The organism is Clostridium thermobutyricum DSM 4928, from assembly GCF_002050515.1.
Lineage (GTDB): Bacteria > Bacillota > Clostridia > Clostridiales > Clostridiaceae > Clostridium > Clostridium thermobutyricum.
The window spans coordinates 115,343-173,013 of the sequence record NZ_LTAY01000026.1 but is presented as its reverse complement, the minus strand read 5'-3'; the positions used below and the strand labels follow the sequence as shown (position 1 = coordinate 173,013).

The following is a 57,671-nucleotide window of genomic DNA, read 5'->3' as shown; positions in this document are numbered from 1 at the left end:
TATTTTCTTTAAGCTCTATTATCCAATTATAAAAGCTATCACTTTCATATCTAGAAACCCAATACTCTAAAATTCTTTTTGTTTCTTCTATATTTTTATGATTTTCCCAAGACAAAAATCTTGTTACTTTCTTATCTGTTCCCCAGTTTTTATACATATCCTTTGAATCTTCAATACTGTATTTTCTTAAAATAAGTCTATCAGTTATTAATGTTACTGTCCCTTTATTATTCATTTTCCCTCACCTACCTTATATATAACATATCATTATTGTTAAAAAATGTAAATTATTATATTGCTTAATATTTCGTTTTATTACATCAATTATTTACCATCTATTAACAAATTTTCTTTTATGTAATTAATAATAAATATCATTAATAGGCTTTATCCACTCTATATTTAATTAATTTACTTTTTCTCTTTAAAAAATTTACTATTATTAACTTAATCCCCCATAAAAAGTTCATAAGTCAACTTTAAAATTACTTTTGTGGGATTTAAATTGGGAAGAAGGTGAAAAAATGAATATTTATTTGAATAAGTCTAAAATTATTATTTTATGTTTATTTCCTATTATTGCTATATTTTTCAATTTTTACGCTCTGTATAATGAAATTTGTGCTTGTATTAATGGAACTAGTCCTTTTTATTTAGTAAACCCATATCAAGTTATTGAGTACTTTTTTCTTATAGTGATTTGTATTTTATTTTCTTTTTATTATGTTTATGTTGGATTTTTATTTGAGAGAATTTCTAAAAATAAGTTTTATAGAACATTTATGTTTTTAAATATAATCTGGGGATTCTTACAAATCCTTTTAGAAGTTATTGGAATTATTATTTCAAGTAGTATAAATATAAATTTAATTTCACCAATTATAGGCATTATAATTTCTATTTGTATTATTACACTTCAAACAATAAATATTTATTTAGTCCTTAATTACAATAACGTATTAAAAAAAGAATCTAAAAATAATTAATTTGTACTTTCTATTATACTAAATTTCTAAAATTAAATTATCAATTTAATTTTAGAAATTATACATTCTGTTAGGGAAGTGTTTCTAAAATGAATAAATTTTTTGATAAAAAAAATCTTAGGTGGATTTCCTTAATTCTATGGACAATTTTAATCATAGCTTTAGCTATTTTCTCTCCTTCTCTTACTAAACTAGTCAGTGAAAAGGGAGCTATAGTATTACCAAATGATTATCCACCACAAGTTATAAAACAACTATCTATTGAAAATGGAGGTGAAAACAACAATCAATATATTGCAGTATTTAATGTTCCAACTGGATTAACAAATGCAGATGAAAATAATATAAAGGCTACACTAAATAAAATATCTAAAGAAAAAGATAAACTTCATATCTCATCTATAACAGATTGCTTTAGTAATACAGCATTAAAACCTCAAATGATTTCTAAAAATAACACTACTATATTAGCTATTTTTAACATTCACAGTAAAAAACTCAATAATCCTATAATAAGAAAAAATATAACTAATAGCATAAAAACAGAAGGAGTTAAAACATATCTAACAGGAAATAGTTTAATTGAGGCAGATATTAATATAGCATCTCAAAAAGGACTTGGTATAACTACAACTATAACTGTTATATTTATATTCCTTGTCTTATTTATTGTGTTTAGGTCATTTATAATTCCATTTGTACCTTTAGTATTAATAATTTTAAGTTATATAGCATCTCAATTTGTAGTTGCTATACTGAGTAAATATTTTAATTTTCCAGTATCAAATTACACCCAAGTCTTTATGATTTGTATTCTTTTTGGTATGGGAACAGATTATTGTATATTGCTAATTAGTAGATTTAAAGAAGAATTAGATAATGGATTAAACAAATATGAAGCTATAAAACAAACTTATAAAACAGCTGGTAAAACTGTATTATTTAGTGCAACTCCTATTTTTATAGTTTTCACTATATTATACTTTGTACAATTTTCACTATATAAAAGTGCAAGCTCTGTTTCTATAAGTGTAATATTCTTAATTTTAGCTTTATTTACTTTATTGCCTTCAATTATGGCTATATTAGGGCATAAATTATTTTTTCCATTTAGTAAAAAACATAATAATAAAGAAAATAAAGTTTGGAGCTTCTTAGGTAAATTTGCATTAACTAAACCTATACTTGCTTTATTATTAGTTATTGTAGTGTGTGTAATTCCAATTTGTTTAGATAATGGTGTTGAATCTTTTAACTTAGTAAATGAAATAAGTAGTAAATATCCATCTATACAAGGATTTAATATAATTGCAAATAATTTTGGTATTGGAAAAATATCTCCTATAACAATTTATATAGCTAATGATAAGAGCATGAAATCTCCAGAATATGTTGAAACTATTGCTAAAATATCTGATAACTTAGAAAAAGATCCTGAAGTTAAACAAGTTATGAGTTTATCTCAACCATTAGGTACAAGACTTGATGATATTTATGTGGATACACAAGCAGGAATAGTTAATAAAGGAATGAAAACTGGAACAAAAGATTTATCTAAGATTGGTGAAGGATTAAGCACTACAAGTGATAAATTAAAGAATTCTGAACCTCAACTTCAATCTGCTATAGCTGATATTAATAAATTAGATTCAGGAACTCTTAAAACTAAAGATGGTGTTATAGAGCTTCAATCTGCTTTAAATACTTTAACAAACAGTATTACTCTTGAAGCAAATGCTAGTGGAAAATTAAAATCTGGTGTACAAGAAGCAGAAAATAAATTAAATGAACTTAAAAATGGTGAAGAAGAAATTCAACAAGGTTATAATGAAGTTGGTCAAAATTTAAATTTAGTTTCAAATAAAATAAATACTGTTACTAACAAGGTAAATAGTATGGTTAACTATGCTAATAACCTAAAAAATAGTATAGATTTAAATAAATTAAATAATATTTCTAACAACATAAATAGCAACTTACAAAATTATATTAAAGCTAATCCAAGTGCTTTAAAAAATAAAGACTTTAGACAAGCTGTTGATGATTTAAGTAACTTATCAAAAACTGCTAATAGTTATGAAGAACAATTATCTAATGCTATGGAATCAGATACCACAGAATTTGTTAATCAATTAAATTCACTTAATAGTGGTATGCAAAAATTATCTAGTGCCATGAATGAATTAAACTCTAAATCAACTTTAATTACTAACGGAATTTCTGAATTCCAAAATGGTATTAATGAAGTTTACAATGGATTAAATGAGCTTAATACTGGTTTAAATGAAACAAATAAAGGTGGAAATGAAATTTTATCTAAAGTCCCAGAAATATCAAATGCTTTAGGTGAAATATCAGATGGACAATCAAAAATAAATTCTGGTTTCCAAGAGTTCTCTGGAAAAATAAATGAATTATCTAATGGACTTGGAACTGGTGCATCTGACATAAATAAAATTAACAGTGGAATAAAGGAAGCAAATGGATATATAAATAAATGGTCTAAATTGCCTTATGGAAATACTGGTGTATATGTGCCTAAGTCTATATTTAATAATAGTCAATTTAAAGAAGCTATTAATAATTATTTAAGTCCAAATGGACAATTAGCTACAATAACAGTTACATTAAAAGAAAATCCATATTCTAATCAAGCTATGAATGAAATACCTAAACTAAAAAATATAGTTAAAACTAGTATTATAGGTACTAATTTAAGCAATGCTCAAATTGGTGAAGATGGATTAATTAGCTTAAACTACAATATTAGAAGTATGGCAAACCATGATTATTATGAAGTAATGGTATTAGTAACTATTTCAGTTTTAATTGCATTAATGATTTTATTAAGAAGCTTAGTAATGCCTATTTATATATTAATTTCAATTATTTTAACTTACTTTACTTCACTTGGAATTGTTCAATTACTATTCCAAAAAGTGTTTGGATATGTAGGACTTAATTGGATTACTCTATTCTTTGGATTTGTTATATTAGTTTCCCTTGGAATTGATTATTCAATTTTCATAATAACGAGATTTAAACAAACAGAAGGTTTATCTGTAAAAGAAGGTATGCTAGATACTATTAAGGTTATGGGAAAAGTAATAATGTCTGCTGCAATTATATTAGGTGGAACATTTGCTGCATTAATTCCTTCTGGCGTTCTTATCCTTGCAGAAATATCTTTAGTAGTTATAGTAGGTTTATTTATATATGTAGTTTTAATATTACCTATATTTATTCCTATAATGGCTCAAATGTTTAATAAAGCAAACTTCTGGCCTTATGATAAAGAAGGTAACTTCTTATTATCTAAGAAAAATAAAAAATCTGAAGATGTATAAAAACTATATTTGCTATAATAAAACCTGTAGACAAAGTTCTTGGAGGTGTCATATGAAAAAACAAATTGCTGATTATATAAATACATTAGGAAAATTTTGTGGAAAAAGAGATATTCCTCTTCTAACAAAAGAAGAATTAAATAAAAAATATGGTATAAATCAAGCTGACGTAATGGTTTTATTTGGTGGAAGTATCATATGTGGTGGTGATGTCTTAGCTGAAGCAATTAAAAATAATATTTCAAAAAAATATATAATTGTTGGTGGAGCTGGTCATACTACAGAAACATTAAGAAAAAAAATCCATAATGAACTTCCTAATATAAAATCAACAGGAATGACAGAGGCTGAAATTTTCTCTGAATATTTAAAATATAAATATGGTTTAGAGCCTGATTTATTAGAATGTAATTCTACAAATTGTGGTAATAACATTACTTATTTATTAGAGCTATTAAAAGAAAATAATATTGATTTTAATAGTATAATTCTTGTACAAGACTCAACTATGCAATATCGTATGGAAGCAGTACTTCGCAAATATGTATCTAATGACATCACAATTATAAATTATGCAGCATACAAAGCAAAAGTAGTTGTTAAAAAAGATGAATTAACTTATGAAGATAATATTTTAGGAATGTGGGATATTGAAAGATATATTTCATTGTTAATGGGAGAAATACCAAGACTTTCTGATAATTCAGATGGTTATGGTCCTAATGGAAAAGATTTTATAGTTCATATTGATATTCCTAATGAAGTTAATTTAGCTTTTTCAGAATTAAAAAAAGAATATGCTGAAATGATTCGTGTAGCAAATCCAAAATATGCTTCTAAATCTTTATAAATATTAAATTTATAAATTAAAAATTATTTTTCGTAAATAAAATTTATTTAAAATATTAAATTGGGCAATTAATAGTTGCCCAATTTTATTATGCTCATTTATTCTAATTAATTTTTATTTATAATACTCATATTTAATATAAAATTTCATTATTAATAAATATTATTAATTAACAAAAATTTTTCTTTACTATAAAATTTAAATTTACTATAATGAAATCAAGAAATAAATTCAAATCTAATTATAATAGATAAAACTTTTTTTATATAAAGTTTAAGGAGCTATAAAATGAAATATTTTATTATAGAAGGAATACTAACAAATCCTAATTTAATTAATGATGATATTATGAAAGAACATATGGCTTATACTCAAAAGGCAATGGATAAAGGATTAATATTAATGTCTGGGTTAAAGTCAAACATGAGTGGTGGTATATTCATTATGAAAGCTAACACTATTGAAGAAATAAAAAATTACTTATCTAATGAACCATTCAAGGCTCGTGATATACAAGATTATAATATCACGGAGTTCTCTCCTCATTACTTCAATCAATCACCTAGTGAATGGTTCAACAAGTAAGTAATACAAGAATGTAGTTCTTTTAGATTTACTTATATAAATATTTACTTTAATAGCTAATTTATAACCATAAGATGAAAGTGGGCAGTTAATAATTGCCCACTTTTATTTAATTATTCTTTTATAAATAACTCTTAAATTTTAATTATAAATATTTAAATAATTAGTTTATTTAATATTAAAATTTGATATAATATAATTATAAGAAAAGCATAGTGCTGCGAACACTATGCTTAACTAAGAACGTTTATTTGTTTTTAGGGCTATTGAATATTTGAATTAAAAAGCGCTAATCATTGCGGGATGGGCGCTTTTTTTTCTTTGCTCTCAATATCAATTGATATTCCTTTTAGACTTATCCTTACTGATAATTTAGATACAAAAATATCTCTATGTTTAAATATCATTATTAATACAATTGTAATTCCAAGTGTAATTATATATTTCAGCATATTCAATACCACCCCCTTTAAGCTATTAGGATAAAAAATTATCTTCAATAGCCCTCAGGAGGAAAAAACGTACAAAACCTCCGTAGCCATCCTTCTACGGATATTTTTCTTTTAACTTCTAGATTATATCATCTTATAATAGTTATATCTATAAAAATATAGCTATAAATTTATTTATAGTTTTCTTTTGTTTAGGTATAATTAAATTAACTATGAGAATTTATATAAAAGAGAATTGAGGATTATTTATTTTTATAAATAATCTTATTTGAGGGGGGAAAATATGTTTGATAATTTGGGAATTATTCTTATAATTTTACCTGTTTTATACATTGTAATAAGCTTTGCTGTTGAAAATGGAATTAAAGAAGCTTATAAAGATATAACAGGGAAAAAACCTAAAGATGAACATGATTTAGAAAATCGTATAAAAATGTATACATCTTCTAAAAAGCATATGAATAATAATGATAAAGAAGAATTATAATTTTTTATTAAAGAGGAGCTTATGTTTTTATTTATATGCAATATAATTGTCCCACTATTATTTGTTATTTATAATATAGTTTATTATTTTAAAAAGAAAGTTATTTATACACTAAAGAATGATGATTTTATTATAATTAATGATGATTTTTATAAAATACAATTGATAGTAAGCTGTGTAAATGCTATTTCTGTCTCTATTCTTTTATTTGCATGGCAGAAATATAGTTTTTCTTTTGGCCTATTTTTGTTTATAGCAGTTTTTTGGAGCTTTAATTATTTAATAAAAGTGATTGCTGCTTGGAAAGATACTATTAGATAGGTTTTTTATTGTTAATAAAATTAAAGGATACCTTTTTAGGTATCCTTTTTTTTAGGTTATATTAATTAGGTGGAAAATGGATAGTTTTATGATTGTCCACTTTCCTCTATTTAATTTATATAAGATTAAATCCTATACCATTTATTTAATCTCATTATTCCCTTCTAAAATCATAAATTTCATTTTCTACTTGTAACTGTGTTCCATTTATTTTTATAGTATCATCACTTATCCATTCCATATCTGCCTTCTCACAACGATATTGCCAATAAATATTTTTGGTTTTGTTGTTACTATTATTTTTTAAAGTTCCTAAAACTGCATAACTTGTTGTTGCTCCTCCATTATTCAAATAAGCAGTCACAGTATACTTTCCATCTGGAGAAGTTGATTCAGTAATATATTGTTGTCCATTAATCTTTTGTATATCGTAAGACGCCCTATAAATACCATATTTTATTCCAGTAAATACAATCGCAATAATTATAGAAATTATTATGATTTTTTTTCTTTTTGTCACATATATCCACCCCGACTATTTTGTAAAGAATCTGTTTCCTATCTAAAATTAAGACTAATTAGCAACATTATATTAATGTGCCTGATCTAAATTTCCTGACTTAAAACTTGAATATATTCTATCTACTATTTCCTCATATTTTAGACTTTCATTTAAGTCATAACTTAATATAAAAGTATTTGTTGACCCTTTACCAACTTTGCAATACTTATATTTAACAAATCCATTTTCTTCCCAAGATAAAACATAAAAATTATTTCCTTTATGTTTATATAAAAGTATATCTATGCCATTAACATCTTCATTGTAATAATCATTGATATTATAATTTAGAATATTATTAGAACCATAAGCTAAAAGAGTTGCTGTACCATCAGGGTCAGAAAACTCAAGACCATCTCCATTTGCAGATTCACTTCCTCTTATTAAAAAGTCAGGATATTCTATTTCAAAACCATATCTTCCATTTTTATATTTATTATAATTTATTTTTTCATTATCTGACTTTATATTCTGTTTAGTTGAATAGTCTTCCTCTTTTTTTTCATAATCTACTTTTGATGTTTCATCTTTTTTGGTGTCTTCTTTTTTTGCCTCTTCTTTTTTTATCTCCTCCTTTTTCTTTTCTTCGTTTTCTTTTTCATTAAGCTCTTTTTCTATTTTATCTTTTTCTGTTTCTAAATCTTCTATTTTAGAAGTTAATTTAGAAACTTCATTCTCTAAATTATTTATCTTACTTAGACTTTCAGAATTATCACTAGCTGAACAACCAACTAAAACAGAGCTACTCAATATAATACTTAAAATAATCTTTTTCCTCATAATGACCTTATTCCTTTACTTATAAAATATTTTGAATTCTATACTAAACTTAGTTTTCTCTCTCTTATCTTTTCGTTATTTTTATATTTATAATTAATACTTACAAGTTTATTTTTTTATTTCAAATAAAAAATTTCTATTATTATATATTTTTTTATAAAAAAATAAGTGCTATTTCTAGCACTTATTTTCTCTTATCTATTAGAATTTCATATTGTATTCTCACCAGAACTTTTTGTACTTTTTATTTGTAGTACTATATTCCATTTATATCTATCTCCAATTGCTTATTGTCTTTTCATTTTATCTAACATATCAGCAATTTCTCTATTAGTTATATTCCAATAACAATCTTTATATACCTTAAATGCTTTATATCATTTCAGACTTATTGCTCTAATCATATTACTATCTAGCTTATTCGTCATTTTTCAATTAATCTAGAAATTCTTCAATTAATCTAATTGCACTTTCTTTAAATTCTTCCTTTGACATATTTTTATTATATCTATATTGTATTAAATCACTTAACATATTAGAGATAATAAAAAAATCTTTCATTTTTTCTTCATATAATGTCTTATCATTTCCCCAATATTCTTCATTAATTTCATTATATAAATATGTTAAAACTTCTTCAGCTCTTAACAAAACATCTGTTTTTTCCATAAAAAATCCCCCATTTATTATATATTACCATTATTTACTAAAAATATAAATCACAAATTAAACCTGTTTGGAATGCCCACTAAAATAAGAAAAAGAACCTAACATAAACTAGATTCTTTAATAAACTTACTAATAGCACTTTATAATCTCTACTATTAGTTTTATATTTCAGTAATTTAATCCCCGCTTCTTATACAAGTCGTCATATCCTCAATAAAAATTTTAACTATCAATATATTTAAATAAATTATCTATCATATTTCTATCAAATATCTATCCTTTCAAGGAATCTAAATATTTAAAAATACTAATCATTTTTTTACTATATTCTTTTCTTAATAATTTATTTAAATTATCTTTTTTATATATCTTTATTTTATTATTGTAAAATATTTTTAATTGTTCTTTTTCTTTTTCATTTATTGGCAGATAATTATGTGCAATTCCACGAGTTCTAAAACTTGATAAATTTGCATATTTTAAATAATCTTCATTAAAAGCAAAACCAAAAACTTCAATAAAAGAATTTATTGCATAAACCTTCTCCTGGTCTTCTGCAAATTTATTTGATGTTTGTATACAGTTTTCATATATTTTAAAAAACTCAAAAATTTCTAAGCTTTCTTTATTACTATCAATATCTATTAATTCATATAGCATATTTTTGAAATCTAAACTTAGCATATTTAAATTTTCTTTAAAAAATGTTGGTTTTTCTAATTCTTCAAAATTATGACTATCCCAATACTCCAAAAATCTATAAAACTCATTAAAAAATGAAACTAAAAAATTATTAATTTCATATTCTAAAATAATAGCTAGCTTTCTCTTTCTCAAACTAATATTTTTTTTACTATCATTTATTGAATTAATAGTTATTAAAATTGTAATAAAAGTACCTAAAATTCCTACAACTGAAATTAAACTAGTAATAACCAATTTAATCCAATCAGAATATTGAAAATAATTCCCATAAAAATAATGAATAAAGATTAATCCTGTAATTAAAGCTATTATAAACATTACAATAAATATTATAGCAATTTTATTTTCCTTTGAAACTATCATATAACATCCCCCTAACAAAAATATTATATATCATCAACTAATATTAAGTAATATATTTTTAAGATTTACAATTATTTTTATTTAATATTTTCTTATTAAATTTTTATTTATCTAAAGCTTACTAACTTATTCTAATTATACATAACATTTGAATTATAATTCCATAAAATTAAATCACTTATATAAAAAATACCTACTTAATTATTTAAGTAAGCGCTTTTTATATTAAAATTCAGTATACTTCTTACTATTTCCTTTTGCCTTTTCTATTGGATATTTCTTTTCATTTTTATCTATCTTTTTGTTTAATACTTCAACTATATCAACCTCTAAAGATTCAGCCATATAAAGACAATATGTCATTACATCTGCAAGTTCTTCACAAACTTTTTCTTTATCAAATTTATTATCCCAAATAAAATGTTCTAATAACTCTCCTGCTTCTACATTTATTGCTTTTGCTAAATTTTCTGGATTGTGAAATTGCTTCCAATCCCTATCATCTCTTATTTTTATAAGTCTATTTATTATTTCGTCCATTTTTTTTCTCCTTTAAGCATGTGCTAAAACTTCTATATCTTTATTCTCTACAAACTCTGAAACTTTTTCTATTCTATCTTTTAAATATTTACTTAGATTTTTGTCTTCACAATATATATAGCAACCTTTCATTCCTCTAGTCATAAGAGTTTTATATGTGTTTTTTATTATTTCATCTGCTATTTTTAAAGCTTTTTCTGGATTTTCTTTATACATATTTTTAATTCCAATTATAGTTTTATCTCTTTTTGCTCTTTTATTAAAATCAGTTAATATTCTACCATTTTCATATCTTAAATCTTCACCTATTATAAGCCCTATATAGTCAAACTCTAATCCTTGTGATGTATGTATGCACCCAACTTGATTAACTGAGTTTTCATCTATTGCCCATGTTTTAGATGAATTTAAATTCCATTTCATTTTAAAATCTTCAATTTCTATATCATAAGCTGATAAATCCTTTTTACTTTTCCATTCCCAACAATATCCTGCTAACATTCTTGATTTGTTATTTATTTTATTTTTTTCTTTTATTATTTCATATATTTCTTTTGGGCTATCCTTTATTTCTATATCATAATCAAATTCAAATCCATCAAAATTTCCTGTTTCATCTATCTCTAAAACATCATCTATCCAATTTAAATAACTATCTGAACCATTACATCTAAATTGAGAAGTTAATTTTAATTTTTTTATCTTAGCTCCATAATAATTAGCGTGTTCTTCTATTTCAGAAACACTTCCTATATCATCAATACTAACTCTTTGTTTTTCATCTATAAAAAATACTGACACTTTTGATGAATTTATTATTTCTTTTATTTGATTTTCACCTTTATTTTTATAAAGTCCTGATTTTCTCATTAATCTATGAGATTCATCAACTAACACTACATCTAATTCATTCGTATCTAAATCAATAAATGAACCTGAACCTTTGAATAAATTTTTTATATATTTACTCGTATACCTTCCCTTTAATTTCTTCTCATATACTTCTCTTGGTGCAGAATTTTTAGTTACATAATAAGCTAAAAGATTTTCATTTAATAGTTTTACTAATAAATTTATTGCAAGTACAGTTTTTCCTGTTCCTGGACCACCTTCAATTATATAAACTAATTTTTTATCATTTAGCATATATTTTTTTGAGTTTCTCTTTATATCCTCATACACAACCTTTTGGTCATCTATCATTTTAAATTCTTCATTACCATCTAACATTAAAACTAATGCATCTTGGAGAGATTTTGAAGGTCTTATCTTTCCATTTTCTATTTCATAAAGTGCTGTCCCATTATCTCCTTTTTTAACAAACTTAGATATAAATTCTCTAAGCTTCATAGCTTCACCTTTTCTATAAACTGGTGCTTTCTCTAAATAATCTTTGTATTCATCATCTAATATAGGATCATCTTCATGAACTTTAATATAATTATGTAAATAAGCACATGGATGTAATATTATTTTTCCTTCTTGAGCTGATTCATTATAATCTTCAATTAAAGCTGCATATGTCCATGCTTGATATGAAGGATGAACAGTTTTTCTTTTAGAATTACCAAGAAAAGTTTTTACTAATCCATCTTCATCTTTTACTTTCTCAACCTTCTCCCATTGTTTAAGCTCTACTATTACTACATTTTCCTTATCATTTTCATCTAATCCGGATATTAAGAAATCTATTCTTTTAGCACTTGCTGGTATTCTATACTCTATGGCTATTGTACAATCATCTGATATTTCATTTGTATTTAAAACCTTATATAAATATTGCATAGAATTATCCCAAGATTTAAACTCTTTATAATTAGATTTACCTATTTTATCTCTATAAAATTCATCAATAGCACAAGCTATATAATCATTTTCTACATGATCCATGAATTCTTTTTTATTTGAACTGTATACTATCATTTTATTCCCCCATAAATATTAGATTATATTCCAAATTAATCCTGTATTTATTTTAACATAAATATCGTTAATCATTATAAAAATAAAAACTACAGTATTTTATTTACTGTAGTTTTTTTACTAAACACTTATTAATTCATTAGTTTTTCTTTTTCCATATACTTTATAGTAACCTTCTATCTCATCATAACTTGATATCAATTCTTTTTCTTTCAATATATCTAATATATTCTTATTAATATTATTAACTTCTACTTTAGGCTTTCCACCACTAAGTGCTCTTTTATATTCTTGAATATTTAATCTTTTAATCATTTCAATTATTTCAGTATTATTCTTATGTGAAATAGTATTTGATAATACTTCTAATTTATTTTCTTGTTCTATAAATTCACATCCCATATAATCTAATAAAATTGTAAAATCAATATTTCTAAAGTTAATATATACTCTAAATTTATCTACCTTTTTCAATATTTCTCCTTTAATTTTATTATTATCTAAATTTTTATAATTTGAAATTATATATTCTAAATCATTATCTGAGAATTTATTTTTAATTATATAACATTTAATCTTATCATCTATATTTTTTAAATTTTCTAAAGATATATTATCATCATATAAATCTATAAGCTTTTCTTTTTCTTCATATTTAATATCTTTATTTTCTAATAATGAAATCATATTTTCTTCATAAAATTCTATAGTCTTATTTTCTATTAATTTAGTATACTCTTCTAAATTATTATAGATAAAATAATTTATGAGATCTAAATTATCATCTTTATAGTGCTCATAAATATTTTTAAAAGTATTTTCTTCCATTATTATAATTTTATTTTCAATTAAAACTTTTATTTTTTCTTCATCTAATAAGTCAAAGTCTTCAAATTTTTCCCAACGCCAATCTACTTTTTTACATATTTTATTATATACATTTATATTAATTTCATTATTTAGTAAAATTTTCTCTTCTAAATCACCTTTATTTTCTAACTTATTATCAATACTAAATATATCTTCATTTATTTTAAAAGAATTTATATAATTTATAATATTACTTGTTAGATTTTTTTCATTTATATATTTTAATGCATTGCTATATAATTTTAATATATTATTATTTTCTATAGTCTTATCCCAAAGTTCTATACCTATATCTTCTATGTTTTTTATCTCAAAAGAACTTATCTCTATAAATTTTAGCTTATTCTCCAATTTTGCATCTGAATTTAGAATATTTAATACCTCTGATAGATCATTTCTTAATTTTAGATTTTTTAAATTATCATACTTTATATTGAATATCGATTCTAAATAACTATCTATATCTGAATCTACATAATCTAAAACTTTTTTAAGCTTATCTACATTATTTAATATACTATAATTTTTTTCGTAAACTTTATTCTCTTGATATTCTATATCAAATTTATTTATTAGATACATTATATTTTCAATATTTAATTCATATAATCTATTTTCAATTATTTCAAAAATTAAATTCTCTGATATATCTCCATTTATATTTTTAAGGTTTATTAATTTTATATCCAACAACTTCAAAGTATTTATTAATTTAGATTCATCACATTCACTTATCTCGAAAAATATATCTTTATAATTATCTAAATACTCTTTCAATATTTCTTTATTACTTTTTAAATTAGATTCATTTGTATATTTTAATAGAATTATATTTATATATTTTTTTATACACTCATAAGTAATTTGGCTTGAATTTATAATCTTTCTAAAGTTATCTGTAACTATCTCATTTATTTTCAATATAAATTTTTCAAATAAATCTAGTTTTAATGTATTATATTCAAAATATCCATTTATAAAATCAAGTTTATTTTTAATAAATAATGTTTGTATCAACTTCTCTAACTCTAAATTTCTATTATCAGATGTTAAAATTTCATCTAAAAGATAATAATTTAATATGTTTGTTCTAGTATAATCTTCTATAGAAAACTCTTCTAATATTATTTTAGGTTTTTTTAGCTCATAAGAATACTCTAGATTTTCTCCTTGTATTACTGACATCACAAAACTTTTATCTTTTCTATCTAAATAATTTTCATATAAAAGCCCCATATATTCTAAATAAAACTCATCTATATATCTATTTACAATTAAAAATCTTATTAAGTCTAGATCTTTAACTTCTATATTCCCTCTAGTTTCTAAATCAAAAGCATCCTTTATATCTTTAATGATATCTTATAATTTTAATTTTTTAATATCATTAATTTTCTTATTTAGCTCATCTATTTCTTTATTTAATTCTATAATTCTATCACTTTTCTTTTTATTTTGCTCTCCAATTGCTTCTTTTCTTTTTTTAAATTCTTCATTTTCCTCTAACCTTTCAAATATTACTCTCTTAGTTTCATTATTTGAACCAAAACTAGTATAACTATTATAATTATTATACTTATATAAGAACTCTTGCCTTTCATCACTTTTCAAAATTTCTTCAGCTATACTTCTATTATTACTCATATCGCTTACATCATATAATCTATTTCCATTCATAAATATAGCTACTAATTCTGGTAGTGAATTTTCTATTGAATTATTTAATATACTTATTTTATTTTTATTAATATTTATTTCTTTATTTAAATAATTAATTTTATCATTTATATATTTCTCTTTGTTTCTAAATATATTATATACATATCCTTCATTTTTCTGTAATCCTGCGAAATCTTTTGGACAGAAATTTTTATATGTTATTAATGCAAGTAAATTTTCTTTTTTTAAATTTCTTTCTGAAGGATTTATTTTACATTCATATATTTTATATTCATTATATATATTATTCATTAGTCTCATATCATCTATATAATACGATAATTTTCTTATAAAGCTTTTCTTAATATCTTTATCAAATAATTTCATCATTTTATCTCTAGAATTATTGCTATCAATAACAGGAACTATTGGTATTATAAATTCAAAAAATTTTGTTCTATCCATACTTTTAAACATATCATCTCGTATTAAATATATAAATTTTATTGGTTTATATTCAGAATTATTAATAAATTTCTTATTTAAAATAAAATTTATTTCCCTAAGTTTAGAAAATATAGTTATATCATTGTATCTATCTAAATCTTCAAATATGATTGCATTTACATTAGAACTTTTAAGTACATATATAAATTCATCTAAATTTTTATCTAATACAGAATCCGTATCTTTATCAAATAATTCAATTTCATTACCTTTATAATTTATCTTTTTTACTTGTCCACTAAAAAATATATCTTTAAATATATAGTTTATTAACCTAAGTAATATAATAGTACTAAAAATAATAGCAACTATTAATATAAAGCTTCTTATTCTTTCAAATAAAATATTATTACTAGATTCTTTTAAATTTAGTAACCCACATATAGTTTTAAATATGAAATTTTCTTTCCATAAAAATATTAAAGTTGGCACTAAAATAAAAATTGTATTTATATAATTTTTGAATTTTAATTTTTTTTCATCTATTTTTTTTAATTTAAAATCTGTATATTCAATATCATTAGGATCTATTTGATGTATTATTTGATTTATTATATGTGATTCAACCCTTTTTATTGGATTTTTTTCATCAATAGTACCTTTTACTTCTGTTCCAATTTCTATATTTTTAGAATTAATATTATTTTGATTTTCTTCTTTTAATTTATTTTTATTATCATTGTCTATTATACTATCATTAAAATTAGCTAATGATACATGTATGCATTTATATTTTTTCTTTTTTTCATATGTATTAAATACACTACTTTTTCCAGCTCCATAAACACCCGTTATAGCAATATTTTTTATATCGTCATTTTTAAAAGCGAAATCTAAAGCTTCTTTATAACCATTAATATTATCAACTTTTTGTGGTGATAAGCTTTTAAATTCGAAATTTTTATTATCATCCATTAATATGTATATCCCCCTTATATTTATAATTTAAAATTTACCATCATATACTAATTTTAATATAAAGTAATCAATAAAAAAAGAAGCCCTATTTATATTGACTTCCTTTTTGTTTTTATCTATTTATATATATTTATATACTTTTTATACCATTCAGTGCTCCATTCATTTTTATTACATAACTTTAATAAACTATCTTCATCTTCTATATTCATTCTAGTTATTTCATCATGTGTTTTTTTATTTACTACTAAACCATTATTTATATCTAATGCTAAATTAGGATATGAAGCTTTGGATCTTATATGTGAAAATTCTGCATCTTTCCTCAATGTATCTCCTGTAAGTTCATCTTTCTTTAACTTATATTTTTTAATTCTTTTCTTTTTTAATTTTTTTAATTCTTTATCATAATTAGATTCTTTTTCTATTCTCTTTAACTCCAATTTGTCGCAATCTCTCAAATTCCTTAATGCTTCTTCTGATTTTCTTAAATAAATTCTTTTTTTATAATCTTTTGAAATTTCAATTTCTTTATTTATTAATCTTAATAATTCACCAATCGATATATACCTAACATCTATTATTTTTCCATCTATCGTAGTTTTTTTTATAATATGAAATTCATCATCTTCAATATTAGATATTATATTTTTAAGATGTACTTGTGCATTACATCTTAGCAATATACTTAATCCTTCCTCAGATATATAAATTGATAAATCTTTTTTTATTAAACAATTTTTACATGAATTATATATCCTAGTCAAAGTTCCTTTATCTTCATTATTTTCAATTATCGGTCTTTTAAAATCTAAATTTTCTCCAGAATATATGAACTCTTCTGGCAATTTATCTCCAATATATTTAGTAATACTTTTTATCATTTAATAACCAACTCATATAATTGCTCTAATTTAATTACAGCTTCATCCGCTTTAGGATTTTTTGATATGTCCGGATGTATCTTCTGTAATATTTGATTTCTCCATTTTTTAGCTAAATTTTTATCTGCAAAAATCTCTTCATTTAGTCCAATTTTTTTATTTCTAGCTTTCCCACTCAATTCTAAAATATAGAATATTAATTCATCAGATTTGCTTTTAAAGTAATTATTTCCATATAAACTATTTGCATCATTTTCTGCTTTATAAAATATCTCTTTTAATATACAAATTTTTTCAAATAAAACATTCCAATCTTTAGCTGCCATATTAATAACATTCTTACTACTAATAGAATATCTATTAGTATCTTTAATAATATTATCAATATCTCTTCTTATATCATCTTTTAATTTGTTAAATTTATATTTTCCATATTTCTGTGAATATTTAATAAGTTCTTCTTTACTTTCAACATTCAACCATTCCATAAATAACTCCTCTAACTTAATTACATAACATTATATAAAAAAAACTTATATAATATACGTATTTAATTCTATCTTATGACTAATTTTTTTTAATTAACCAAATCATATAATAAATTAAATTTTTTACTCTCTTTAAACAAAGTTTTAAAAATGTAAAAACTGTATTGACCAATTTAATCAATAAACTTATACCTTAAAATCCTTTTACTTTAAATCATTTAATAAAAAAAGGACTTTAGATGATCATTACATCTAAAATCCTTTTTATTCCAATTTCCTCTTATTTAATTTAATAACTTTTCTTTTTGCTTATTAAATTCTTCTTGTGTAAGTATTCCTTCATCTAATAATGTTTTTAATTTAATAAGTTCATCAGCTACTGATATTTTAGCTTGTCCAACTTCTTCTGGCTTAGTGCTGTAATCTTTAGAAGTAACTACCTTTAATCTAGATAATATTTCTTGTGCAGTTTTAGCAGAATTTTTATATATTAAAGAATCCTTTTTAGTTTCTTTCTGTAAAAGTGTAATAAATACAATTGGGTCTTTAATATCATTAGTAGTTATTTTTATCTTAACAGATTTTACAGTGTGCTTACTCTTTTTCTTTCCTGTCACACCACCAACTATTGCTCCAACTCCACCAAATAGAACTCCTCCAGCTACAGCTCTACCTAGTCCCCCTTTTGTTACAATTGTTTCTCCATCTTCTATTAACTCAAAATCTAAAATATCAGAATATTTTATAAATCTATGCTCTGATTTCATATTAGGAACATATACTTCATTAGTAATATCACTAAAAGATATGTAGTTTCCTACTTTTGCAGTTTCTTTGAAATTATCCATCTTAGAATTAAATTTTTCTAACTTTATCTTTAGCTCTTCTCCTGTTGTATTGAAAGGATTAATTACTAAACCTTTTAATCTAGCTGCTTTAAAACAATCAGGACATAAATATCCATTTTTGCATTTAAATTTATTAAATCCTGTAGTTTTTCCACAACAACTACATGTTTCTTTTAAGCTAAATAATCCCATTATTATTTCCCCCTAATCATCTTTTGTACAAATAGTTTTTTATCAGCATTATTAATTTTACGAACAGATTGTATCATATTAACTATTTTTTAACAATATTTTTTCCTTTATCTATTCATATTTCAAATTAATTCTATATAAAATTAATTTTATTTTTATTCTCCATACATATAGAATTTTTATTATAAATCCTAAACTAAAATTTCCCCCATATATTTTAAGAAAATATTCCCTTTTAATACATTTTCTATTCACCACTCTATGTAATAATTTTATTTAAAAAAGGGGGCTTTTTTATTATGAATTTCTTTGAATATTACAATTTAAAAAAAGCTAAAAAAAGATTAGCACTTATTAAATATTTATATAAAAGTGTTCAATCAAAATATCCAATCATAGAGGATTCTGATATTGAAGAAAAGGAAACTATATTAAATGCTTTAATTTCGCTTTCTGAAAAATTAGAAGAAAAAATAAATGAATTTGAAAATAATTTAATCTCTTATCAATGTTTCAAAGATATTTGTGAAGAATACGAATATGAATATGACAAACTAACTTATCAATATCCTGTATTAGATGCTTTTGTTAGCATAATACGTTCCTACAATCTTAAAAGTGCGCTTCATAATCCAGGCTTTTAATAAAATTTAATCTAACAAATATGTTTTATAATTAAATATTTTTACATAGCAAATGCTTTGTTTTAATAAAATTGATTAAAAAAGATGCCAAGCCTTATCAAGCTTAGCACCTTTTACTTTCACATTCGCTTTTACTCCCATTAATTATTTTTCTTCCTAAGCATTTACTACTTCTAGTTTTTTATCATAAAAATATGTTGCTGTTTTTATTCCTTTTGTTAATATTGATGTACTTTTTTGATTATCATATCCTAATACAAATTTGAATACGAATCCCCAAAATGCTCCTAAGCATGTTTTATCAAAGTCTGTTAAATTACTAAAGTCTTCATCACAAGTAAGTAAAAATAGTTTAATTCCCTCTTATGACTAATTTTCTTAAATTAATCAAATCATATAATAAATTAATTTTTTTATTCTCTTTAAACAAAGTTTTAAAAATTTAAAAACTATATTGACCATTTCGGTCAACAGACTTATACTTTAATTAACCGATTCGGTCAAAACATATTTTAGGGGTCAAGTGATGAAAGATAAATTTTTTAATATTCCTTTAGAAAAACAAAATAAAATCATAAATTCTGCTTTAGCTGAATTTGCAAAGAATGGCTATACTAAGACATCAATTAATGATATTGCTAAAAGTGCAGATGTATCAAAAGCTTCTTTGTTTTACTATTTTAATACTAAAAAAGAGTTATATTTATATCTTTATGAATATTGTTATGACTGTTATATGAAAGAAATAGAAAAGATGCTTCATTCTGAAACTAAAGATTTCTTCGAGTTATTTTTAGAGCATCAACACAGAAGAATTAATTTAATGAAAAGACATCCTGAAATGTTTTTATTTTTAAATGAATCTGATGCTAATGAAAATGAGGATTTATTAAATGAAGTTGATATAAATAAATTAATAAATAGGCATCCTGAGATTTTTTCTATAACTAATGGTTTTAATTCTAATGATGATAAGGAGTTAAATCCTGAATTAAAAAGATTAAGAAAAAACTTTGTTGATAAGCTTATAACTTCTATCATTAATAAATCTGATATGAGTAAATTTAAAGAAGATGTTGATATTAATATACTTTTAGATATTATGAAGTGGGTTACAAATGGTTATATGCGTAAAATCATAAACCATGAACCTATAGATACAGAACTAGATGACTATGTATTATTTTTAAAGAAAAATCTTTATAAGTAATAAAAAATTTTACAAAAGAAAAGGAGAATTGGATATGAATCAAGTAATAGAAAATATATTAAATAGAAGAAGTACAAGAATATTTACTGAAGAAAAAGTAGATGTAGAAATATTAAAAGAAATAGTTAAAGCTGGTCTTCATGCACCTAGCAGTAAAAACAAACAATTATGGCACTTTACTGTAATTCAAAACAAAGATGTATTAAAACAATTAAATGAAGATACTAAAAATGCTGTTAAAAAGTATGCTCCTGAAAAAATTTCTGATGAAAAAATGTTAAAAACTTTTATCTCTAGAGCAAATAATGATGCTTTTGATACTTTTTATAATGCACCAGTAGCTATTTTAATATCAAAGGATACAACTGATATAACTAGTCAAGATGACTGTGCAATAGCTTCACAAAACTTAATGTTAGCTGCTGAATCTTTTGGTTTAGGTTCTTGTTGGGCAAGTTTTGTAAAGAACTTATTTAACTTTGATAAAGAAAAAGCGAAAGAATACTGTGAAAAATTCCAAATCCCAGAAAATTATATTCCAACTCATGCTGTAATAATAGGACATAAGAAAAATGCAAGTCCTAAAGCATCAGCTAGAAGAGAAAACACTGTAACATACATATTAGATTAATAAAAAAAGTGGACAGTTTATACTTGTCCACTTTTTCATAATATTTTAAGTTAAAATCCTAATAGAATTTTTAATAATTTTATTTTAAATAAAAAATCCTAATTAAACCTTTATCAATCAATTTATTTTTAAGCAATCTTTTGAAACTCTCCATAAAACTTAAATTTAACTATTCCATCTTTTCCATTTCTATTTTTAGCAACTATAAGTTCTATTTCTTCCTCTGTTACTTCTTTATTATAATAACTATCTCTATAAGTAAAAATAACTACATCTGCATCTTGCTCTATACTTCCACTATCTCTTAAATCTGAAAGCATTGGTCTTTTGTCCATTCTTCCTTCTACATTTCTTGAAAGTTGGCAAAGTAAAATTATATTTATATCTAGCTTTTTTGCTAGAATTTTTAATCCTCTAGTTATTTCTCCAACTGCATTTGCTCTTGTATCTTTTATTTTCATTTCCATAAGTCCTAAATAATCTATTATAAGCACATCTAAACCTTTTGTTTCTTTTAAAACTTTTGCTCTAGACATTATAGACATTAATGTTTGATGATAACTACAATCTGTATAGACATTTCCTCTCTTTGCTAAAAGGTTGTATTCATTTGTTATTTTAATAAATTCTTCTTCTGTTAATCTTCCATTTTGAATTGCTATGCTTTTTGTATTTGTTCTGTAAGCTAGTCTTCTCATTCCTATTGCTTCTTCTGTCATTTCTAATTCATTTAATAAAACCTTATATCCTCTATCAGCTAGTCCATCCATAATATTTAAAGCTGTTACTGTTTTTCCCATTGCTGGTCTTCCTGCAAGAATTACAAGCTCTCCTTTTTTAAGTCCATTTAAAAGTCTATCTAAAGATTTATAGCCTGTTTCCATTCCTAAAACTTCTCCACCTTTATTAAATCTATTTTCTATTTCTTCTAAAGTTTTAAACATTAAATCTTTATCATCTAAAATATTTCTTTTTATTTCATTTTCGTTTTCTAGCCCCTTATATATTCTTGTTTTTATTGAGTTTAAATCTTCTTCTCCTTTTAAAAGAGCTTCTAAGCTTTTCTCTAAACTTAATTTTAATTTTCTTTTTAAGCTGCACTCTTTTATTATTTCTAAATAAGACTTTACATCTAAATTTCTTCCACCTTCAATAAGGCTTGAAATATAGCTTATTCCACCAACTTCTATTATTTTTTCTTTCCCAATATAATTTGCTATATTTATTAAATTCACTCTTTTTCCAACAGCATAAAGCTCTTTCATCTTTCTAAATAAAATTTTGTGCCTTTCTAAATAAAAATCTCCTTCAGTTATCTCATCTAAACAATTTGGTAAATTTTTATCATCATTTAAAATTGCTCCTAAAACCTCTATTTCTGCTTCTATATTCTTCATAATTTAACCCCTCACTAAAGCTTGTCCACGCCCTTTTTAATTTCAAATCACTTAAAGATTATCTACTCTTTTAAATTTTACTAACCCCTAATTTTCTTAACTTTAATCATCCCAATCACTTAAATCAGCTTCTTTATAAACACTCTTATAAACTGTCTTTTTCTTTGTTTCAACTTGATTTAAATACTCTTCAAAATTTGATTTTCTAAAAAGTGTTGAAGGTCTTAAATATTTTTCATAAGGAGTTCCTGACCAATCTTTTTTCTTTTTGTTTATAACAGTCTTAAAGTCCTCTAAAGTAAATCCTTCCTCAACTAAAGCTCCAATTTTGTTTAAAGATTCTTTTGAATTTTCTCTGTATTTAGTTTTTAAAGCTAAGTTTAAATAATTTATAACCTCTCTTGCAAAATCTTTTTTGTATTTATTTTTTTTATTATTATGTTTTTTATTATTATTATTTGTTCCGATATTTAAATCGCAATCACCTGTTTCTATATTATTACCCTTCTTTTCTTTTGAATCGGTTGCTTTTTTGCATGCTAAATCTAACCTTTCGTTATAAACAAAAAGTTTATCTAAAAGATTTGTTTTATTATAAAAAGTAAAAGTTCCATTTTCTTTAACTAGCTTATATGTTAAAAGCCCTTTATCAACTAATTTCTTTAATCTTCTTCTAACAGAATCATTTGTTTTTATATCTAACATTGGATATGCCTCTAAAATAGCTTTTGTCTTAACCCAATAAAATTCTTTTCCATCAATCTCTCTTTTAATTAAAGCATTACTTTCAATTAAATCTTTTACTGCTCTTAAAATAATTACATCCTTTAATTCTAATCCCATCTTTAATGCTTTTTCTTGGTCAAACCCTAAAATACTTTTTTTCATAATAATATTCCCTCCTAAATTATCTATCTACATAATAAGTATTCAGAAAATTAAATTTGGGATAAAATTTTTGAAAAATTTTTTTATTTTTTTTTATAAAAAATTTTTTTTGATATATTTTTGTGGACAATCATAGAAAATATAACTAACCAATATTTATATAATTTAATTTAATCTTAATTTCTCTTCACATGAAATTCACATGAACTTCACTTTAATTCCTTTTTATATTGATAAAATCTCATTAACATAAATTTAAACTAAGGAGACTTTTAAAGTGCATAAGAAAAAAAGAGTATTTACTGGTTTAATTATATTTTTAACCGGTGCTATAATTAGTGCTTTAATTACGGGAGCTACTTTTTATTACATATATACTAAAAAATTAAATACTTATAAAAATACAGTTAATAAAAACCAATTAGGAAATTATATGAAAGCTGCTTACAATTGGCTTGAAAATAGTGGCGAAGCAGAATCATTAGAATATCAAGCTTATAATGCAGCAACAGCAAGTTTATCTAAAATGGTTCAAGAACCTAGTTCAAAACCTAAAGCAGTAATACTAGATTTAGATGAAACTTGTCTTAGTACAGCTCCATTCCAAGGTTATGAAATTCTAAATGATAATGACGGATTCCAATATTCAATATGGAATAAATGGGTTAATGAGAAAAAAGATACTGCTATTCCAGGTTCAGTTGAATTTACACAACAAGCAGCAAAAGATGGTGTTCAAGTATTCTATGTTTCTGGTAGATCACAAAATGAATTAAAACCTACTGTAGAAGAAATGACCAAGCTTGGATTTGCACAAGCAAATGAACCAGGACATGTTATATTATTACCTCCTGGTCAAAGTGGTAAACAACCAACTTTTGATGAAATTGAAAAAAATTATGATGTAGTTATGTTTGTTGGAGACCAGCTATCTGATATGGGAAATATATTCCATGGTAATAGTGCTGAAGAAAAACAACAAGTTACTGAATATAAAAATGATTGGGGTTCTAAATTTATAGCTATCCCAAATCCTATTTACGGTAACTACATTGGAGCATTAGATGATGATAAAAAATTAACTAATTCTCAACAAGTTGAAGTATTTAATAAAGGAATAGAAACCTTTAATCCAACAACTGGAAAAGTATATCACAATAAAGCATAAAAATAATACATATTATAAAATTTAATTAATAACATGTATTTAGAATTCTGTGAAAAAGTAAGGTATAAAAATATATCTTACTTTTTTTATAAAAAAATAAGTGAGCTAAAAAGCTCACTTATTTTGCACAATTTAATTTTGTAGTAAGAATTATATATCTTGTATTGTTATTATTTGAGTGAAGAATTCTTCACTTATTTGCGTATCTAAAATTATGTTATTAGCTTTACTAATACTTTCTTTTAATGTTGATAGACCGAGTCCTCTATCATTTCCTTTGGTTGAGTAAGATTGTTCATATATCTTCTTTACGTTGATATTTTTATGTTTATATGTGTTTTGAATAATAATTATCTTAGATTTTTCTTTTTTTATTAACGCTAAATTTATTTTTTTATAATTGCATTCTTCTGCCGCTTCTATGGCATTATCCATTAAAATTCCAATTCCTCTACAAGCTAATATTGTATCCCAACTTATAGATTCTATTTCTTCTAAAATTTCGATATCAATATTTATCCCCTTATTTTGAGCTTGTATTGTTTTTATTGTTAATATTCCCTTTATTTCTGTAGCCTTTACATTTTTTAAACTTGCTAGTTTTAAACTTTCATTTTCTAATGTATTGTTTAAAGGAGCTATTTTTTTATTAAAATAATCCTCTAATCCTTTCATATCTTCATCACATATATAGCCCGCAATTGATGAAAGGATATTTATATAATCATGCTTAAATTTTCTCATTTCTAAATAAGCATCTTCTGTTTCATTAATATAATTTTGCAGTGCTTTAAGCTCATTATCTTTTATTTTTAAATCTCTATCATTATAAAATCCTTTTATTCCAACAAATAAAGCTAGTATTACAATAAGAGACATCAATATAATTAGTATTGCATATTTTCCTGTAACTGTTAACGAATCAGATTGTAGACTATAAATATTGTAATAAACTATAGCACAAAACACTATAAAAATCGCTATAACACTGTTTATATACAAGTTATTTTCATTAAAATCTATATCTCTTATATTAACTATTTCAAATATAACTACACCTAATCCAAATATAAAAACACCCAAAACACTATAAGAAATTATAACCCCAAATATAGTATCAAATAATGATTGTTGTAAAGGAAGTGTCTCTAGGACACTTCCAACGAAGTAAGAACAAATAGATTGCATAATTATAGCAATAAGACTTACAAATAAGCTTTTTTTATAATTTTCATCAACCTTACCTATCAAGTATATCAATATCACTAAAATTGAAATGATACATGCTATTTGATTTATCTCATAAAATATAACACCTACTAATATTGTGATTATAATATTTTTAATATAATCAATTTTTTTTAGGTTTACAGCCTTAGATAAAAATATTAATAAATATATATATGCTACAGATACACTTACTTCAAAAATTCTCATTTTTTATTTTTCTTCTTTTTCTTCTAGTTCAATTTCATATCCAAAAAGGAATGGTGAATATGTTACTGGGTTATCGTCCACACTTTTTTCTGCAACCTTTGCAAATTTTGAACAAACTTTTTTTAATAAATCTTCTCTCATTTTCTAGTTCCCCCTAATAATTTTTTATTTTAATCTATGAATTTTTATTCATAGGTAAAATCGTAATTATAGCTAGTAAAAATCCCATGAAGATTAATGATATAACTTTTTTATCAAAAAATAAAGAGGCTAAGGCTAATAAATTCATATTTCTTAAAGTTATATTTCTTAATCTAATCCTCTTTTTACTATCTTTTATAGGATTTTTTTCAGTATCTCTAGGTGCATATTTATAAATTATAACATTAAAAACTATTAATGCTAAGAAATATACCCATATATTTAAATTTAACCTTAAAGCTATTATAGCTCCTAAGACTAATCCCCCAACAGAAAATACTGTACATCTAAAACTTGTTTTGGCGTGAATTCCTCCACCAGTTCTTCTGATAAAAGCAAATCCTATTAAAACTATTATTGTCGGAATAATTACATTAAGTAAGTATGCTGTTATAAATAAAACTATAAATTTACTTATGTTAATCAGCATAATTTCTATTCCAAGTCTAACTTTTGATATTGAATAAACTTCTTCATCTATAAATTTTTCAATATGCTTTATTATAAGCTTGGACAATTCGTGTGAATTAAATTTTTTAATATTAATTTCATCACCCCATTTACTTACCTTATGGCATAAGTATACATTATTTGTAGTTTTCTGTATAAATTTAATAATAAACGTCTAAATTTTTATAAAAAGTGTTGTTTTTATCTTTTTATATATTTTTTTGACTTTTATTTTTCTATAAGAGATTTCATTCCTCTAAAAGAAGCTAAACATACATCTCCATTACTCATATATACTAATCTTTTTTTCTTATCAATTTCTTTTATATTATCTTTATTTACTAAAAAAGAAGTATGGCATCTGCAAAAATTATAATCTGCTAGTTCTTTTTCTAATTCTTTCATTTTTCCATAGAACTCAACTTGTCTATTTTTACAATTTACTATTATTCTATGTATAGTTTGTGATGTTTCGAAATACAAAATATCTTTATACCTAATATTGACTATCTTATCTTCTGATTTTATGGAAAAAACCTCTGAGTTATTTTTATTAGAATATTTTTCATTTGCATAAGCTATACATTCTTCTACTTTTTCTCTTATGTTTTTATAATTATCTTTTATAATAAAATCCATAGCTTCAATTTTGTAAGCAAAAGTTAAATGACTCATTTCTGAATTTGTAGTAATAAACACAATAGAGCCATTAGGGTCTAATTTTCTTATTTTTTCAGCAAGTTGAATTCCATTTATATCTTTTTTTAAATCAATATCTAAGAAATATAAACCTAAGCATTTATTTTTACTTATGTCTTCTAATATCATATCTGGATCGTCTGTTACTAATCCAATTTCCATATCATAGTTTTCTATTATTATTGCATTATCAACAATCTTTTTTAACTTCTCTCTTTGATATATATCATCTTCACATAAATATACTCTAATCATTTTCCCCTCCTATTTTTAATAGTTTAATATAATTTTACCATATAATATAATATTTATTTTTAATACTAAAAATTTCTTTTTTAAAAAACCACTAGAATTAAAATCTAGTGGTTAAATTTACCCCTTATTTAATAAATATAGTCAAAATTACCAATACAATTAGTATTAAACTTATAGACAAAGCTTTAACCCCAATATCCTTTGCCTTTATAGTTCCTTTTTTATATCCAAAAGCTATACCTAATATCCCCAGTAATAAAAGCATTATATAAATAACTTTATACATTCGTATCCCCCTTAAATTATTTTTTCAATCTCGATTCTATTTATGAAAATATCAACTATAAAAAATGTAAAAATTGAAAGCCCCCCTAATGCAATTGCTAGCCCTAACCTTTCTATCGAAGTAAAAAGAATAACATAACATAGTGCAAATGCCATACTTACAATTTGAATAAGAATTACTTGGTCAGTTAAAAGTAATATTAAACAAAATATTTTAGAAAATACTAAATTTAAAAATGGCACTAATAAAAGTACAATATAAAAATCTTTAAAGTTATATCCCCTGTTTAGTATTAGTATTAATGAAAATAATAAAGAAATTAAAGTTGATATGATAAAAGAAATTATTGCTTTTGAATTTATTATTTGTATAAGACTATTTAATTGAAGCATCTTTTCAAAGCTTTTATTTTTCTTCTCTAACATCATTGAATCAAAAATTATATTTATGATAAAAGAACTTGAAGTTAAGCCTAAGATAAACCTTAAATCAAGTAAACTTTCTGTTCCTCTTAATATAATAAACATACTAATTAATGCTACAATTACAGCTAAAAATAAACATCTTTTTATATTAACTTTTAAAAATATAATTTCTTTATTTAATAGCTTCCTCATCTCTCAATTCACCTTTCCTAATATCCAAATAGATATCCTGAAGATTTTTACTTTCTCTTCTAATTTCAAATATTATTAAATTCATAGATTTAATAACATCTAAAATCAAATACATATCTACTTTCTCTTCATCAAATAATATATAATTTTTTTCTATAACAATTTCATTTATCTTATCTTTTATAAATTTTGATTTTTCAACACTTATATTTTCAGTAAATATAAGCTTTACTCTTTCATCAGAAAATTTGTTTTTTATTTCTTTTATAGAATTATTAATTTGTAATTCACCGTCTTTAATAAAAATAACTTTATCACAAATTTCTTCAATATCATTTAGATTATGAGAAGTTATTACAATTGTCTTATCCTTTGAATATTCTTTTAGAAAATTTAGTATATTAATCCGGGTTTCAATATCTAGATTTGCTGTTGGCTCATCTAAAACTAATAAATCTGGATTCATACTTACAGCTATTAAAAGTGCTGCTTTTTGTTTCATACCACTAGAAAGCTTTGAAACTTTTTTATCTATATAATCAAAAACTCCTATCCTCTTAGAAAAATATATTAAATCTTTTTCTTTTAATATCTTTAACCCTGTATAAGCTTCTATATTTTCCTTTACAGATAGTTCTTCATATAAGCCTTTACTAGATGGCATAAAGCCAATGTGCTTTACATTTTTCTTTAAAGTTCCATTTGAGATTTTATATATCCCCAAAATTACTCTTAGTAATGTTGTTTTTCCTGAACCTACAGGTCCAATTATTCCAAGTTTATCTCCCTTTCTAATCTCTAAATTTATATTTTTAAGTAAGTATTTATCTTTTATAGATTTATTAACAGACATAGCTTCTATCATACTATCACCTCACTTTTTATGTATTTTATTTAATTAAAAATATAAACTTCTAAAATAATTTGTTCTTCATTTTATATGCTACTCTCTAATCTCCTTAACAATACTCTTTTGTAAAAATACTATTCTTTTTAGTAAAAACCGTAAGATTTTTCTAAAAAATAAAAGCAGAAAGAGCCTTTTACTTCTTTCTGCTTTTATCTTTTAATTATTTTTTATATTAAATCAATTTAAATATCTATTTAACTATTCCTTCAGATTTTATAAATAATAAATTTATTAAAACTCCAACTACGACTCCTATGGCTAAGTTATCTGTAAATAATACAAGTATTACAACTATTATCATATTTATTGTATCTTGAATTTTAATATTTCTTATGTTTGTTATAGATTTAAAATTAAAAGTTGTTATAGATATCATTATCATAACTGCAACTACTGCTGCTATTGGAATTTTAGTTACATAGTCATTAAACACAAGAACTAATACAATTAATGAAAATCCTGCAAAGAATGTTGAAAGTCTTGTTTTAGCTCCTGATTTACTATTTATTATAGATTGCCCAACTAAAGCACATCCAGTCATTCCACCTAAAAGTCCTGATACGATATTTCCTATTCCTTGCCCTCTAGCCTCTTTATTTTTATCACTAGAATCACCAATTATGTCATCTAAAGTTTTTGCTGTAAGTAAACTTTCTATAGTTCCAACTAGTGCAAGAGATACTGCATAAGGAATTAACTCTATAAAAATTTTTAAGTTTAAATTATGTAATGTCATAAATTTAAATTCCATTCCACCATGCTCTATAGTTCCTAAGTTTGGAACATGCATTTTAAATATTAAAGCTACTGCTGTAACTGCTATTATACAAATTAAATTTGATGGAACTTTTTTTGTTATTAAAGGGAATAAATATATTATAAGTATTCCAATTATAACTAATATGTACATTTGATAAGATTGTCCGTAAAAAAACTTAAATTGCTCTTTAAAAAGAAGTATTCCTAAAGCATTTACGAATCCAAACATAACTGATTCAGGTATGTATTTTAATAATTTTCCTATTTTAAATATTCCAAAGAGTATTTGTATTATTCCTGCCATTACAGTTACTATCCCAATATATTCAACTCCATAATTTTTGCAAACTCCAACTAACACTAAAGCTACTGAACCTGCTGCTGCACTTATCATAGCTTTTCTTGAGCCAACTATGGATAACACAAAGGACATAAAAAATGTAGTATAAAAAGCTACACTAGGACTTAGTCCAACCATAATTGCAAATCCAGCTGTCTCTGGTATCATAGAAAGCCCTACTACAAAACTAGATAACAAATCTTTTTGTATATTAGACAGCCATTCATTTTTTATTTTTTCTATCATCATATCTCCTCCCAAAATAAATTATAAATATATTTTTATTAAATAACAGTAATTTATAATAGATTCTTATTAAATAAATGTTAATTATGATGTTACTTTTATTATATTTTCCTTTTATTTCATGATAATTTTATTTTTATTTCTTAAATCCCACTTTATAATGTGTAAATTATTTTTCTCTTTCTTTTCTACTCATATTAATATTTTCCTTTCCTATTCATATTAATGTTTAATATAATTTTCTATCCATTATCTTAGTTATTACTGAATCGTTTGTAACTAAATACAAAGTCATGTTAATATAATCTTAAATAAGAAAATTTTTAATTTTTATACAAGTTAGCTATTATTTAATTAGCTTATAAACAGGATTTTGAGAGGATAAAAATATGGATAATAAAAATACACCAACATTAGAAACAGAAAGATTAATATTAAGAAAGTTTACTAAAGATGATATAGAAGCTTTATTTGAAATCTATAAGGACGAGGAAGTAAATACTTATCTTCCATGGTTTCCTTTAAAATCATTAAAAGAAGCTGAAAACTTTTTTTATGAAAGATATACTAAAGCATATGAACTTGATAAAGGATATAGATATGCTATTTGTTTAAAAACAGATAACAAACCTATTGGTTATGTTAATGTAAGCATAGATGATAATCATGATTTAGGATATGGATTAAGAAAAGATTTTTGGCATAAAGGAATTGTAACAGAAGCAAGTAAAGCAGTTTTAGAGCAAGTAAAAAAAGATGGCTTTTTATATGTTACAGCTACACATGATGTAAAAAATCCTCGTAGTGGAGCTGTTATGAAACAATTAGGAATGAGCTATAAATACTCTTATGAAGAACAATGGCAACCTAAAGATATCCTAGTAACATTTAGAATGTATCAATTAAATTTTGATGGACAAGTTGATAGAGTTTATAAAAAATACTGGGATAATTCCGAAGTTAATTTTATAGAAAATAATATTTAATTTATACTTTATATAGTAGATTAATTTTTTACTAAAAAATCATTATATTGTTATGTAATTAAAAAGGAACATCAAACTTTGATGTTCCTTTATTATTTTAAAACTAATCATTTAATTTTTGGGCTATCTTTTAAACTATTATTGATAATATAACTTAAAAAAGTGGACAAATCATTGCCCACTTTAATAATAAATCATAATATTTATTAATTTTGAATTCTAATTATTTCCGTATAATTTAACTATATTAACAACAGTTTCAACAGCTTTTTCCATTGATTCAATTGCTACATATTCATATCTTCCGTGGAAGTTTTCTCCTCCAGTGAAAAGGTTAGGACAAGGTAATCCCATAAATGAAAGTCTTGCTCCATCAGTTCCTCCTCTTATTGGTCTTACATCTGGAGTTATATCTGCCATTTCCATAGCTTTTTTAGCTGTTTCAATAATGTGGAATACTGGCTCAACTTTTTCTTTCATATTTCTGTATTGGTCTGTAATTTCAGCTGTAACTGTTCCTTCGCCATACTTTTCATTTAAAGCTTTTTCAGCTTTTCTAAAATCTTCTTTTCTTTTTTCATAACTATCTTCAAAGAAATCTCTTATTATAAATGCCATATTAGTCATTTCAACAGTTCCATTTATAGAAATTAAATGTGAGAATCCTTCGTAGTTTTCAGTTTTTTCAGGAACTTCTTCAAGTGGAAGCATTGAAAGGAATTCATAAGCAACCATTTGAGAATTTAACATTTTATCTTTTGCATATCCTGGGTGAACATTTTTACCTTTTATAGTAACTTTAGCACCAGCAGCATTAAAGTTTTCATATTCTAATTCTCCAAGTCCACCACCATCAACAGTGTATGCAAAATCTGCATTAAATCTTTCTACATTAAAGTGGTCTGCTCCTTGACCAATTTCTTCATCAGGAGTAAATCCAACCTTTATATCTCCATGCTTAATTTCTGGATGATTAACTAGGTATTCCATAGCAGTCATAATCTCTGAAATTCCTGCTTTATCATCAGCTCCTAAAAGAGTTGTTCCATCTGTAGTAATTAAAGTTTTACCTACATATTTTTTCATTTCTGGTGATTGTTTTGGATCTAAATAAATTCCAAGTTCTTTATTTATTTCTATAACTCCACCATCATAATTTTTAACTATTTGAGGATTTGTACATTCTCCGCTCATATCTGGAGCTGTATCCATGTGAGAAATAAATCCTATAGTTGGAACCTCTTCAGTAGTATTTCCTTTTAAAGTTCCGTAAATATATCCATTTTCATCTTTTTCAACATCTACAAGACCAATTTCTTTTAATTCTTTAACTAAAATATCACCTAAAACTAATTGACCTTTTGTACTTGGAGTAACTCCAGTTTCTTCATCTGACTTTGTATCTACTTTTATATATTCTAAAAATCTTTCTTCAACTCTCTTCAAGACTTCCATCTCCTTTTTAGTTTTTATGTATTTATTATACAACCTTTTACTTATTATTACTAACTTATGTATTTCTATGAAGCTTATAGAAAATCATTTAATTTATTCTTTAATAAATCTAAAAAATTATCTCTTTAAAGAAAATTTCTCATAATTAATCTATCCATTTTATTAATAAATATATCTGTTAATTTATATGACTTTTTATCTTATCAATTAAAGTTAAGGCATCTTTTGCACTTATTCCACGCATTTTTCCTGGAATATCACTTATTTCTTGTAAGTTTTCAATTATAAGATTTATTCCATTATTTCCTTTTACCATCTTATCCATATGCTCTTTTAATTTAAGAACATTTTCTTTTTCCTTATCACCTTTGTTTTTAAGAATTTCTATTAAAATCTCCATAAGCTCACCATGAAGCATATTTTGATTTTCTTTATCCTTTATATTTTTACCATAAACCTCTTTATGCCTTTTAATTCTCATATTCTTTACATTGTTAGCAATCTCGCACCAATCAATTTCATTTTCATGCTCAATATTTTTATCTAAAACTTCTAAAGACTTATTAATTAAAGTTAAATTCCTTATTTGATGCTCTAAAAGTTTTTTCTTTTCCTTTATAAGCGTTATCTTTTCAGAAGTTTCTGATACTAAAAGTTTTTTAATATCTTCTATTGAAAATCCTAAAAACTTTAATGAAATTATTTTTTGAAGCTCCATTAAATCTTCTTCAGTATAAAATCTATATCCATTTTCATTTTTATATCTTGGTTTTAATAAATCAATCTTATCATAATATTGTAAAGTCCTAACAGTTACTCCAACCATATCACTTATTTCTTTTGGTTTATATAATTTTTCTTCCATAATTAAATCACCTTCCCCTATATTTATTATATATAAAATTCATAAATATAAATCTATCTATATTATAATTCATTTTTAATTTATATATGAGTGATATAGTATGATTTAAAAAATTATTATAAAATTATATAATCTTATTCCTCTTTCCTTTTATCATCTTCACTAATATGTTGTATCCCCTCAAATATAAGATTTATCAAATCTTTTATATCTTTCCATTGTGATTCATTTGAATCAAGGTAATAATAATTTTTTGTTCCTTCCCTTCTTAAATTTATTATTCCTACTCTTTTTAATATTTGTAAATGATGAGAAACAGCTGGTCTAGAAAGATGAGTTTTCTTTGAAATTTCTCCTACTCTTACACCATTAAAATCACTTTCTAAAAGAGTAAGTAAAATTAATTGTCTTGTTTCATCTCCTATGGCAGAAATAGCTTCTCCGCACTTCTTAAATTTTGATGTTATTTCCTCTAAACGCTCGTTACATTCCTTATCCATATTTTTCTCCTAATATTATAAATACCTAATTACAGCATCTTCTTTTTTAGCTGTTCTTCTATATTTTACATTTGGATAACCAATTACTAAAGTAGTTACTATTTTATCACTATGTTTTAAGTCTAATAGTTTTCTTAATTTTTTCGAATGATTCGCTACCACTGTAAAAAATCCACTATAAAATACTCCTAAACCATGAGATTCTGCCATTAAAGCCATATTACTTGCTGCAAGAGAACCATTAATCTTATCTTTAGATACTACCATAATTGCAATAGGTGCTTTCTTAAAAAAGAAATCATCATCAATTGTAACTTCTCTAGCTGCCTTCATCCAAAGTTTTGCAAAGCTCTGAACCTTTTTAAAAAACTTTACTGCAACTTTTTCATACTTTCCTTTATCTTTCCCTAAAACAATATATGATACATCTTGAGCATTTTTAGCACTTGGAGTTAATCGTCCTGCCTCAATAATTTCCTTTATAATTTCAGAAGAAACTTCAGTATCTTTAAATTGACGAATAGACCTTCTTGTTTTAAGTGCCATTAATAATTCATTTGGATTTAAATTAGTTTTCTCTGTAATCTCCATTGTTTCTTCATTAAAACCAGTTAAAGTAATTGCAGCTTTAGGGCAAATCGCTTCACAATGTCCACACTTAATACATTCCTGATTTTTAATTACTGCCTTTTTATCTTTAATAAAAATATTATTTGCTGGGCAATCATTTTTACAAAGCCCACAACCAATACAAAGATTTTTATCTACTTGAATAATATGTTCTTTCATGAATATTTCCTACCTTCCGTTCAATTGTTTAAACCATTATAACAAACAGATATTTTTTTTGTTCATTGGTAAAGAAATTGGCTACCATTATTTTAATATTCCCTATTCTGAAACAGAAATTAAAATGTTTTCTTTATTAAAGGATAAAAAATTCTAGTATTAAATAAATTTTAATATAAAAATAAAAAACAATTTAAAAAGCTGACCTTTCTAAACTGTTTTTCCTAGTTTTTCTATTAAATTATCTTTCCATCTTTCATCTTTATAATTTTTTTACAATGCTTTGCTATATTATTATCATGAGTTATTACTACTACTGTCTTTCCATCATTATTTAACTCTATTAAAAGTTTCAATATTTCTTCACTATTTTTTTCATCTAAATTTCCTGTTGGTTCATCAGCCAAAATTATGTCTGTTTCTTGTGCCAATGCTCTTGCAATTGCAACTCTTTGCTGTTGTCCACCTGACAATTCATAAGGATATTTTCTTTCTAATCCTTCTAATCCAACTTTCTTTAAATATTTTTTTCCGTTTTCTTTTTTATCTTTATCACTCATTTTTCTTATATTAAGTGGAATAATTACATTTTCTAATAAATTTAATTCATTTATTAATGCAAAATGTTGATAAATAAATCCAATCTCTTTATTTCTTAATATAGAGCTTTCCTTATCTCCTAAATTCGATGTATTCTTCCCTTTTAAAATATATTCTCCTTTAGTTTGTTTATCTATAAGTCCTAAAATATTCATAAGTGTACTTTTCCCACATCCTGATGGACCTGTTATTGCTATTAAATCCTTTTTATTGACTATCAAATCCACATCATGTAAAGCTACAGTTTCATTATATTTAGTTTTATATATTTTTCCTATATCTTTTAACCTCATTAATTCCATTTTAATCTTTCTCCTTAATCAATTCAGATATTTTTTCTCTTCTAACATAATAAATAATTAAAACTAAACTTAAAACAATAATAAATATATCTATTACTACAATCGGTATAATAACATTTCTATCCATAAATACATCTTCTCTAATAACTTTATACACAATAATTAGAATATTCGATATAGCAATCATTGAAATTATTTTAAATATATATATTTTTATAATATTTATAATGTTATACCCCAGAGCTCTTTTTATCCCCATATTTCTTCTTTCTGAATATATCAAAGAAATTATATAACAAATCAAACTTATTAATGTTATTATAGAAATCATTATGGCACTAAATAACTTATACTTAACATATGAAAAATCTGTTATTTGCATTCTTTTTAACTGTATATCTAATGAATCTGCTTTTAATTCTTTTTTATTTAAAGTTTCATTTATTAAAGCTTTTTCAGATTCATCTGAAAATTTTATAAATGAATTAGCTAATGTATAAAATCTTTTACTTTCTAAATCTAATCCAGCTATATTTATATTATCTAAATCATTTATTTCAAAAGGTACAATTATAAAACTATCTAGTTTATTAAAATTATCAATTATTTTAGACCCTTGATTTGTATTAAACATATATTGATTTTCATCTATAAATCCAATAATTTTATAGTTTTCACCTGAATTACCTTTTATTATATCTCCTTCTTTAAAATAATTTTTATAACTTTCTCCTGCATAAACTAAAACTTCATTGCTTTGTACATTATTATTTTGCTTTTCAATTCCTTTTATTTTTAATATATCTAAAGAACTATTTGATATATACATTAAAGGTAATATATTATCTTCTAAATCCATAAAACTAAGTTTAAAGTTTTCAGAATACCCTTCTTTTTCTTTATTTTTCATATTCATTACATCTTCTGATGTATCTATTGAATATAAGTAATTTACAACTTCTACTCCATTTTGCTCTAAAAACTTTATTGTATTTATGATATCATAATTTTTTAAATCCTCTGAATCAAATGATATTGAAAATCCATCCATAATCAAAGTATTATCAAAGTCAATTATTCTATTAGAAATTCTTAATATTTGACTTAAATTTTTTGTCAAACTATAGAACTCTATAGAATAATTAAACATCATAAATAATTCTATTATTATAAAGAACTTTATAAACATATTATTCAATATATTTTTTCTCTTTTTTATTCCTTCTTGAATTTCCATATTACTTATAAATCTAAATAATATTTTTGAAATAATAAATATCACTATCAAGCTAAATAAAAAGTCTACAATTAATATTAAAATTGAAGGATTTAAGCCTATATTCATAAACTTTTCATTAAAATAATTTGAAAATGGATAATAAATTCCCCATGCAATAAAACTTGAAATTAAGCCACATACTAACATCTGTTTTAAAATATAGTTTCCAGCTTGTTTTTTATTATATCCCACAGCTCTTAGTATGTTAATTATAGGTTTTCTCTTCTTTATAAATAAAATGAAAAATATACACAAATTAACTATGCTTAAAATTCCTAGTATTATATAATATCCTATTTCTGTAGTCATAGTTTCTATAATCTCATTAACCGTTACTTTATTTAATTTATTGTATGTAATTTCCCTTATATAACTAGAAATGCTCTTAGGAATTTTTATGTCTTTATCTGTATAAAAACTTATTATATTAGTATTTATTACATCTAATCCATTTTTAAAATTATATGGAGTAAATGCTTTTAATCTATACCATTCATTTGCTAAATTATTTTCAGTAACACCAATTATTTCATATTCTATTCCATCAATACTTATAAAATATTTTCCTTCCTTTTCATAAAAAAACTCTTTATAGTTTGTTGATATAACTATTACTTTTCTATTATTTCGTATATCATCTGTTGTTATATCTCTTCCTTGTTTTATTTTATAATCATATAAATCTGGACTATTTACACTATCTAAAGTTATAATCGTATCAAATAACTTTCCTTTTAATTCAGTTCTCTTACTAAACGAAAAAGGAATATTATTTTCATCTATTTTTTTCATAATTTCATTTATTTCATTTTTTGAAATCTCTTTACTAAATTCTAAAGTTATACCTATATTTTTATTACTAAACTTTTCTGTTTGTTTTGATTCGACATACCCATTAAATAATATATTAAAAATTATATTTACTCCTATTAAACTAACAGTTATTATACTTATAATTACTAAAAAATCTAGCTTATTTCTAAATATATTTTTAAATACTCTCATCCTTCTCCCCTTAATTTAAAGGATGTCTAATAAAAGACATCCTTATATAATTTAATTTTGCAATCTTAAAGCTGCATATTCACTTGTTTTTTCTGATCTATGTGTACTTCCCCATTTACTTGTACCATTTTGAGTTAAAATAGTAGTAGCTACTGCCGGTTTAGAAGCAGTACCTCCACTTGAACCATATCCTTGCGTTTGATTTAATCTTGTACAATTTGAATTAACTGATTCTATATATACATAAGATCTTAAATGTTGATATCCATTAAATGGTATAAATTCTGTTCTTGCTCTAGCTGAATTACTAGAAGCTTTATCTAATGAATAAAATGAAACCTTTCCTGTATTAATAGTTTTATTAGTTCCTGATACGGCAAACGCTGTTACAGAACTGATAATACTTGCTGATAAGCATAATCCTATAATAATTTTTTTCTCATTTTCAGTCTCGCATTTGTTAATATTTTACTAATTATCCCCAAATTATACCTTTTTTAAATTTTTTAGTCAATATATTTTAATAAATTTCTATTTTTTTAATTATTTTCATTTAATAATATTCATAATACTATTCATAGAATCTCTATTTATAAGTTGAAGTTTCCTTTTATATTATAAAAATTAAAAAAATATAATAAAAACTAATTTTAATATAATCTTTTATAAAACAGAACTTAAATATTTTCTTTATTAAAGAATAAAAATTTTTAATCTTAAATAAGTTTTAATATAAAGATAAAAAAGAGCCTAGCAAATATTTGCTAAGCTCTATTTTTTAATTTTTTCTTTTTTTAAATTTTGTGTTGTTTAAAATTAGTAGAATTATTGCAGCTGCAAGTATAATTAAAACAACTACCATTTGACCATTTTCTCCAGTTAAAGGATTATTACTTCTAGAATTGTTCTCTTTATAATCTTGAGATTTTGCATCTTGTTTATCACTTTTATCTGAACTCTGTTTAACCTCTTTTGGTGTAATACTGCTTTCAGTTGAACTACTTTCTTTTGGCGTTACATTATCATTTTCAACTGGCTTATTTTCATTTTGTTCAATATTATTATTTTCAACCGGATTATCTTCTTTTGGTACAATTTCATTACCTTCAGATGACTTATCCTCTTTTGGCACAATAGGTTCTATAATCTTGTCATCTTTAACTATAACTCTTTGAACTTCCCCTGCATTTTTTGAGTCTATTTTTATGACTTTAACTTCATTATTTAGATTATAACCTTCTGGTGCTTTAGTTTCTTTTATTGTATAAGTTCCCCAAGAAAGATTATTTAAATTTGCTACTCCATCTTTATTAGTAGTAACTACTTTCTTAAATCCATTTGGTCCTTCTACCGTAAATTCTGCTCCACTTAGCTTAGTTCCGTCATTTCCTATTTTAGTTATATTTAAAGTTCCTGTTTTCTTAGAATCTTTAAATATTAAACTTTGAATAGATTTTACATTAGAAGAATTTATTTCTACAATTTGTGGTGCTTTATCTAAATTATAACCTTGAGGTGCTTTTATTTCTTTAACTTCATAACTTCCCCAAGCTAATCCATCTATTGAAACAGTTCCATCTTTTCCTGTAACTACAGTTTTATTAAAATTATTTGGTCCTGTTATTTCAAAAGTTGCTCCAGCTAATTTCTCTTTATCTGGTCCTTCTTTTGTTATAACTAAACTTCCTAATTCTTTCCCATCAATAATAGTAATATTTTGTTGTTTTTCTACAGTTGATGCTCCAATTGTTATTGTTTGCATTTCTTTATTTAGTTTATAACCTTCTGGTGCTTTAGTTTCCTTAATTTCGTAAGTTCCCCATGGAATATTATTTAATATAGCAACTCCAGCTTTATCTGTTGTAACTACTTGTTTATATCCATTTGGCCCTGTTACTGTAAATTCAGCTCCACTTAGCTTTTCTCCATCATTTCCTAATTTAGTTATAGCTAAACTTCCTAATATTTTTTTATCTTTAAATATTAATTTTTGTGGCTGGCCTACTATAAATTTACTTACTTTAACTGTTTGAGCTACAGAATTTAAATTATATCCTTCTGGTGCTTTTATCTCTTGTACCTTGTAAGTTCCCCATTCAATATTATCTAAACTAGCTATTCCTTTTGAATCAGTAGTAATTTCTTTCTTAAAGTAATTTGGTCCTGTTACCATAAATTTTGCTCCTGAAAGAACATTTCCTTCTTCATCAGTTTTTGTTATAACTAAATTTCCTAATATTTTTGTATCATTGAATGTTAGGTTTTGTACATTTGAAACATTATCAGCATTTATAGTTATAGTTTGTTGTTTTTCACTTAATTCATAACCAATTGGTGCTTTTGTTTCTTTTATTGTATAAGTTCCCCAAGAAAGATTATTTAAATTTGCTACTCCATTTTTATTAGTAGTAACAACTTTATTAAATCCATTTGGTCCCTCTACTGTAAACTCTGCTCCACTTAGCTTTTCTCCGTCATTTCCTATTTTAGTTATAGCTAAGCTTCCTAATATTTTACTATCTTTAAATATTAATTTTTGTGGCTGACCCACTGTAAATTTACTTACTTCAACTGTTTGAGCTACAGAATTTAAATTATATCCTTCTGGTGCTTTTATCTCTTGTACTTTGTAATCTCCCCATTCAATATTATCTAAACTAGCTATTCCTTTTGAATCAGTAGTAATTTCCTTCTTAAAGCCATTTGGTCCTGTTACCATAAATTTTGCTCCTGAAAGAACATTTCCTTCTTCATCAGTTTTTGTTATAACTAAATTTCCTAATATTTTTGTATCATTGAATGTTAGGTTTTGTACATTTGAAACATTGTTTGCATCTATTGTTATAGTTTGTTGTTTTCCACTTAATTCATAACCAATTGGTGCTTTAGTTTCTTTTATAGTGTAAGTTCCCCATGGAATATTATTTAATGTAGCAACTCCAGCTTTATCTGTTGTAACTACTTGTTTATATCCATTTGGTCCCTCTACTGTAAATTCAGCTCCACTTAGCTTTTCTCCGTCATTTCCTATTTTAGTTATATTTAAATTCCCTAATATTTTGCTATCTTTAAATACTAAATTTTGAATAGCTTTTACATTAGAAGAATTTATTTCTACAGTTTGTGGTGCTTTATCTAAATTATAACCTTGAGGTGCTTTTATTTCTTTAACTTCATAACTTCCCCAAGCTAGTCCATCTATTGAAACAGTTCCATCTTTTCCTGTAACTACAGTTTTATTGAAATTATTTGGTCCTGTTATTTCAAAAGTTGCTCCAGCTAACTTCTCTTTATCTGAACCTTCTTTTGTTATAACTAAGCTTCCTAATATCTTTTTATCACTAAAAGTTAAGTTTTGTGTATTTGAAACATTATCTGCATTTATAGTTATAGATTGTGCTTCTCCACTTAATTCATAACCAATTGGTGCTTTTGTTTCTTTTACTGTATAAGTTCCCCAAGAAAGATTATTTAAGTTTGCTAATCCCTCTTCATTTGTAGTAATAACTTTCTTAAATCCATTTGGTCCTTCTACTGTAAACTCTGCTCCACTTAGCTTAGTTCCGTCATTTCCTATTTTAGTTATATTTAAAGTTCCTAAAATGTTTTTATCTACAATATTTACTAAGCTAGTTTGGTCTTTAGTTACTTTTACAGAAGTATCTTTAGAAATTTCATATCCCTTTGGAGCTGAAACTTCAACTATTTTGTAGTCTCCAACTTCAATATTATTAAATTCCAAAATACCTTCTTTATCAGTTTCTCCTGTTTTTATAACTTTGCCATCTTTAACTAAATTAAATTTCGCTCCCTGTAATGGCTCTTTTAAATCATTTGTCTTAACAATTTTAATATTTCCTGTTGGGTTATCTTTTGCAGTCAAATTTATTATAGTGCTATTATCATTTACACTAAAATCTATTGGGTTTGTATTTAACGCATATCCATTTGGTGCTTTAATTTCTACTAATTTATAATTTCCATAAGGCAACTCAAATTTTATAGGCTTGTCAGATGTAATTAAAGTATTTGTATTTCCTTTTTCAGTTACAATATTACTAACTCTTTCATTATTATCTGCGTTAATAACTTCAAACTCTGCTCCACTCAATAAGTGGTTTGGATTATCAACTCCAACTTTGCTTAATTGAATTAATGGACTTTTTGTAGTATGGACAGTATTAGTATCTCCTCCATTAACCTGTGCAGTATTATTTATTTTTTCTCCAGGTTGAACATCTTTAAAACTAGCATTAATTGTAATTTCAGCATTATCTCCTGGCTCTATTGTACTTTTATCATTTACTGCTTCTAATGTTTTTGTAGCTGAATCATATTTTACTGTAAATTGTTTAGTTCCTGTAACTTTTATATCTGTAAGCTTTGGATTAATCTTATCTTGAATATGCATTGTTCCTTTTAAGAAAGTTCCAAATGAATCAAATTTTATATGATAAGTTATATTTTGATCTCCAAAATTACTTACATTTTCTTTATCCACTGTTTTATAAACATTTATTGCTCCTGCCCCAGAACCTAAAATAGCTACTGCTTGACCTTGTACTTTTCCATAATAATCTGTCATTGTAGCTGTATTATTATATTTATCTTCTGTTGCAGTAACAAAAGTATTATAATTCACCATATACATGTTTCCAGGGTCAAAAGAAATTTGTAAATGAGTATAATCCATGCTAACTCTTCCTGAGTTTAAATATATATTAGTTACATCTTTATAATCATTGTTAGGTGAAATCTCATATATTTTTAAACTATTTTTATCTAAAGCCATTCCACTTGGAATATTATCCTTTAAAGTCATAGTACCTAAATTTTTTCTATTTCTATTTACTACAATTGAATATGGAACAGGCTTATTTCTATCTACTATTACTCCTTCACCTAAATTATTTACAGGAAAACCACTTCCAAATACTTTATACATATCTGGAGATTGTCCACCACCACTTTCTACTACTTCTCCCTCTACACTTGCTTTAACTACTTTATCCCCGATTGTAGCAGTGGCTTCATAAGATTTATTTTCTACTTTACTATCCCCATACATTTGTAAAGTAAAATATCCTTGAACACCTTCATTTATGTTAGGTCCAAAAGTTAAAGTTATGGTATCTCCATTTACAGTACAATTAGAAAAATGTTCTTTACTATAAACAGGCTTAATATTTTTAAAAACATCTGGTAATTTAACTATTATCTTATCTCCAGGTTTTATATTACTCCTATCTAAAATCTTGTAATCAACTACTAAACTTGTGTAAAATCCATCTCTAATCTTTTCAGTTGTAAAATGTGCTTCAGCTGTTACCGTATTAGTATTACTTGAAACTATATTATCAGCAAAACTGTTTTGATATCCTTGAGTTAGAGTTAAAAACATAAACATTATTAAAGCTACGCTTAATTTTTTTAGGACGCTTTTAGAATTAGTACAATCCATTTTTTCCCCCTTATATCTTGAATAGTATCTATGTAATTTAGATAAACTATCAAAATATTCTAATCCCGTATCAATGAAGAAATAAATAGACAAACTTAAAGATTAAAATATTGAAAATATTAATAGAATATCTAATTGTTTCCTGTAAATGATAAAACTTATTTAAAAGAGTCTATATTTTAATTTTTAGTTGTATTTATAAATGATATTATTTTTAGATTTTATAAATATAGAAATGTTATAATTTAGACTTTTAAAATAAGCTTATCTTATTTTTTAATTTGGATTGTATATTAATTTTTTGTTTACATCTTATACTCTGACTGTATATACTTAAATTTCCCTGTACCAATATACAAAAAAAATGTGTATTATTTATGAATTCTTATTAAATTTTAAATGGTTTTTTGTTTATAATTTTCATTTTAATGAATTTTATAACAAATAATGAAAATTAATATATAAAATGCTTTATAAAAAAAGTGGACAATTTATACTTGTCCACCTTACTTATGTAAATTTAAAATTATTGCTATTTGTATAATCCATAATAATTCCTTTTGAAAATATTGCATTTATTAAGGCTATAAAAAACCCTAAAATTGCTCTCGAAACTAAAAAATTTAATATTATTATTTCTTAATTTTTCTACCTACTCTTAATTATCTCCTCTTTTAACTCATGAGGCATTTTTTCTAATGCATACATAAATGTTATTCTACTCATTCTGTTAACATTACTCTTAATATAATTAACTACCTCATCTGGATAAGACAAATAAGAATATTTTAAAAGCCACCCCACTCCCTTTTGCACATAAATGTGATTATCTTCTAAAAGCTCATCAGAAATTTCTTTTACATAACTAAAAGGAACATTAACAACAAAGCTTTTAGTTGACTTCATTAAACAAATTGCTGATGCTCTTTTTACATATGGATTATCAGATTTACTCCATTTTCTAACTTCTTCAAAAAGAGTTGGATACCTTTCAATTATTGGGTTAAGTACTCTGTAACAAAGTTGATCACATGCACCGAAATTATTAGTATATTCATATAACCATTTTTCATATGTCTTAAAATATTTAGTTAAGTAAGCAGTTTTTCTTTTCTTTATCCATACAGTCATCATTTCATATAATGTCCAATCATGAGATTGAACAAGCTCATCACATAATTCAATAAACTCATCATCACTTTTAGGCAAGTCTTTATATAACTTTGATGCCATTGTATAAACTGCTTTACTTGTCGGGAATGTATTTAACTCCTCATGCATTTGCTTTATTTTAGTTCTCATGTTTCCCTCCTAATTTATAAAAAGCTTTTAAATAGTCCAAACCTATTATACTCCTTTATTTAAAACTTTCTAAAATTAATATGAAACTTTATTTATTTTTTACACTAAAATAAATATAAATGACTACTGAAACAACAATAATAACTATAAAATAATTTGTAATACTTTTTGCTCCAATTAAACTTTGTATACACATATATGAAATTAAAATCATTATTTCAAGACTTAAAATTTTCATAAATGTTGAAGATATATTATATTGCCTTTCTCTATTTAAATCAGTTATTGGAACAATGTAATTATAAGATTTAGGAAATTTAGAAATAAACATAAATATAAGATATATAGCAATTAAAACAAACACTAATATAAGAGAATTGCTTTTAGAACCATACTCATCTACATGCCCTCCAAAACCATAATGAATTGGAATTTCAGAAGGTGCTTTAATCCACAAAAAGATAATTGAAATAGTTGCTATTATAACATAAATTAAATTTATTATATTTAACCATTTATTTAGCTTCTTAAAATTTATTTTTTCAATTGATTTCCCCATTTTTCTTCCTCCGTAATCTAATTTCACTAATTAAATATTCCTTTATATTAGAATTATTTTGTATTAATTATACTCTTCTTTAAATTTTTAACAATAATATGTTTTATAAATTTTATTTCCCTTTAATGGCTAATAATAACTAATTGTATGTTTCAAAATACTCTTTACCTAATTTTTATTAGTTAATGTTCCCATATTTCATATACATTCTAAAAATCCTCACAACATATAAATAAAGTTTCTAAAAATACTCTAAGAAATGTTTATAAAAACAATATTGTATCTATTGAATAATTTTATAAAAACTTATAAGTAATATATTAAAAAGGTAGTTAAATACTAACTACCTTTTCTAATATATAAGTAAATATTTCTAATAAAAACTATTTTATTTATGTATATAAAATAATTTTCTAGTCTATAATTTCTAATAGAAAAAGGCTGTTGATGTACCACCTCAATAATAAGCTCTCAATTTTCAGCAGCCTTAATTCTATCTACATATGTTTTTAACCTTTATTTAATTCTATAATCTATTTTTTAGCCTTTATTTAACTTCATAATTCTCACTTAATTACATAATTTATTTTTAATCTTCATTCAAATCACTTATCATTAAATAAAAAATACATATACTAAAAAAATTATTTTTGTTTCATAATACCAACTAACTTATGTGGTACATATGGCTCTTCTAAATATTCTATTTCCTCTTCTGTAAGTTTTACTCCTATAGCTTTTATAGCTTCTTCAATATGATAAAACTTTGTTGCCCCAACTATAGGAGCATCTACTTTTGAAAGAAGCCATCCTAAAGCTATTTGAATTCTTGTCATTCCTCTTTTTTTCGCAATTTCAGCAACACGCTCAACAATTATTCTATCTTGATTAGCTGTTAAATCATATTTACTTTTTGCAAATGAATCTTCTTCTAATCTTTTAGTTTTTTCAGACCAATCTCTAACTAATCTTCCTGAAGCTAAAGCACTATATGGAGTCATTGCAATATTTCCATCTTTACAGCAAGGCACCATTTCTCTCTCTTCTTCTCTAAACAACATATTATAATGATTTTGAACAGATATAAACTTGCTCCAACCATTTTTTTCTGCAATACAATTTGCTTTTTCTAATTGCCATGCAAAACAATTAGAAATTCCTATATAACGCACTTTTCCAGCTTTAACTTGCTCATTTAATGCACACATCAACTCTTCAACTGGAGTAGAATAATCCCACATATGACATATATATAAATCTATATAATCAGTTTCAAGATTAGCTAAACTTTTATTAAGCATAGTATTTATATGCTCTCTTATACTAATATTATTTTCAATTTCTTTTTGACTTCTAGGCAAAAATTTTGTGGCAATAATAACATCTTCTCTTTTAGCTAATTTTTTCAAAGCTCTTCCAACATATTGTTCACTTGTTCCATTTTGATAAGCTATAGCAGTATCAAAAAAATTAATTCCATTTTCAAGAGCTTTCTTTATAATCTCTGTAGATTGTTCTTCATCTAAAGTCCATGTATGCATTCCACTACTTGAATCTCCAAATCCCATACATCCTAAACAAATTCTAGATACATTTAAATCTGAATTACCTAACTTTACATATTCCATAACTTCCTCCTAAGCTTATATTTATAAAACAAAATTTTCCATTCACTATATTTATTCACCTTAAAACTTTAAAAACCTTTAAAAATAAAATTAATTGTATATCTAATAATAAAAAAGACTGCTTGCAAAATTGCAAACAGTCTTTTTATTTTATTTTTTAATATCTTCTATTATTTTTCCATCTTGTATTTTTATAACTCTATCAGCTTTTTCAGCTATTCTATTGTCGTGAGTTATTATTACAAAAGTTGTTTTAAATTCTTTATTTATTTCTCTTAAAAGGTTATAAACTTCTTCTGTTGTATTAGAATCTAAGTTACCTGTTGGCTCATCTCCAAGAACTATCTTTGGATTATTTATTAACGCTCTTGCAATAGCACCTCTTTGTTGTTGTCCACCAGAAAGGTCTGTTGCTTTATTATTTTTAACTTTTGAAAGGTTAACTATTTCTAATAATTTTTCAGCTCTTTCTAAAACTTCTTTAGTAACTTTTTTTCCTGATAATCTATAAGGCATTAATACATTTTCAAGCACTGTAAATTCAGGTAATAGGTAGTGAAATTGAAATATAAAGCCTATATCTTCATTTCTTATTCTTGCAAGTTCATTTTTGCTCATCTTATCAGTTCTTTTACCATTTATATAAACTTCTCCTGAAGTTGGAGTATCAAGAGTTCCCATTATATTTAAAAGTGTACTTTTACCACTACCACTTTGTCCTATTATTGAAACAAACTCTCCTTCTTCAACCTTAAGGTTAGCATCAAATAAAACTTGTGTTTTAACCTTATCACCATAAACTCTATTTATATTTTTTAAATTTAAAACTTCCATTTCTGTCTAACCTCCTTAGTTATTTCTGATAACTTCCATTGGATCTAATTTTAATGACTTAGATGCTGCAAATACTGCTGCAAGAATTGCTACAACTATTGCAATTACAATACTTATTATTAAGTAAGATACATAAATGTGTCCTGTAACTATTGGTGCACCTGAAGGTGTTTTTATAGCATGTGAGAAAACTTCAAATAATCCTACACCTAAAATTCCTCCAACAATTGAACCTATAACTCCTAAGATTCCACCTTGGTAAATGAATATTGATGCTGCTCCACTATTTTTAATTCCCATTGCTTTTAATATACCTATTTGTTTTGATTTTTGCATTACTGAAACTGCAAGAACTCCTGCAATACTCATAGCAACTGAAATTATTATAAATACTTGGATTGTCATACTTGATGAGCTTTGTCCACTTAATGCATTTAAAAGACTTGGATTAGTTTCTTTCCAGTTAGTTACTTGTAAACTACTATTTAAAGTTCCTTGAATTGATTTTGCTATTGTATCTGCACTGAAAATATCTTTGTTATAAAGTTTCATTTCAATTGAATTTACTTTACCTTGTTCATTAAATAAATCTTGAGCATAATTTAATTTTGTAACTACCCATGAATTATTAAGTTGAGCTACATTAAAGTTAGCTATTCCACTTACTACAACAGTTTTCTTTTGCATGTTTGCTTCAGAGAAAGTAATCTTTTGACCAACTTTATAGTCATATTTCTTAGCAATTCCTTCTCCAATTACAACTTGGTCTTTAGCTTCTGGCATAGTACCTTTAACTAAATCTTTTTGAACATCATATATGTTAGCTCCATTTCCAAAATCCATTCCTCTAACTAAAATTGAAGTACTTGCTTCACCTTTAGTTATTAATCCTGGAGTATCTAAAACACCTGTAATTTCTGAAATTTGTTTATGATTTGCTTTTATGTTATTTATTATAGAATCATAATTCCCAAAAGTTTTGCTACTATTTTCTTTATTATTAATAGTAATCTGTGATGTATTCCCAACAATTTGATTTATTTGGTCATTGTTAAGATTTTTTATAAGTAATCCTAAAAATATTTGTACTGTTACCCCAAGTGCTATCCCTAAGGCAATTAAAATAGTTTGTGCTTTGTTAGATTTTAAAAATCTAGATGCAATTTTTAAATTTATCCCCATTTTTCTTTACTCTCCTTTTGTTTGTTTTCTATGTTTTGAATTATAAAGTATTACCTAAGGTAGCACTCAATACTTTTTCCGAGAATTTATAATTTATTAATAATTATTATTCATAAAAAATAATTATTTATTTTGCTGAACAACTTTTTTTCTTCTTTAAACATAAAATTAATTACACAAAAAAAGCAAACCTCAATTGGTTTGCTTTTAAAATTCAGCTAATCTCAAAATTTATTTTGAGATAGTCACTTTTTATATAATAATTTTTACCAAGGATATTTTCCACCTTTACTATATGGTAAAAGCTTTCCATTTAAAGTTATTATTACTCTATCTCCTTTTGGATCTTTTTCTATATCTATATCTACTCCAAAATCAATTGCACTCATAATGGCGTTTCCTGATTTTTCATGAATTATTTCTTTTATTGCTGGTCCATATGTATTTAAAGCTTCATGTAATCTATATAAAATTGGATCTACATCAGCTTTATATGGATGTTCTTTTAAACATTCTAATTTTTCAATAGAAATTTCTAATTCTTTAGCTAATGCTTCAATATATTCATCTGGAACCCACTGTTGTCCTTTAAAGGCACTTGCAAGCCAAACTTTGTTTACATTAATTCTTTCTGCTAATTCTTCATAAGTTAATCCTTTTGCTTTTCTCATTTGTTCTAAATATTTAAACTCATCTTTATTGCTATCTCTTAAATAATCTATATTATTCATTTTTCCTCCACTTATATCAATTAATTTTCTTTTATTATTGTTATAACTAAATTATAATATTCATAGTTATCTAAGTTCAATTTGTTCATGAAACACTTTTATACAAATCACTTTCATGAAGAAAAACTTTAAGTATAGGAGATGATTTATTTTGAAGCTAGATGATTTAGATATTGCTATATTAAAAGAATTAAAATCTAATTCAAAACTTACCTTTAAAGAAATTGGTGAAAAATTACACTTAACTGGGCAAGCTGTTGGAAATAGAGTTAATAAACTTATAGAAAATAATATTATAGAAAACTTTACTATTAATATTAATAAAAATTATTTAGGTTTAAAAAATACTTCTTATATAAGAATTTATATGAAAGATAATTCCCATGATAAAATATTAAATCTTATAAATAAGCATGATGAAATTGTAGAAGCTTATAAAACTGGTTCAGATTGCTGTTATGTTTTAAAAATAGAAAATGAAAGTAATGAGTCACTTACTTCATTACTTGATGAAATACTTCCTTTTGCTAATTATCAAATCTCAATGGTTTTAGATAGAATTAAATAAGAAAATTTTAAATTTAATTTTGAATTAAAATGCTCTAAATTATCGTTTATACATATAGGCTAAAGTAAATTCAACCTATAAAAAAGTAGCTATCTAAAAGCTATAATTTATCAATAAAATTATATAAAAAGCCTAATAAAATAAGCAGGATAGAATTAAAATTTTCCTATCCTGCTTATTATTTAATAAAGTATTTCTAAATTTATAAAAAAGCGAATTATTTTTCTCCATTTACAAGCTCTATAGATTCTTTTCCTGTTAAATGAATTATATCAAATTCTATTACTGTAACATGGTTTATACCTTTATTTATTTCTTCTTGAATACCTTTATCACCTTGTTCTTTGCAATATTTCTTTGCAAGAACTTTTAATATATGTTCCATTTCTTTACTATCTTCTATTATTCTAGCTTTTCCAAATGCAATTACACTTCTAAAATAACTTGTATATTTTTCTGGAACAATCTTATCTTGATCTATAACTGTAAAAGATACTTTATCATAATTTTTTATTGAATCAACTTTATGTCCCATTTTTGCACTATGAAAATATATTTTTCCATCATTATATACATAGTTTATAGGAACTCCATATGGAAAACCTTCATCACCTAAAACTGATAATACTCCACTTGTATTTCTCTTTAAAACTTCTAAGCTTTTTTCTTCACTAAGTAATTGTTTTTTTCTTCTCATTTCTCTAAACATATCAATCTTCTCCTTATAAATAAAAATTTTAAATAAAAAGCCAGAGAAATATTTAAAAAATATCTCCCAGGCTTTTCTCCTTCCGTGTACACATTAATTAAATGTGCCTATTCTCTCGGACCAGTCTAATAAATAACTTATTACGGAACCCTAGAATAGTTTAATTCATTTTATATTATGTATTTATTTTACTATAACTCTGTGTATCTCAAATTAATATTTTATGGAAAATTTATAAAATTTTATTTTGTAATACATGACATAATTCTAGTTAAAATTTATAAATTCATTATAAAAAAAGCTAGAAGTACATATAAATAATATATAAGCTCTAAGCTATATTTAATTAATATCAAATTTTAAAAACCTTTTTTATTAATATGATTTTTTAATACTTGCATATCTATTTCAAATTACATAGTTTTCAAATAATTTATGAGGTGAGATTATGATAAAAAATATATCTAGTTACCTAAATTTTATTATTGCTCTAATCTGGATGGTAATATCATTTATAAATGGCTTAAATCATAATATTCTTCTAATGATGATTTGTATTATGCTAGCAGGTGCATTTATTTCATTAGGTTACTACTGTGAAAAAAAGAAAAAATTAAAATAAGCTTGCCTTCTAGACAAGCTTTTTTATTTTATGATTCTTTACTAAAAAATATATTATAAACAATTCACATAATTGGATTAATTATCCACAAAATGCAGTTAATATTGTGTATAAACTTACAAATATTTCTTAGTATTGTGAAATATTATATTTAAGAATAGGTAATAAAAACAATTTAAAGGTTGGTAGTAAGTATGGTTTTATTGATTATCTTATCTATTTTACTTATGATAGCAATTTTATGTGTAATAACAGGATTTTTAAGAAACAAAAGAGCTATTTTAATTATTTCAATATCTAGCGTTATACTCCTAATAATTTTCTCACTTTTTTTAAGCTTTATATTAGTCACTAATACGTAGTTTTATATATTAAAACCACATATTAATTTAATTAAATGATAAATATACAAAAGTTAAATAGACGATAATTAATATATTGATTTTTTTATTAATGATAAAAAGAAATACAATATAGAGATAATTTTATATATTTTAGAGTAAATGAGAAAAAATGTTAAAAAGATGATATACTGTATTTGATATATTGATAGTAAAAAATTATTGAATACTGACGAAGGAAGTGATTATTATGAAAAAGGTACTAATAACAGGTGGAAATAAAGGAATTGGACTAGAAACTACAAGATTATTTTTAGAAAACAATTATAAGGTTATAGTGGTAGCTAGAGACTATACAAATTTTGAGTTCAATGATAATGATAATGTTGAAAAAATCAAATATGACTTATCTAATGTAGAAGGAATAAAAGATTTAGTAGATAAAATTGGACATATTGATATTCTAGTTAATAATGCTGGAATTATGAATTCTATTCCATATGATTCTTATCCAAAAGATGATATGGAAAAATTAATGAATATAAATCTTTATGCTCCAATAGAATTTATAAAGCATACTTCAAAATCAATGATTAATGCTAAAAGTGGAAGAATAGTAAATACTGCTTCAGTTGCTGGTCAAATTGGACATCCTGATATATGGTATGGTATATCAAAAGCAGCTATAATAAATGCCACAAAAAGCTTTGCTAAATTATTAGGTGAACATGGAATTGTAGTAAATTGTGTAGCTCCTGGACCAGTAGAAACAGACATGCTGAATGTAATACCAGAGCAAAGAAAAAATAGCATAAAAAGCAATGTGTTTACAGATAGATTTGCAAAACCAGAAGAAGTTGCTAAAGCAATTTTTTGGTTAGCTACAGATTGTCCAGAATATATTAATGGAACATGTATTGATATTAATAATGGAGCATTTTTAAGATAAATAACTAAACATTTAAATAAATAAAATTAAATAATAAGATAATCGAAGTACCTCATTATTCATAAAAGAATATGAGGTATTTTTTTGTTCTTAATAAAAAAATCCGATTCAAAACCACTTTGAATCGGATGTATATATTAATTATTATTTTGTTCTCTCTCAAGCTTTTTCCAATTGTAATATCCGTAAAATGAACTTACTAAATATTGTGCCCACATTACTGAACCTGATAAATAAACTATTGAAAAATGTGGTGCCATTATAAGTGTTTTAACAAATAAAACAAAACCAATATTTGAGAATATCCAGAATATCCATTGTTCTACATATCTTTTTGAAGTTAGATAAAACGCAAATGTTGTTATTATTCCTGATATTGAATCCATTATAAGTGATGGATCTTTTTTGATAGCTACTCCAAATACATAATGAACTCCATATGGTAAGTATTTTATAAATAACATATATAAAAACCAACAAACTATAAGAGCTACTATTATTTTTGGCCATTGTCCTTTTTTGAATCTCTTAACTTGTACTACATCACCTTTAGTTTTTTCAAGACTTCTTTTCCAAGAAACAAGACCTATTATTTGAAGTGGTAATGTTAATATTATAGTTTTTACAGCTTGACCATAAAGGCATCCCATTATAGATATTGCAAGCATTGCTACAGTATTTATTATCCACCAAAAATAAACAATCAAGTTTCCTCTTACTTGATAAACAGATGTTACAACTCCAGATAATGTTGCAACTAATCCAACTATTCCTCCAATTGTTAATACATCAGATAATTTCCCACCTGATATAAAAGCTGGTACAAAAAATGTAATTATACTAGCTATCATAAAAAATACAAAAAACACCTTTTGAAAAGGCGTATATGCTTTAAAAAATTTCATCCTAGTCACTTTTCCTTTGTATTGATTTTTGGAAAAATTAAATTCCTAAAATATATTAGAGTTTTTAATATATTTTTTCAATATAAATTTTCAATATAATTATTTTTTATATTTATATCTATTTATTTATCATTATAATAATTTAGAATCTATTTTTTATAGTTTTTTTAAATACCAAATATTATATTCGAATTTTAAGTATAAAAAAAATAGTGAATATACGTTCACTATTTTTATTTTATTAATTTTTTCTTCATATTATATATAATGCTTTTATGTAAAAGTTTATTTTAGCTTAAAACTATCATAAGTTTTATCTAAAATTTCATTATAATTTTCTTTTTTATCTTCTGCATAGCTATATCTAAATTTTACTATTTTATCATCTTTAACAAAGCCTTTTTCATAATAAATCATTTCTTTTTCTTTATCTTTCCAACACATTACATAATAGTCCTTTTCTTTTAATGAAAAGATAACTGTATTAGGCAAATAATTTTTAGTAGCTTTTTCATTTTCATAATAAGTCTTTAAGTTAGCTCCATTTTTGTTAGCTTCACCCCATACTTTTAAAGTTAATGGAACACTCTTTCTTTCTTTATCATCAGACTTAACACCATTTTTTTCACTTTCTTTTTCAGCTTGAGTTTTCTTATTTTCTAGCTCAGTCATTATTCCACTTACTTCTATTCCATTGTCATCTTCTTTTATAACCTTTGTTAATTGGTTAGGATATTTTATGCTAAATCCATATTTCTCATTTTTATAATCTTTAAAATCATTATATCTTTCAGTTTTCTCTTCTGTCTTAGAGATTGTTTCTGAAACATTACTTTTACTCTCTTCTTTTCCACATGCTACAAGACCTGTTGTACATACTATCCCCACAAGTAATAAACTAATTAATTTTTTTCTCATAATTTCACCCTTTTTATTTATTTAAGAAGATAAATTTATCTTCTTACATCATCCCTTTTTACTTAATTTTTATAAACCTAGTTTACTAATTTTCTTATCCCATAGTCCTATTTATATTGCAGGAATATTTTCAATTAATAAACTTATTTCCTCGTAAATCTCTTCTAACTCGTCTTTAGTTCCTATTATACAATTAGGTAATCTTTTAATATATTCAATATTATGATTTTTAAATTCATTACAAATTGGAATACCACTTCCAAGCACTAATAACATTCCTTCTAATAATATACAACCTGATATATTATCTATTTTTATAAACATTTTTGTATTTGAAAGGATTGATTCACTTTTATCTATTATTAAAATTTTACCTCTTGTTTTTATTTTAATATCATTTTTTAAACAATAATCCATATATTTTTCTCCTTTTCAAATTACTATTTGTATCTAATATCTTATTATTCACAAAATAGTAAATTTGATACCTTTATGGATATGTTTCCTCTTTATTTTAATATTTAACTAAAACTTATACAACATATTTATATCTATTAACTTTTTTTATTTTAAAGTAAAATACCTTTAAGGAGTGATTATTATGAAATTAAATAAAATTGCAATAGTTGCATGCTCAAACCCAATTACAGATAGCACAAACTTTGAAGCTTTAAAAGATATTTTAAAAGACATTGGAATAGATTTTATTTCTTCTAAGTTTATTTTAAATAATACTGATATTTTAAATAGAGATAATTCTAAAATGGCTGATGAAATTTTAGAATTCTTTAAAGACTCTTCTATTGATGCAATCTTTGATATATCTGGAGGAGATTTAGCAAACTCTATCTTACCTTATTTAAATTTTGAAGAAATAAAAAAATATCCTAAACCTTTCTTTGGTTATAGTGATTTAACAGTTTTATTAAATGCTTTATATACTAAATCAGATATTACAACTTACAATTATCAATTATTAAATTTAGTAAAAGATAAATCTAAAACTCAAATTAAAAACTTTAAAGCTACATTTAATGAAGAAAATTCTTCTTTATTTGATTTTAAATATGAATTTATAAAGGGAGATAGTTTAGAAGGTGTATTAGTAGGTGGAAATATTCGTTGCTTATTAAAGCTTTCTGGAACTCCTTATATGCCAGACTTTAAAAATAAAGTTTTATTTTTAGAAAGCTTTAGTGGAAATCCATATAAAATTTTAACTTTCCTAAATCAAATTAGGGATATGGATATTTTAAAAAATTTAAAAGGTATTTTAATAGGTTCTTTTACAGAAATGGATAATAACAATTATATTCCTTCAGTAAATCAAATGATTCTTAAAATAACTGAAAATCATAATATTCCAATAGCTGTAACTAAAGAAATAGGTCATCAACCTCTTTCAAAGTGCATAAAAATTGGAAATTATATAAAACTTTAGATTTTTATTTATTAATATTTTATATAATTTAACCCTATTTGTTTTATTTTATTTAACACTTTTTTCTATTTTTTGTAACCTATTTTTTATCACCACAGTTATACTATATATAACAGAAATTTATTTTGAAATTATAATTAAAATTTTAAATTATTTGATTGGAAGGTATAAACTTATGAAGAAAAAAGTTCTTATCCCAATAATAGTTATTGCAGTGGCTGCAATTGCTGTTTTTGGAACTCGCGCTTATGAAGCACACGCAAAAACTACTCAAGAACACAAAGTAGAAGCACAACAAGCTGCTAAAGCTAAAGCTGAAGCACAAAAGCAAGACAAAGCAATGACTGAGTTTATGGAAAACAAAGGTCACTGGTCTAAAGACAAATATTTAGGATACATAAATCCTTATGAAAGCTGGTTTAAACCACAAGAAATTGCTCCAGGTGAAAACTTATTAAAATCAGCTCAAAGCTATGCAGTTCCTGCAAATGAAGTTGCACAAATGATTGCTGGTGACTACAAAGGAAATCAAAAAGAAGTATTCTTAACATTTGATGACGGACCAAGTACAAATAACACACCAAAGATACTTGATATCTTAAAAAATGAAGGTGTACACGCAACATTCTTTGTAATTGGTGACCACTTAAAGAGTAACCCTAAAAT

At 24.1% G+C, this 57,671-nt stretch carries 54 protein-coding genes and 1 riboswitch (2 of these 55 running past the window's edge); of the genes, 14 read left to right on the top strand and 40 right to left on the bottom strand.

All coding sequences use genetic code 11. The features are described from left to right. A protein-coding gene (locus CLTHE_RS04580) for a GNAT family N-acetyltransferase (protein WP_080022201.1) crosses the window boundary here: on the bottom strand, positions 1-235 show its beginning. The gene continues 326 nt to the left of window position 1, outside the view; the window shows 235 of its 561 coding nt (coding positions 1-235); the start codon lies at positions 233-235; its stop codon lies beyond the left edge, outside the window. 840 nt (positions 236-1,075) lie between these two features. Between CLTHE_RS04580 and CLTHE_RS04570 the strand changes: the two genes are divergently transcribed. The 3 genes from CLTHE_RS04570 (at position 1,076) to CLTHE_RS04560 (ending at position 5,768) form a co-directional block, all read left to right on the top strand. Next, positions 1,076-4,333: an MMPL family transporter gene (locus tag CLTHE_RS04570; RefSeq protein WP_080022199.1), complete on the top strand. Its 3,258-nt coding sequence runs from the start codon at positions 1,076-1,078 to the stop codon at positions 4,331-4,333. 52 nt (positions 4,334-4,385) lie between these two features. Continuing rightward, a complete protein-coding gene (locus CLTHE_RS04565; RefSeq protein ID WP_080022198.1) occupies positions 4,386-5,183 on the top strand; it encodes a YdcF family protein in 798 nt (265 codons plus the stop codon). Positions 5,184-5,471: 288 nt separating this feature from the next. After that, the gene (locus CLTHE_RS04560; protein ID WP_080022197.1) at positions 5,472-5,768 is read left to right on the top strand and encodes a YciI family protein; all 297 of its coding nucleotides are present in this window, start codon (positions 5,472-5,474) and stop codon (positions 5,766-5,768) included. Positions 5,769-6,061: 293 nt separating this feature from the next. Here CLTHE_RS04560 and CLTHE_RS16655 read toward each other — a convergent pair whose 3' ends face one another. Then, entirely contained in the window at positions 6,062-6,220 is a 159-nt protein-coding gene (locus tag CLTHE_RS16655) for a hypothetical protein (RefSeq protein ID WP_158082660.1), read from the bottom strand. Between the two features lie 283 nt (positions 6,221-6,503). On the opposite strand from CLTHE_RS16655, the gene CLTHE_RS04555 reads away from it, so the two are divergent. Both CLTHE_RS04555 and CLTHE_RS04550 read left to right on the top strand, forming a co-directional pair. Next, positions 6,504-6,707, top strand: a complete 204-nt coding sequence (locus CLTHE_RS04555; protein ID WP_080022196.1) for a DUF6019 family protein — start codon at positions 6,504-6,506, stop codon at positions 6,705-6,707. 21 nt (positions 6,708-6,728) lie between these two features. Then, positions 6,729-7,028 carry a hypothetical protein gene (locus CLTHE_RS04550; protein WP_080022195.1) on the top strand — a complete coding sequence of 100 codons (300 nt, stop codon included), beginning with the start codon at positions 6,729-6,731 and terminating at the stop codon, positions 7,026-7,028. Positions 7,029-7,182: 154 nt separating this feature from the next. Here CLTHE_RS04550 and CLTHE_RS04545 read toward each other — a convergent pair whose 3' ends face one another. The 11 genes from CLTHE_RS04545 to CLTHE_RS04495 all read right to left on the bottom strand — a co-directional run bounded on the left by CLTHE_RS04545 (position 7,183) and on the right by CLTHE_RS04495 (position 18,936). Next, complete coding sequence (locus tag CLTHE_RS04545) at positions 7,183-7,548, bottom strand: DUF5412 family protein (RefSeq protein WP_207651192.1); 366 nt, start codon at positions 7,546-7,548, stop codon at positions 7,183-7,185. Between the two features lie 72 nt (positions 7,549-7,620). Next, positions 7,621-8,370 carry a hypothetical protein gene (locus CLTHE_RS04540; RefSeq protein WP_080022193.1) on the bottom strand — a complete coding sequence of 250 codons (750 nt, stop codon included), beginning with the start codon at positions 8,368-8,370 and terminating at the stop codon, positions 7,621-7,623. A gap of 435 nt (positions 8,371-8,805) precedes the next feature. After that, positions 8,806-9,039: a hypothetical protein gene (locus CLTHE_RS04535; RefSeq protein WP_080022192.1), complete on the bottom strand. Its 234-nt coding sequence runs from the start codon at positions 9,037-9,039 to the stop codon at positions 8,806-8,808. Between the two features lie 273 nt (positions 9,040-9,312). Continuing rightward, positions 9,313-10,107: a hypothetical protein gene (locus CLTHE_RS04530; protein WP_080022191.1), complete on the bottom strand. Its 795-nt coding sequence runs from the start codon at positions 10,105-10,107 to the stop codon at positions 9,313-9,315. Between the two features lie 225 nt (positions 10,108-10,332). Next, positions 10,333-10,647: a nucleotide pyrophosphohydrolase gene (locus tag CLTHE_RS04525; protein WP_080022190.1), complete on the bottom strand. Its 315-nt coding sequence runs from the start codon at positions 10,645-10,647 to the stop codon at positions 10,333-10,335. Positions 10,648-10,659: 12 nt separating this feature from the next. Beyond that, positions 10,660-12,570, bottom strand: coding sequence for a DUF2075 domain-containing protein (locus CLTHE_RS04520; RefSeq protein WP_080022189.1), 1,911 nt, complete (start codon positions 12,568-12,570; stop codon positions 10,660-10,662). Positions 12,571-12,690: 120 nt separating this feature from the next. Next, on the bottom strand, positions 12,691-14,676 hold the full coding sequence (locus tag CLTHE_RS04515) for a hypothetical protein (protein ID WP_080022188.1): 1,986 nt from the start codon (positions 14,674-14,676) through the stop codon (positions 12,691-12,693). Between the two features lie 126 nt (positions 14,677-14,802). After that, a complete protein-coding gene (locus CLTHE_RS04510; protein ID WP_080022187.1) occupies positions 14,803-16,521 on the bottom strand; it encodes a YobI family P-loop NTPase in 1,719 nt (572 codons plus the stop codon). 119 nt (positions 16,522-16,640) lie between these two features. Next, positions 16,641-17,408 (bottom strand): hypothetical protein, encoded by a 768-nt coding sequence (locus tag CLTHE_RS04505; protein WP_080022186.1) that lies wholly within the window; start codon positions 17,406-17,408, stop codon positions 16,641-16,643. Then, a complete protein-coding gene (locus tag CLTHE_RS04500; protein ID WP_080022185.1) occupies positions 17,405-17,896 on the bottom strand; it encodes a hypothetical protein in 492 nt (163 codons plus the stop codon). The genes CLTHE_RS04505 and CLTHE_RS04500 overlap by 4 nt, the downstream gene beginning before the upstream one ends. A 284-nt stretch (positions 17,897-18,180) precedes the next feature. Beyond that, the gene (locus CLTHE_RS04495) at positions 18,181-18,936 is read right to left on the bottom strand and encodes an SHOCT domain-containing protein (protein WP_080022184.1); all 756 of its coding nucleotides are present in this window, start codon (positions 18,934-18,936) and stop codon (positions 18,181-18,183) included. Between the two features lie 299 nt (positions 18,937-19,235). Between CLTHE_RS04495 and CLTHE_RS04490 the strand changes: the two genes are divergently transcribed. The 3 genes from CLTHE_RS04490 (at position 19,236) to CLTHE_RS04480 (ending at position 21,421) form a co-directional block, all read left to right on the top strand. Further along, a complete protein-coding gene (locus CLTHE_RS04490) occupies positions 19,236-19,580 on the top strand; it encodes a hypothetical protein (RefSeq protein WP_080022183.1) in 345 nt (114 codons plus the stop codon). 526 nt (positions 19,581-20,106) lie between these two features. Continuing rightward, a complete protein-coding gene (locus CLTHE_RS04485; RefSeq protein WP_080022182.1) occupies positions 20,107-20,790 on the top strand; it encodes a TetR/AcrR family transcriptional regulator in 684 nt (227 codons plus the stop codon). Positions 20,791-20,824: 34 nt separating this feature from the next. Continuing rightward, a complete protein-coding gene (locus CLTHE_RS04480; RefSeq protein WP_080022181.1) occupies positions 20,825-21,421 on the top strand; it encodes a nitroreductase family protein in 597 nt (198 codons plus the stop codon). A 128-nt stretch (positions 21,422-21,549) separates the two neighbouring features. Here the strand turns inward: CLTHE_RS04480 and CLTHE_RS04475 are convergent, their stop codons facing one another. Both CLTHE_RS04475 and CLTHE_RS04470 read right to left on the bottom strand, forming a co-directional pair. Next, complete coding sequence (locus CLTHE_RS04475) at positions 21,550-22,818, bottom strand: replicative DNA helicase (RefSeq protein WP_242945615.1); 1,269 nt, start codon at positions 22,816-22,818, stop codon at positions 21,550-21,552. Positions 22,819-22,920: 102 nt separating this feature from the next. Beyond that, on the bottom strand, positions 22,921-23,706 hold the full coding sequence (locus CLTHE_RS04470; RefSeq protein WP_080022179.1) for a conserved phage C-terminal domain-containing protein: 786 nt from the start codon (positions 23,704-23,706) through the stop codon (positions 22,921-22,923). A gap of 277 nt (positions 23,707-23,983) precedes the next feature. Here CLTHE_RS04470 and CLTHE_RS04465 point away from each other — a divergent pair, with 277 nt between their 5' ends. Further along, complete coding sequence (locus CLTHE_RS04465) at positions 23,984-24,874, top strand: 5'-nucleotidase, lipoprotein e(P4) family (RefSeq protein ID WP_080022178.1); 891 nt, start codon at positions 23,984-23,986, stop codon at positions 24,872-24,874. A 150-nt stretch (positions 24,875-25,024) separates the two neighbouring features. On the opposite strand, the gene CLTHE_RS04460 is transcribed toward CLTHE_RS04465, so the two are convergent. The 8 genes from CLTHE_RS04460 to CLTHE_RS04435 form a co-directional block, all read right to left on the bottom strand. Further along, the gene (locus CLTHE_RS04460) at positions 25,025-26,311 is read right to left on the bottom strand and encodes a GHKL domain-containing protein (protein ID WP_080022177.1); all 1,287 of its coding nucleotides are present in this window, start codon (positions 26,309-26,311) and stop codon (positions 25,025-25,027) included. 3 nt (positions 26,312-26,314) lie between these two features. Further along, entirely contained in the window at positions 26,315-26,452 is a 138-nt protein-coding gene (locus tag CLTHE_RS16650) for a hypothetical protein (RefSeq protein WP_158082659.1), read from the bottom strand. Between the two features lie 34 nt (positions 26,453-26,486). After that, positions 26,487-27,029 (bottom strand): accessory gene regulator B family protein, encoded by a 543-nt coding sequence (locus CLTHE_RS04455; RefSeq protein ID WP_158082658.1) that lies wholly within the window; start codon positions 27,027-27,029, stop codon positions 26,487-26,489. A gap of 161 nt (positions 27,030-27,190) precedes the next feature. After that, positions 27,191-27,916: a LytR/AlgR family response regulator transcription factor gene (locus CLTHE_RS04450; RefSeq protein WP_080022175.1), complete on the bottom strand. Its 726-nt coding sequence runs from the start codon at positions 27,914-27,916 to the stop codon at positions 27,191-27,193. Between the two features lie 124 nt (positions 27,917-28,040). Further along, positions 28,041-28,202 carry a hypothetical protein gene (locus CLTHE_RS16645; RefSeq protein ID WP_158082657.1) on the bottom strand — a complete coding sequence of 54 codons (162 nt, stop codon included), beginning with the start codon at positions 28,200-28,202 and terminating at the stop codon, positions 28,041-28,043. An 11-nt stretch (positions 28,203-28,213) separates the two neighbouring features. Further along, positions 28,214-28,819: a hypothetical protein gene (locus tag CLTHE_RS04445; protein ID WP_080022174.1), complete on the bottom strand. Its 606-nt coding sequence runs from the start codon at positions 28,817-28,819 to the stop codon at positions 28,214-28,216. Continuing rightward, entirely contained in the window at positions 28,800-29,684 is an 885-nt protein-coding gene (locus CLTHE_RS04440; protein WP_080022173.1) for an ABC transporter ATP-binding protein, read from the bottom strand. Before CLTHE_RS04440 ends, CLTHE_RS04445 begins: the two co-directional genes overlap by 20 nt. A 235-nt stretch (positions 29,685-29,919) precedes the next feature. Then, entirely contained in the window at positions 29,920-31,074 is a 1,155-nt protein-coding gene (locus CLTHE_RS04435; RefSeq protein WP_080022172.1) for a SulP family inorganic anion transporter, read from the bottom strand. A gap of 389 nt (positions 31,075-31,463) precedes the next feature. Here CLTHE_RS04435 and CLTHE_RS04430 point away from each other — a divergent pair, with 389 nt between their 5' ends. After that, the gene (locus tag CLTHE_RS04430) at positions 31,464-32,060 is read left to right on the top strand and encodes a GNAT family N-acetyltransferase (protein ID WP_080022171.1); all 597 of its coding nucleotides are present in this window, start codon (positions 31,464-31,466) and stop codon (positions 32,058-32,060) included. A 219-nt stretch (positions 32,061-32,279) separates the two neighbouring features. On the opposite strand, the gene pepT is transcribed toward CLTHE_RS04430, so the two are convergent. The 13 genes from pepT to cynS all read right to left on the bottom strand — a co-directional run bounded on the left by pepT (position 32,280) and on the right by cynS (position 50,552). Next, positions 32,280-33,506 carry a peptidase T gene (gene pepT / locus CLTHE_RS04425; protein WP_080022170.1) on the bottom strand — a complete coding sequence of 409 codons (1,227 nt, stop codon included), beginning with the start codon at positions 33,504-33,506 and terminating at the stop codon, positions 32,280-32,282. Positions 33,507-33,693: 187 nt separating this feature from the next. After that, a complete protein-coding gene (locus CLTHE_RS04420) occupies positions 33,694-34,380 on the bottom strand; it encodes a MerR family transcriptional regulator (protein ID WP_080022169.1) in 687 nt (228 codons plus the stop codon). 134 nt (positions 34,381-34,514) lie between these two features. Then, entirely contained in the window at positions 34,515-34,880 is a 366-nt protein-coding gene (locus tag CLTHE_RS04415) for an ArsR/SmtB family transcription factor (protein ID WP_080022168.1), read from the bottom strand. 15 nt (positions 34,881-34,895) lie between these two features. After that, positions 34,896-35,669, bottom strand: coding sequence for a nitroreductase family protein (locus tag CLTHE_RS04410; RefSeq protein WP_080022167.1), 774 nt, complete (start codon positions 35,667-35,669; stop codon positions 34,896-34,898). 236 nt (positions 35,670-35,905) lie between these two features. Continuing rightward, positions 35,906-36,571, bottom strand: coding sequence for an ABC transporter ATP-binding protein (locus CLTHE_RS04405; protein WP_080022166.1), 666 nt, complete (start codon positions 36,569-36,571; stop codon positions 35,906-35,908). A 1-nt stretch (position 36,572) separates the two neighbouring features. After that, complete coding sequence (locus tag CLTHE_RS04400; protein WP_080022165.1) at positions 36,573-38,855, bottom strand: ABC transporter permease; 2,283 nt, start codon at positions 38,853-38,855, stop codon at positions 36,573-36,575. Between the two features lie 778 nt (positions 38,856-39,633). Continuing rightward, positions 39,634-44,316: a SpaA isopeptide-forming pilin-related protein gene (locus CLTHE_RS04395; RefSeq protein ID WP_080022164.1), complete on the bottom strand. Its 4,683-nt coding sequence runs from the start codon at positions 44,314-44,316 to the stop codon at positions 39,634-39,636. Positions 44,317-44,964: 648 nt separating this feature from the next. Next, positions 44,965-45,618, bottom strand: a complete 654-nt coding sequence (locus CLTHE_RS04390; RefSeq protein WP_080022163.1) for a DNA alkylation repair protein — start codon at positions 45,616-45,618, stop codon at positions 44,965-44,967. An 88-nt stretch (positions 45,619-45,706) separates the two neighbouring features. Then, positions 45,707-46,177, bottom strand: coding sequence for a DUF1648 domain-containing protein (locus CLTHE_RS04385; RefSeq protein ID WP_080022162.1), 471 nt, complete (start codon positions 46,175-46,177; stop codon positions 45,707-45,709). 644 nt (positions 46,178-46,821) lie between these two features. Continuing rightward, positions 46,822-47,805: an aldo/keto reductase gene (locus tag CLTHE_RS04380; RefSeq protein ID WP_080022161.1), complete on the bottom strand. Its 984-nt coding sequence runs from the start codon at positions 47,803-47,805 to the stop codon at positions 46,822-46,824. 150 nt (positions 47,806-47,955) lie between these two features. After that, on the bottom strand, positions 47,956-48,639 hold the full coding sequence (locus CLTHE_RS04375; RefSeq protein WP_080022160.1) for an ABC transporter ATP-binding protein: 684 nt from the start codon (positions 48,637-48,639) through the stop codon (positions 47,956-47,958). A gap of 15 nt (positions 48,640-48,654) precedes the next feature. After that, positions 48,655-49,821, bottom strand: coding sequence for an ABC transporter permease (locus CLTHE_RS04370; RefSeq protein ID WP_080022159.1), 1,167 nt, complete (start codon positions 49,819-49,821; stop codon positions 48,655-48,657). A 266-nt stretch (positions 49,822-50,087) separates the two neighbouring features. Next, positions 50,088-50,552 carry a cyanase gene (gene cynS / locus CLTHE_RS04365; protein WP_080022158.1) on the bottom strand — a complete coding sequence of 155 codons (465 nt, stop codon included), beginning with the start codon at positions 50,550-50,552 and terminating at the stop codon, positions 50,088-50,090. A 151-nt stretch (positions 50,553-50,703) separates the two neighbouring features. On the opposite strand from cynS, the gene CLTHE_RS04360 reads away from it, so the two are divergent. After that, positions 50,704-51,120, top strand: a complete 417-nt coding sequence (locus CLTHE_RS04360) for an Lrp/AsnC family transcriptional regulator (protein WP_080022157.1) — start codon at positions 50,704-50,706, stop codon at positions 51,118-51,120. Positions 51,121-51,337: 217 nt separating this feature from the next. On the opposite strand, the gene CLTHE_RS04355 is transcribed toward CLTHE_RS04360, so the two are convergent. Beyond that, complete coding sequence (locus CLTHE_RS04355) at positions 51,338-51,829, bottom strand: pyridoxamine 5'-phosphate oxidase family protein (RefSeq protein WP_080022156.1); 492 nt, start codon at positions 51,827-51,829, stop codon at positions 51,338-51,340. Between the two features lie 61 nt (positions 51,830-51,890). After that, positions 51,891-51,994: riboswitch (guanidine-I (ykkC/yxkD leader) on the bottom strand. 1,048 nt (positions 51,995-53,042) lie between these two features. Between CLTHE_RS04355 and CLTHE_RS04350 the strand changes: the two genes are divergently transcribed. Then, complete coding sequence (locus tag CLTHE_RS04350) at positions 53,043-53,741, top strand: SDR family NAD(P)-dependent oxidoreductase (RefSeq protein WP_207651191.1); 699 nt, start codon at positions 53,043-53,045, stop codon at positions 53,739-53,741. A gap of 137 nt (positions 53,742-53,878) precedes the next feature. On the opposite strand, the gene pnuC is transcribed toward CLTHE_RS04350, so the two are convergent. From pnuC to CLTHE_RS04335, 3 genes are all read right to left on the bottom strand, one after another. Continuing rightward, positions 53,879-54,592, bottom strand: coding sequence for a nicotinamide riboside transporter PnuC (gene pnuC / locus CLTHE_RS04345; protein ID WP_158082656.1), 714 nt, complete (start codon positions 54,590-54,592; stop codon positions 53,879-53,881). Between the two features lie 339 nt (positions 54,593-54,931). Further along, on the bottom strand, positions 54,932-55,564 hold the full coding sequence (locus tag CLTHE_RS04340) for a hypothetical protein (protein WP_080022154.1): 633 nt from the start codon (positions 55,562-55,564) through the stop codon (positions 54,932-54,934). A 111-nt stretch (positions 55,565-55,675) separates the two neighbouring features. Next, positions 55,676-55,981 carry a hypothetical protein gene (locus CLTHE_RS04335; RefSeq protein WP_080022153.1) on the bottom strand — a complete coding sequence of 102 codons (306 nt, stop codon included), beginning with the start codon at positions 55,979-55,981 and terminating at the stop codon, positions 55,676-55,678. A gap of 184 nt (positions 55,982-56,165) precedes the next feature. Here CLTHE_RS04335 and CLTHE_RS04330 point away from each other — a divergent pair, with 184 nt between their 5' ends. Together CLTHE_RS04330 and CLTHE_RS04325 are read left to right on the top strand one after the other, a co-directional pair. Beyond that, on the top strand, positions 56,166-57,005 hold the full coding sequence (locus CLTHE_RS04330) for a S66 family peptidase (RefSeq protein ID WP_080022152.1): 840 nt from the start codon (positions 56,166-56,168) through the stop codon (positions 57,003-57,005). A gap of 175 nt (positions 57,006-57,180) precedes the next feature. Further along, a protein-coding gene (locus CLTHE_RS04325) for a polysaccharide deacetylase family protein (protein ID WP_080022151.1) crosses the window boundary here: on the top strand, positions 57,181-57,671 show its 5' end (the start). 652 nt of this gene lie beyond the right edge of the window; 491 of the gene's 1,143 nt are visible here — the first part of the coding sequence; the start codon lies at positions 57,181-57,183; its stop codon lies beyond the right edge, outside the window.

What these genes read in the sequence shown, in the direction of transcription:
- CLTHE_RS04570 (WP_080022199.1), top strand. Translation starts at nt 1,076, where the DNA reads ATGAATAAATTTTTTGATAAAAAAAATCTTAGGTGGATTTCCTTAATT.
- CLTHE_RS04565 (WP_080022198.1), top strand. Translation starts at nt 4,386, where the DNA reads ATGAAAAAACAAATTGCTGATTATATAAATACATTAGGAAAATTTTGT.
- CLTHE_RS04560 (WP_080022197.1), top strand. Translation starts at nt 5,472, where the DNA reads ATGAAATATTTTATTATAGAAGGAATACTAACAAATCCTAATTTAATT.
- CLTHE_RS16655 (WP_158082660.1), bottom strand. Translation starts at nt 6,220, where the DNA reads ATGCTGAAATATATAATTACACTTGGAATTACAATTGTATTAATAATG.
- CLTHE_RS04555 (WP_080022196.1), top strand. Translation starts at nt 6,504, where the DNA reads ATGTTTGATAATTTGGGAATTATTCTTATAATTTTACCTGTTTTATAC.
- CLTHE_RS04550 (WP_080022195.1), top strand. Translation starts at nt 6,729, where the DNA reads ATGTTTTTATTTATATGCAATATAATTGTCCCACTATTATTTGTTATT.
- CLTHE_RS04540 (WP_080022193.1), bottom strand. Translation starts at nt 8,370, where the DNA reads ATGAGGAAAAAGATTATTTTAAGTATTATATTGAGTAGCTCTGTTTTA.
- CLTHE_RS04535 (WP_080022192.1), bottom strand. Translation starts at nt 9,039, where the DNA reads ATGGAAAAAACAGATGTTTTGTTAAGAGCTGAAGAAGTTTTAACATAT.
- CLTHE_RS04530 (WP_080022191.1), bottom strand. Translation starts at nt 10,107, where the DNA reads ATGATAGTTTCAAAGGAAAATAAAATTGCTATAATATTTATTGTAATG.
- CLTHE_RS04525 (WP_080022190.1), bottom strand. Translation starts at nt 10,647, where the DNA reads ATGGACGAAATAATAAATAGACTTATAAAAATAAGAGATGATAGGGAT.
- CLTHE_RS04520 (WP_080022189.1), bottom strand. Translation starts at nt 12,570, where the DNA reads ATGATAGTATACAGTTCAAATAAAAAAGAATTCATGGATCATGTAGAA.
- CLTHE_RS04515 (WP_080022188.1), bottom strand. Translation starts at nt 14,676, where the DNA reads ATGGGGCTTTTATATGAAAATTATTTAGATAGAAAAGATAAAAGTTTT.
- CLTHE_RS04510 (WP_080022187.1), bottom strand. Translation starts at nt 16,521, where the DNA reads ATGGATGATAATAAAAATTTCGAATTTAAAAGCTTATCACCACAAAAA.
- CLTHE_RS04505 (WP_080022186.1), bottom strand. Translation starts at nt 17,408, where the DNA reads ATGATAAAAAGTATTACTAAATATATTGGAGATAAATTGCCAGAAGAG.
- CLTHE_RS04500 (WP_080022185.1), bottom strand. Translation starts at nt 17,896, where the DNA reads ATGGAATGGTTGAATGTTGAAAGTAAAGAAGAACTTATTAAATATTCA.
- CLTHE_RS04495 (WP_080022184.1), bottom strand. Translation starts at nt 18,936, where the DNA reads ATGGGATTATTTAGCTTAAAAGAAACATGTAGTTGTTGTGGAAAAACT.
- CLTHE_RS04490 (WP_080022183.1), top strand. Translation starts at nt 19,236, where the DNA reads ATGAATTTCTTTGAATATTACAATTTAAAAAAAGCTAAAAAAAGATTA.
- CLTHE_RS04485 (WP_080022182.1), top strand. Translation starts at nt 20,107, where the DNA reads ATGAAAGATAAATTTTTTAATATTCCTTTAGAAAAACAAAATAAAATC.
- CLTHE_RS04480 (WP_080022181.1), top strand. Translation starts at nt 20,825, where the DNA reads ATGAATCAAGTAATAGAAAATATATTAAATAGAAGAAGTACAAGAATA.
- CLTHE_RS04475 (WP_242945615.1), bottom strand. Translation starts at nt 22,818, where the DNA reads ATGAAGAATATAGAAGCAGAAATAGAGGTTTTAGGAGCAATTTTAAAT.
- CLTHE_RS04470 (WP_080022179.1), bottom strand. Translation starts at nt 23,706, where the DNA reads ATGAAAAAAAGTATTTTAGGGTTTGACCAAGAAAAAGCATTAAAGATG.
- CLTHE_RS04460 (WP_080022177.1), bottom strand. Translation starts at nt 26,311, where the DNA reads ATGAGAATTTTTGAAGTAAGTGTATCTGTAGCATATATATATTTATTA.
- CLTHE_RS16650 (WP_158082659.1), bottom strand. Translation starts at nt 26,452, where the DNA reads ATGAGAGAAGATTTATTAAAAAAAGTTTGTTCAAAATTTGCAAAGGTT.
- CLTHE_RS04450 (WP_080022175.1), bottom strand. Translation starts at nt 27,916, where the DNA reads ATGATTAGAGTATATTTATGTGAAGATGATATATATCAAAGAGAGAAG.
- CLTHE_RS16645 (WP_158082657.1), bottom strand. Translation starts at nt 28,202, where the DNA reads ATGTATAAAGTTATTTATATAATGCTTTTATTACTGGGGATATTAGGT.
- CLTHE_RS04445 (WP_080022174.1), bottom strand. Translation starts at nt 28,819, where the DNA reads ATGAGGAAGCTATTAAATAAAGAAATTATATTTTTAAAAGTTAATATA.
- CLTHE_RS04440 (WP_080022173.1), bottom strand. Translation starts at nt 29,684, where the DNA reads ATGATAGAAGCTATGTCTGTTAATAAATCTATAAAAGATAAATACTTA.
- CLTHE_RS04435 (WP_080022172.1), bottom strand. Translation starts at nt 31,074, where the DNA reads ATGATAGAAAAAATAAAAAATGAATGGCTGTCTAATATACAAAAAGAT.
- CLTHE_RS04430 (WP_080022171.1), top strand. Translation starts at nt 31,464, where the DNA reads ATGGATAATAAAAATACACCAACATTAGAAACAGAAAGATTAATATTA.
- CLTHE_RS04420 (WP_080022169.1), bottom strand. Translation starts at nt 34,380, where the DNA reads ATGGAAGAAAAATTATATAAACCAAAAGAAATAAGTGATATGGTTGGA.
- CLTHE_RS04415 (WP_080022168.1), bottom strand. Translation starts at nt 34,880, where the DNA reads ATGGATAAGGAATGTAACGAGCGTTTAGAGGAAATAACATCAAAATTT.
- CLTHE_RS04410 (WP_080022167.1), bottom strand. Translation starts at nt 35,669, where the DNA reads ATGAAAGAACATATTATTCAAGTAGATAAAAATCTTTGTATTGGTTGT.
- CLTHE_RS04405 (WP_080022166.1), bottom strand. Translation starts at nt 36,571, where the DNA reads ATGGAATTAATGAGGTTAAAAGATATAGGAAAAATATATAAAACTAAA.
- CLTHE_RS04400 (WP_080022165.1), bottom strand. Translation starts at nt 38,855, where the DNA reads ATGAGAGTATTTAAAAATATATTTAGAAATAAGCTAGATTTTTTAGTA.
- CLTHE_RS04395 (WP_080022164.1), bottom strand. Translation starts at nt 44,316, where the DNA reads ATGGATTGTACTAATTCTAAAAGCGTCCTAAAAAAATTAAGCGTAGCT.
- CLTHE_RS04390 (WP_080022163.1), bottom strand. Translation starts at nt 45,618, where the DNA reads ATGAGAACTAAAATAAAGCAAATGCATGAGGAGTTAAATACATTCCCG.
- CLTHE_RS04385 (WP_080022162.1), bottom strand. Translation starts at nt 46,177, where the DNA reads ATGGGGAAATCAATTGAAAAAATAAATTTTAAGAAGCTAAATAAATGG.
- CLTHE_RS04380 (WP_080022161.1), bottom strand. Translation starts at nt 47,805, where the DNA reads ATGGAATATGTAAAGTTAGGTAATTCAGATTTAAATGTATCTAGAATT.
- CLTHE_RS04375 (WP_080022160.1), bottom strand. Translation starts at nt 48,639, where the DNA reads ATGGAAGTTTTAAATTTAAAAAATATAAATAGAGTTTATGGTGATAAG.
- CLTHE_RS04370 (WP_080022159.1), bottom strand. Translation starts at nt 49,821, where the DNA reads ATGGGGATAAATTTAAAAATTGCATCTAGATTTTTAAAATCTAACAAA.
- cynS (WP_080022158.1), bottom strand. Translation starts at nt 50,552, where the DNA reads ATGAATAATATAGATTATTTAAGAGATAGCAATAAAGATGAGTTTAAA.
- CLTHE_RS04355 (WP_080022156.1), bottom strand. Translation starts at nt 51,829, where the DNA reads ATGTTTAGAGAAATGAGAAGAAAAAAACAATTACTTAGTGAAGAAAAA.
- CLTHE_RS04350 (WP_207651191.1), top strand. Translation starts at nt 53,043, where the DNA reads ATGAAAAAGGTACTAATAACAGGTGGAAATAAAGGAATTGGACTAGAA.
- pnuC (WP_158082656.1), bottom strand. Translation starts at nt 54,592, where the DNA reads ATGATAGCTAGTATAATTACATTTTTTGTACCAGCTTTTATATCAGGT.
- CLTHE_RS04340 (WP_080022154.1), bottom strand. Translation starts at nt 55,564, where the DNA reads ATGAGAAAAAAATTAATTAGTTTATTACTTGTGGGGATAGTATGTACA.
- CLTHE_RS04335 (WP_080022153.1), bottom strand. Translation starts at nt 55,981, where the DNA reads ATGGATTATTGTTTAAAAAATGATATTAAAATAAAAACAAGAGGTAAA.
- CLTHE_RS04330 (WP_080022152.1), top strand. Translation starts at nt 56,166, where the DNA reads ATGAAATTAAATAAAATTGCAATAGTTGCATGCTCAAACCCAATTACA.